Here is a 49,900-nt window from a genome sequence, read left to right on the forward strand (position 1 = left end):
TGCAGATCCCGAGCACGTAGAGACTGTGCCGTCCGGCGTTTCGGGACCGCACGGTGAATTTGCCAAGGCCTATGCCGCGGGATTTCTGCAAAATATCCGTGCGGCGATCGACGTCCTGAAGGAAGCGGAAAAGCGCTATCCGGACAATGCCGCCCTTCCCGCCTATCGCGCACAGTTCGCCTTTCTGCTGAACGATCGCGACCAGACACGCGAGGCGACGGATCGCGCCCTCTCGCTCGATCCGAAGAATCCGATCGCCCTGCACGCGCGGGCACGCTATCGGGGAGAGATCGAAAGCGACCTCACCGGCGCTATGACAGACCTGCTCGCAGCGCTCGAGGTTACGCCGGGCTCGACGGTTACCTGGAACGACCTCGGTCTTCTGTATATCGAGCGGGAGGATATTCGGGGCGCGGAAAAGGCGCTCAAGAAGGCGATCGAGCTCGACCCTGAAGGCGCCCTTTCCCACGCCAATCTCGCTATCCTCTATCTCGACCAGGGACGCATGGTCGAAGCGAAGCGCGAGATCGACATCGCCTTTGCCGTCGACCCGGCCTTCGACATCGCACTCATTGCCCGCGGTCGCTACCATCTTCAGATGGGCGACCTCGAGCAGGCGGCGGAGGATCTCCTTGCCGGCACCACGACGAATCCGGCCTATGCGCAAGGCCAATTGCTGCTCGCCGCGGCCTACGACGAGAAAGGCGACCGGCTGGGTGCCGACCAGGCAGTCGACAATGCGGATCGTCTCGATCCCAATGATCCCGTGACGGCCTCCTATCGCGCATCGATCGCCATCGACCGCTACGATTCCGACGGCGCAATCGCCAATGCCCAGGAATTCATGCGCCGTTCGCGCCTGCGCGGGGGAGACTATCGCGGGCTCAGCGCCAACCAGGACGCAGGTTCGACGCTCAACGATGCCTTCCGCCTGCAGAGCCTCGACGCCTGGGGGCAATATTACGGCGACCTGGTCTTCGATCCCTTCACGGCGAGCGGATATATAGACCAGACGGTGCACGGCGCGCTCGACCTGGTCGCGAACAATTTTCTGCCTGGCGACAGCGTCGTCGAAAACGCGCAGCATGCGGGGACGACATCGTCGCTTCTACAGGGCCTGCTCTACGACCCGCATATGATCTCGAGCCCCGCACTGACGCCCTATCTGCTCCAGCGCCCCTTCATCGAGGCGACACTCGGCGGCGGTTTCACGACCTATAACCACGGTCATGGCGAAGGGGGATCGGCCGAAATCCAGAGCTATTCGCATGCGCCCTTCCCGATCAGCACCTATTTCAATGTCGACTGGTCCCGGCAACCGCTGAGCGGCGATGCTGCCCGCGCAGGTGTCTTCGAAGGCGACAACGAGATACTGAGCGGGGTGGGATACATCACCGCTACGCCCACCCCCTACAATCGCGTCTTTGCCTATGGCATTCGTTCGACGGACGATCTTTCGATCCGCCGATTCCTGCCTCTTGTCCCGACATTCGACCGGCACAGCGAGGAATCGGTCACGGATCTGGCCGGCATCGGCGGGAGCCACACGTTCGGCTACAAGAATGTCCTGAACGCCGCCTTCTTCTTCGCGGACAGCGAAAGCGACATCCTTACGAATGACAACGGAGGCGTCGAGGCCTACTCGGTCGATCTCGTGAGCAGGATCGGCGCGCTCAACCACACGGTTGCAACGGGGCCGCTCACCTGGCGATACGGCTTCGAGGCCGGCCAGATCGAGATCGACCAGACGAGCACGGGCCTGTCGCCTTTCACCAGCTCCGTTCAGATCGACTACGGCCGTGCCTATGTCGACGTCCTCCACGAAATCCGCCCCGATCTGAAGGCGGAATATGCCCTGTTCGGCAGCTACCAGGACGGCGAGGGCGTAGACGTGCAGCGGCTCGAGCCGCGCATCGGCCTAGCCTTCGAACCCGTCGGCGGACAATGGCTGCGCACCGGCTTCATGCGCCAGGGCCAGGACTGGGAGATCCACACGCTTTCGCCTATCGGCTTGCTCGGACTGCAACCCATCCAGACCGAGCTCAACGCGGAGGGTTATGCCGATACTTTCATGGCGCGCTGGGACGCGGAGTGGAACAGCAGGCTCTTCACCGCCCTCGACTACCAGCACCAGGATCTTCACGGGATTGCGTCGTCTTATCCGACGCTCTGGCCCGTCCCCTATTTCTCCGATTCCATCACGATCGGTGAAGGGCGCATCGACCGGATCGCCGCGACGGCAAACGTCCATCTCGGCTCCGGCTTCGGCCTTGCCGGCACGCTGGCCTATACCGATTCCGAGAACGAAGGCCGCAACCAGGTCGACAACGGCAAGAGCTTGCCCCTGGTTCCGGACTGGGCGGGGCGCGTCGCGCTTACCTGGGTCAACGAAGCCAACATCAAGGCGACACTTGCGGCGAACTATGTCGGGCAAAGGGCCGGCAGCCTGTCCGCGGTCCATGCAAACGGTTTTGTCGAGCGCGAAATGCTCGACGACTACTGGACGCTCGACGCCAATGTGAGCTGGGAACCGCTCGACAAGCATCTCGTCTTTGAATTCGCGGCCTTCAACCTGCTCGACGAGGATTTCGAAGTCGCGGCCGGGGTGCCCGGCTGGGGACGAAGCTTCAAGGGCACGCTCAAGGTCCGCTTCTGATGCCCGCCAAACGAGGCGGCGCGGCGGCCTTCGCGCAAAGCGCCAGCCCCGGACGGCGGCTGCGCAGGCTGCTCCTGCTCGTGGCCGCCACCGTCGCCGTCCTGTCGCTGCTTGCGACGCTTCCCGCCTGGTCGCTGCTCGAGCTCAGGAGCTTCGACTATCTCTCCACCGTCGACGATCCGCTGCCGCCCGACGGCGGCCCGGTCATCGTCGCGATCGACGAGCCGTCGCTCGCCGAGATCAACCGGCAATGGCCCTGGCCGCGGGATCTGCATGCCCGCCTCATAACCGCGCTGAGAACCGCCGGTGCCCGGGCGATCGGCGTCGACATCATCTTCGCCGAGCCCTCCGATCCGGCCCAGGACGAGGCTCTCGCCACGGCCCTCGGCCCGGACGTCGTGCTCGCGGCCGACGAGAGCCTCATCGTCACGCCGCAGGCCGAACAGCAAGTGCGCACCATGCCGCTTCTCGCGCTCACCGCCACGGGCGCGAAGTCGGGCATCGCCTCCATCGCGCTCGACGGCGACGGCATCTTTCGCGACGTTCCGTCCTATCCGGACGGCTTTGCCGCCGAACTTGCGCGCATCGTAGGTCGGGCGGTCACGGGCACCGGCAGCGGCTGGCTGCTCCAGGCCTACGGGCCGGCGCGCAGCTATCCGACGGTGTCCTACTACCAGGCGCTCGATCCGGAGAACTTCCTGCCGCCCGGCTTCTTCCGGGACCGCGTCGTCGTCGTCGGGCTCAGCCTGCAGAACGCCCCGGTCATCGACCAGGGAGGTGCCGACGCCTTTGCGACACCCTATACGGTCCACACCGGTCGGCTCGTCTCGGGTGCCGAGATCCAGGCGACGATCTTCGACAATCTCACCCGCGGCAGCGCCGTTGCACGCGCCGGCCCTGTCGCCGTCATGCTCGCCATCGCCGTCGCCGCGCTCCTCGCCGCCGTCACGGTCTGGCGTTCGACGCGCTGGCACACCGCTGCGGTCGCGGCCGGCGCCGTTCTGGTCTTCGCGGCGGCGAGCTACCTCGCGATCCGTCACCTCGGCATCTTCCTGTCGCCGCTCGGCCCGACGCTCGCCTTCGTCTCTGTGGCGATCGGCCAGGCGGCGCTCGACTATGCGGACGAGCGGCGCGGCCGCCGGGCGATCACCCGTGCCTTCTCGCAATATCTCTCGCCTGCGCTCGTCGAGCGGCTGGCGCGCGATCCGGCCCAGCTCCGCCTCGGCGGCGAGCGGCGCACACTTACCATCCTCTTTTGCGACGTGCGGGGCTTCACGACGATCGCCGAGACGATGAAGGACGACCCGGAGCAGCTCACGACGCTCATCAACCGGCTGCTCACACCGCTTTCCGACATCGTCATGAGCCATGGCGGCACCATCGACAAATATATCGGCGACTGCCTCATGGCCTTCTGGAATGCGCCGCTCGACGACGAACGGCACGCGCTCCATGCCGTGCAGGCGGCACTCGACATGCTGGAGGCGATGGAGCGACTGAACGGCGAGCTGAAGCGCGAGGCGGCGGCGAAGGGGCTTGCCCATCACCGGCTGCGCATCGGCATCGGCATCAATACCGGCGACTGCGTCGTCGGCAACATGGGCTCGATCCACCGCTTCGACTATTCGGTGCTCGGCGATTCGGTCAATCTCGCCTCCCGGCTCGAGGGCGTCTCGAAGACCTACGGCGTGCCGCTGCTGATCGGCGAGGAGACCGCGCGACGCGTGCGCGGCGACCTGGCGGTCTTCGAGCTCGACCGCATCACCGTCAAGGGTCGCCTGTCGGCAGCGCCCGTCTTCACCGTGCTTCGCGCCGCCGATCCTCAGGCCCATGCGCTTCATGACGCACTGGTGGCAGATCGTTATCGGGATCAGCTTTCCTGCGACGACCCCCGCTTCGAGCGTCTCGCCGCGGCACTTCCGCCGCTTGCTGCCTACTATGACATGCTGCGGACCGCTGGATCCGAGGGCGGCGCCTGAACCCCGCGGCATTTTTTTCGCGTGGACGGCATTGAAGCACGCACCCTCAACCGTCCTTGAGAGGAACATCCTCGCTTGCTCAGCGCGGACGCAGCCCTGCGTCCGTTCCTCCGTCGGTTGACAGACGTTCCCCCGAACGGAAGAGTGAGCGGCATCGAGACTGGCAGCGTTGGGAGGACATTCGTCTATGCGCGCGTTCATCGGATTCTCGGCCCTTATCTCCGCCTTCCTCGCCTTCACGCCGCCCGGCACGGCCGCCGGTCCCGAACGCACGATCGTCACCAGCGAGAACAGCGATTATTTCGGCTTCGACCTGCGTACCGTGCAGGATGTGACGCTCGACCAGTGCAAGACGAGCTGCGTCGACGATCTCTCCTGCCGCGCCTTCACCTACAATCCGAAGGCGAAGTGGTGCTTCCTGAAATCCGACTTCAACCAGATGAACCCCTTCCCCGGCGCGGTGGCCGGCCGCGTCGTCCGTACCGACGGCGAACCGGACATCGGCGCACCGCCCTCGCTCGACTTCATCACGGAAACGGCCGAACAGGAGGCACGCGACCTCAAGAACGGCCTTGCGCTCGCTCCCGACCAGATCGGCCAGGGCGCGGAGAGCCTCGCCGCACTCGGCCGGATCGAAACGGCATCCGGCCGCATCCAGGAGGCGGTCAATGCCTATCGCGGCGCGCTCTCGCTGGCATCCGACGACCGCTACCTCTGGATCGAGATGGCGCAGGCGGCCGGCCGGGCGATCAGCAACAGCTATCTGGCCGGTCAGGGCGTGCTCGCGGCACTGAATGCCTACGAGCTCTCCCGCACCACATCGAGCCGCGCCGAGGCGCTTGCCGTTCTCGCCGACGCGCTCGACAAGGCGCAGAACTACCGCGCCGGCCTCAATGCCTACAAGGCAAGCCTTGCCCTCATGGAAAATCCGGGCGTGCGGACCGCCTATCTGGCACTCAAGGTCCGCCAGGGCTTCCGCGTCGTCAACCACACGATCGACGCCGACAGCGCGACGCCGCGCGCCTGCGTGGAATTCTCCGAGCCGCTCATCAAATTCGGCGCCGACTATGCAAGCTTCGTGACGCTCAACGGCACCGCGCCCAAAGCCGTCGAGGCGAAGGACAGCCAGATCTGCGTCGAGGGCCTGACGCATGGCGAGCGCTACCGCATCGGCCTGCGCCCCGGCCTGCCGTCGTCGGTCGACGAGAATCTCGAGGCGCCGGTCGAGCTCGAGGTCTACGTGCAGGACCGCAGCCCGACGGTGCGCTTCACCGGCGAAAGCTTCGTGCTCCCGAGCACGGCGCGGCGCGGCATCCCGCTCGTCACGGTCAATACCGCGACCGCCGACCTCAAGCTCTACCGCGTCGGCGACCGCAGCATCGCGGGCGTGCTCGCAAACTCCCAGTTCCTGACACAGCTTGACGGCTACAGCGCCTCGCGCATCGAGGACGAGATCGGCGAGGTGGTCTGGGAGGGCAAGATCGAGATCGCCAACGACCTCAACAAGGACGTGGTCACGAGCTTCCCGGTCGACGAGGCCCTGCCGCAGCGCAAGCCCGGCGTCTACGTACTGACCGCCGCTGCCTCCGACAAGCCGGGGCAATACTGGGAATCGCGCGCCACCCAGTGGTTCGTGGTCTCCGATATCGGACTCACCACCTATGCCGGCACGGACGGTCTTCACGTCTTTGCCCGTGCGCTCTCTTCGGCCAGGCCGATGGCCGGCGTCGAACTGCAGCTTCTGGCCAGGAACAACGAGATCCTCGGCACCGCCACGACGGACGTCGACGGACGCGTGACCTTCACAGCAGGCCTGATGCGCGGCTCCGCCGCCCTCGCACCGGCGGTGATGACGGCAAAGAGCGGCGCCTCCGACTATGTCTTCCTCGACATGACGCGTGCCGGCTTCGACCTCTCCGACCGCGGCGTTACCGGCCGCGCGGCGCCCGGCGAGATCGACGTCTTCGCCTGGACCGAGCGCGGCGTCTACCGCGTCGGCGAGACGGTGCATGCCGCAGCCCTTGCCCGCGACATCGAGGCGGAAGCGCTTGCCGGCCTGCCGCTCACCTTCGTCTTCACCCGGCCGGACGGCGTCGAGGACCGCCGCGTCGTCAGCCGGGGTGCGGGCCTCGGCGGCCACACGGTCGATCTCGCGCTGCAGGACAACGCGATGCGCGGCACCTGGACGATGCAGGTCTATGCCGACCCGAAGGGCAGCGCGATCGCCGACAAGCAGTTCCTCGTCGACGATTTCGTGCCGGATCGCACCGAGTTCGACATGACGAGCGAGGCCAGGGAGATCGTCGGCGAAACGCCGGTCGCGATCGACATCGACGGCCGCTACCTCTATGGCGCGCCCGCAGCCGGACTCGACCTCGAGGGCGAGGTCACACTGAAGCCGGCCCGCAGCCGCGAAAGCCTGCCCGGCTATGTCTTCGGTCTCGCGGACGAGGAGGCGACGGAGGGTGTGCAGACGACGCTCGACGCACTGGAGCCGCTCGATGACGAAGGCAAGGCCGTGGTCGAGGTCGCGGTCGGCGAATTGCCGTCCACGACGCAGATGATCGACGCGAAGGTGACCGTGCGCATGAGCGAGGCCGGCGGCCGCGCGATCGAACGGTCGCTGACGCTGCCCGTCAGGGCCGAAGGGCCGATGATCGGCATCAAGCCGCAGTTCTCCGGCGACCTCGCCGAAAACGCACTCGGCCGCTTCCATGTCATCCTGGTCGACCCGGACGGCAGCCGCCTGACGATGAACGGCCTGCCCTGGAAGCTGGTGCGCGTCGAGCGGAACTATCAATGGTATCGCGACGGATCGAGCTGGCGCTACGAGCCGGTGCTGTCGACAACCCAGGTTTCCGTCGGCACGGTCGATGTCACGGAGAATGGTGCGGAAATTACAGTGCCGGTCTCCTGGGGCCGTTATCGCCTCGAAGTGGAGAGCCCCGAGGTCGACGGCCCCGCGACGAGCGTCGAGTTCGACGCCGGCTGGTACGTGGCCGCCTCCTCGACGGAAACGCCAGACGCCCTGGAGATCGCCCTCGACAAGCAGAGCTACACGGTGGGCGAAACGGCCAAGCTCAAGATCTCGCCGCGCTTTGCCGGCGAGCTCCTGATCATGGCCGGCGCAGAGAGCCTCGTTTCCGTGCAGTCCGCCAGCATCGGCGCGACCGGCGGCGAGGTGGAAATCCCCGTCACCGAGGCGTGGGGTGCCGGTTCCTATGTCACCGCGACGCTGTTCCGGCCCGGCGATCAGCAGGAAAGCCGCATGCCGATGCGGGCGATCGGCATCACCTGGCTGAAGGTCGATCCCGCCGAACGCAAGCTGGACATCGCTCTCGACGCACCCGAGAAGACGCTGCCGCGCCAGCCGCTCGATATTTCCGTCGCGGTCAACGGCGCGGGTGTCGGCGAAGAGGCCTATGTCACGGTCGCGGCCGTCGATGTCGGCATCCTCAACCTGACGCGCTACGAGGCGCCGGATCCGGATGGCTGGTATTTCGGCCAGCGCCGGCTCGGCATCGAGATCCGCGACCTCTACGGCAGGTTGATCGACGGTTCGCTCGGTGCGACCGGACGGCTGCGCACGGGCGGCGATGGCGGCCAGGTGGCGCTGCAGGGCGATCCGCCGACGCAGAAGCTCGTCGCCTTCTTCTCCGGTGTCGTGACGCTCGACGCCGAGGGCAAGGCGAAGGTCAGCTTCGCCATCCCGCAGTTCAACGGCACGGCCCGCGTCATGGCGGTCGCCTGGTCGAAAGCCGGCGTCGGCCATGCGTCGAAGGACGTCATCATCCGCGATCCGGTCGTCGTGACCGCCAGCATGCCGAAGTTCCTCGCTCCCGGCGACCGGTCCGACCTGCGGCTCGACATCGCCAACACCGATGCACCGGCCGGCGACTACACGCTGGAAATCACCCACAACGCGGCCGTCATGGTCGAGCAGACGGCCGCGGACCGAACGGTGACGCTCGCTGCAGGCGGCAAGACCGACCTCACACTGCCCCTCATCGGCGGCGAGCCCGGCGACGGCGTCGTGACAGTGGCGCTCGCGTCACCGGGCGGCAAACGCTGGGAGCAATCCCTGTCGATCCCCGTCCGCCCCGCGACCATGCCGATCACCACGCGGCGCACATTGGAGATCGCTGCAAACGGCAGCCTCACCGTCGACGACCAGCTCTTCGTCGGCAGCATGATGCCGAGTGCCTCCATCTCGCTCAACGTCTCGCGTTCCGCCGCCTTCGACATTCCCGCCCTCCTGATGTCGCTCGACCGCTATCCGTATGGCTGCGCCGAGCAGACGACGAGCCGGGCGCTGCCGCTTCTCTATCTGAGCGAGCTGTCGAAACAGTCGGGCCTGCCGGAGGATACCGCCACCCAGAAGCGGGTGCAGGACGCGATCCACCGCGTTCTCGCCTACCAGTCCTCGTCCGGCAGCTTCGGCCTGTGGAGCCCGGGCTATGGCGACCTCTGGCTCGACTCCTACGTCACCGACTTCCTGACCCGGGCGCGCGAGCAGAAATTCCACGTGCCGGAACAGGCGATGGTGCAGGCGCTCGACAACCTGCAGAACGCGCTGTCCTACGACAGCAATGTCGGTGATCGCGGCAACGAGCTCGCCTATGCCCTCTACGTGCTCGCCCGCAACCGCAAGGCGGCGATCAGCGACCTGCGCTACTATGCGGACACGAAGCTTTCGGACTTCCGCACGCCGCTCGCCAGGGCCCACCTTGCCGGGGCACTCGGCCTCTATGGCGACGGCCAGCGGGCGGAGCGGATCTTCCGCGAGGCACTCGGCCTGTCGTCGCTCGTCTCGAATGTCAGCCTGTCGCGCTCCGACTACGGCTCCAGCCTGCGCGACAGCGCGGCGGTGCTGGCGCTGGCGGCCGAAAGCCGGCCCGTTCCCTCCATCATCCCGGAGCTGACGCGCGTGGTCGCCGGGGAATGGCAGCGCAAGCCCTATACCAGCACCCAGGAGCAGACTTGGATGCTGCTCGCTGCCCGCGCCGTGGCGGGCCAGGACCAGGGCCTGAAGCTCGAGGTGAACGGCGAGGCACGCGACGGCGGCTACGCAGTGCGGCTCTCGGGCGACGACGTCCTGCGCCAGCCGCTGACCGTCGCCAACCGGTCCGGCGAACCGATCTCGGCGACGCTGACGACGGTCGCCGCCCCGATCGATCCGCTACCCGCCGGCGGCGACGGCTTCACCATCCAGCGCAGCTACTACACGCTGGACGGCGAGCCCGCCAACATTTCCGACGCGGTGCAGAACGAGCGCTATGTCGCGGTCATCACGGTGCGCGAGAACAATGACTGGCCGTCGCGCGTCCTGATCAACGACCTGCTGCCGGCCGGCCTGGAGATCGACAATCCGAGCCTCGTCGACAGTGCGCAGCTCGCGAACTTCGAATGGATCGGCGAGGTGCAGGCAGCGCATACGGAGTTCCGCAGCGACCGTTTCGTCGCGGCCTTCGACCGGATGCAGGGCGACAACCGCGACATCACGCTCGCCTATGTCGTGCGCGCCGTGACGCCGGGCCAGTACGACCATCCTGCCGCGTCCGTCGAGGACATGTATCGCCCGCAGTTCTCGGCGCGTACCGCCGCCGGGCGCATGCAGGTCACGGCCGAGTGACGGGGAGGCGGCGCGTGCGGCGGCCCTCGTTGCGCAAGCTCGTTCTCGCCGTCACGGCGACCGCGGTGATCGAGGCCGGCGCCGTCGCCGGCCTCGAATGGGCGGACACGGCATTCCCCCCGCCGATCGACGCCGCACAGCAGGTTTCGCGTGAAGTGCTCGATCGCGACGGCCGGCTCCTGCGCGCCTTCGCAACGCCGGAGGGCCTCTGGCGGCTGAAGACCACCGCGGCCGGCGTCGATCCGCGTTATCTCCGCATGCTGATCGCCTACGAGGACCAGCGCTTCAACGCGCATGGCGGCATCGATCCACTGGCACTGGGGCGGGCGACCCTGCAATTTCTCGGCAACGGCCGCATCGTCTCCGGCGCATCAACGCTCTCGATGCAGGTCGCGCGCCTCATCGAGCCGCGCGAAAGCAGGTCGCTGCTTGCAAAGCTCCGCCAGATGGCGCGCGCCATCCAGATCGAACGACGCCTGAGCAAGGCGGAGATCCTGGATCTCTACCTGACGCATGCGCCCTATGGCGGCAACCTGGAAGGTGTGCGGGCGGCGAGCCTCGCCTATTTCGGCAAGGAACCGAAGCGCCTGTCGGTCGCGGAAGCGGCGCTGCTCGTGGCGCTGCCGCAACTGCCGGAACGCCGCCGGCCGGACCGGCACCGCGCGGCGGCGGAGGCCGCCCGCGAGCGCGTGCTGTCGCGCCTTGCGGTGGCCGCCGTGATCGGCGAAGGCGAGGCCGAACGCGCCACGGCAGAGGCCGTGCCGTCGCGCCGGCTGCAGCTACCCGCGCTCGCCGCGCATGTGGCGGAACTCGCCCGTCGGACCAAGCCGGATGCAACGGCCCATCGCACGACGCTCAGCGCTCCTGTCCAGGAGCGGCTGGAGGCCGTCGCCCGCGCGGCGGCCGAAAAGCTCGGCCCGAAACTCTCCGTCGCCATGGTGATGGCCGATGCCCGCACCGGCGCGGTCGTGGCTGAGGTCGGTTCCGCGGGCTATTTCGACGCAAGCCGCTCCGGCTTCATCGACATGACGCGGATCAACCGGTCGCCCGGCTCGGCGCTCAAGCCCTTCATCTACGGCCTCGCCTTCGAGGAAGGCCTGGTCGCACAGGAGACCATTGTTGAGGACCGGCCCGCCGACTTCTTCGGCTATCGCCCGCGCAATTTCGACATGAGCTACCAGGGCGACGTCACCGTCCGCCATGCGCTGCAGCTCTCGCTGAACGTGCCGGCCGTGCGTCTCCTCGATGCGGTCGGCCCGACGCGCCTGATGGTTCGCTTGCGCCGCGCCGAGGTGCGGCCCGTGCTGCCGGCCGGCGAGGCACCGGGCCTGGCCATCGGCCTCGGCGGCGTCGGCATTACCCTGCGCGACCTTGTCCAGCTCTATGCGGCCCTTGCCAACGAGGGACGGATGGTGCGCCTCGGCAACGGGGTGGACCGCGACCCCGACGTGCTCGTCGCCGATCCCCTCCTGGACCGCGCCGCAGTGTGGACCGTGACCGACATTCTCTCCGCCGTCCTGCCGCCGAAATCGAGCCGCCGCCTCGGGCTGGCCTACAAGACGGGCACCAGCTACGGCTACCGGGACGCCTGGTCGGTCGGATACGATGGACGTCACGTGCTCGGCGTCTGGGTGGGGCGCGCCGACAATGGCGCGGTTCCCGGACTGACCGGCTACGACTCGGCCGCGCCGATCCTGTTCGAGGCCTTCGCCAGATCCGGGGTCGCGATCACCGCGCTGCCCCGAGCCCCCGCAGGGGCGGTGAGGATCGCCCAGTCGGAACTGCCGATCGGCCTGCGCCGATTCGCAACAAACGCCAACGGCCTCGTCACGGCATCCGCCCGCGAACCGGCCCCCGAGATCGTCTATCCGCCGGAGGGCGCGCATGTCGAACTCGGTGCGACGGGCGGCGGCGACATCATGCCGCTTTCGCTGAAGCTGCAGGGCGGTCGGGCGCCTTTCCGCTGGCTCGCGAACGGCAGGCTCCTGCCGGACGCCTCGCGTCGCCGCCAGGCGCAATGGACGCCGGAAGGTGCCGGCTATTCGACCCTTACCGTCATTGACGCAGCGGGACGGGCGGCAAGCGTCCGCATTTTCGTGGAATGAGCCGCGCGCTTTTCGGATGCCGTTCCATTCCGGGATGCGGCCGGTTCCTTGCACGCCCTTCGCACGACGGCGCGAAGCGCGTTCCGCAACCATTGCGGTCCAAACAAGTTCTTTCATTTCCGGCACGAGGCGCTATTAACGGGAGGTGGCGCCTTGGATCGGGCCGGCACAACACACGAATGCAGAAAGAAGCAGTCATGGCACAAGGCAGTCTCTACAACGTCGGCGACAGCGACGAACGGCCCTGGGGAACCTGGAAAGTCCTGGACATCGGATCCAACCACGTCGTCAAGCGCATCGAGGTGAAGCCCGGCGCACGCCTGTCGCTGCAGTATCACCATCATCGCGCGGAGCGCTGGACGGCAGTCGCCGGAGAAGGCGTCGCGGAGATCGACGGGGTCAAACACCCGCTGTCGCTCGGCAAAAGCGTGGACATCCCGCTGCGGGCACAGCACCGGGTGGCCTGCGAGGGCAGCGTGCCGCTGGTCTTCATCGAAGTCCAATACGGCGAACTCCTCGACGAAAATGACATCGTACGGCTGAGTGACGACTACAACCGCGCCTGAGAAGGCGGAGCGAACCCCAATGAAGCCCGGCCATCGATGACCCGCGTTCTTGCCCTGGCGGCCTATGATTCCTTCCTGAACGTGGCCAGACTGCTGGGCGACCAGTTTGCGGCGGCAGGTTGCACCGTCGATTATGCGCTGGTGCGCGCCCGTGTTGCAAAGCAGATCACCGACGCGCAGGTGAAGACCCTGGGCTTCGGTGACGTGCCGCGCTGGACGACCATCGCGGAGCTGGTCGAGTCGGGCCGGCTCGCCCGTTATGACATCGTGCTCGGCATCCTCGAAAACCGGTCGACACGCCGCCTGCTGGACGCACTTCCGCGCGGCTCGGCTGCAAGACCGCTGATCGTCTCGGCGTTTCCGGGCCTCGTCCTCCGGCACGCCCATGACAGCTTCGCGGCGCGCGCCGGCTGCGACCGGCTCTGGCTCAACTGTCGGCGCGACGTGGAGCGATATCGGGCCATGGCCGACAGCATGGGCGGCGACCACGCGGCGGCGCATCTGCTGGGCCTGCCCTCACTGCTTTCGCCCGTGAAGCGGGACGCAAAGGCGGCGGCGACCGGTCCCGTCGTCTTCTTCGAGCAGGCCGGCATTCCGAAATCGCGGGCAGAGCGGGAATATCTCGCCCACGCCCTGCTGCGGCTCGCCAGAAACAATCCGACGCGCCACGTCCTCATAAAACCCCGCATGTCGCGCAACGAGACCTCCCTGCACGTCACGCGCTGGCATCTCGAGGGGCTTCTGCGCGACGAGGCCGCTGCCGAGGGTTGGCCCGGCAATCTCGAAATCACCCAGGAAAACAGCACAAGCCTGCTGGCGCGCGCCGGTTTCTGCCTGACGATTTCCTCGACGGTCGCCATCGAGGCAATCCATGCAGGCGTCCCAACAACGATCGTCAGCGACTTCGGCGCGCGGGACGACTACGGCCTGCAGTATTTCTTCGGATCAGGTCTCATACGCTCATTTTCCGACATGGACTTCGACACGCCGCCACAGCCCGATGCAGCATGGCTCGCGCATTGCTATTGCGCACCGCAGGATAATATCGGCCGGCTCGTTTCGGAGGCCGTCGCGGCAAGCCGGCAGCGACAGGCCCTGACCGGACAGGCCGAATCGCAAGCCGAGATGTCCGGCGACATGCGCGCATTCCTTGCCTCCCGTCACGGCGAAGAGGCGGTGACCGAACGCTCGCACGAAAGGGACACGGACCTGAAGGGAAGCCTGCTGAAGGTGCTCCGCCGCATTCCCTTCCTACGCGGCTGATTGGCCTGATCAAACCCGCTGCGGCCGGCCCCGTCTTCGCAAGACAGACCGCGGTTCTCCTCCCGCTACTGGCTGCAGGCGCCGCTGCCCGGCATCTGGCCGCGCACGCCTGAAAGCGGCAGCAGCCGGAAGCGGATGCTTTCCTGGTAGGCGCGGAAGGCCAGATCCGGCCCCTTGTTGTCGCCCGCCTCGAACAGGATCCCGATCTCGCGCCGCGGTTCGTCGTAGACGGGCGCGGAATAACCCGAACTTCCAGGCCAGACCGGTTCGAACGCGATCGCGGCCCTGGCGGTCCCCAGAGCGCAGCCCCGCCGCGTACCCGGCTCCGGCTGCCCGTTCTCGAGGAAGAGCTTCACGGACGAGAGATTGCTGCGCAGATCGACATCCGTGCCCTTCTTGCGCTGCCGGATCGGTCCCTGATCGACGTTCACCAGGTTGAAATGGACGGCATAGGGCGGGTTCGCGTCCCAGATGCCGACGATCGACCCCTGAGCGGCGGCATCCGGGATCGGCGCGTCCGCGATCGGGGCATCCGCCGTCCAGGTCAGGCCGCCGTCGCGGCTGATCGAGAAGAGCCGCTCCTTCGCATCGTCGTCACGATGGCGGAGCGTCATGAGCAGCGTGTCACCGCCCATCCAGGCGATCTGGCGTTCGCTGCCGAGGCGGATAGCACCCGTGTCGCCGCAACCAAACGTCTTGCCGCCGTCGTCGCTGTAGACGCCGAACGGGATCGACGGGAACACGATCCTGGCCGAGTCCTTGTGCGGAAAGGCCACCGCATTGCCCGGTCCGACACGAACATCCGCATCGAAGAGGGTCTTGAGCGCACTCTGTTCCGCCTTCAGCGCGTCACCGGCCACCCCGATCAGGTCGGCGAGCTGCAGCAGATTGGCCGCAAGCGCCTTCGGCCCGCGCGTGTTTTGACGGATGAATTGCAGCGCCTCGCTCGCGGCCGGTGCCATCCTGCGATCGTCCGCAAGCAGTGGCGAAATCGCCTTGCGCACGGCAGGGTTGCGAACGAGCCGATCCGCGCAGGCGTTGAGGAGTTGCGAATGGATGCGCCGAGGCGGAGCCCAGTGCCGTCCGCCATCATCACTGGACGTTATGAAGAACCGGTCCTTCGCATCGCCACGAAAGCGGTTGCGTGCGGAATTCTCGCAGATTTTCTTGCCGTCGCAGGCGTTTTCGAGATTGTAGCGCACCGTGAACATGAGCACGAGCCGACGGCCGACCGCGACGAGACTCTGCGCGCCGGCGCGCACCAGGCGCCGCTCCGGGGCAACCACGGCGAAATCCGGATCATAGATCGGCGATGCCTTGTCGCTCATCTCCCAGCCGAGCCGGTCGGCGTCGACGATAACCACTTCTTTGGACCAGCGCTGGCCGGGCCCGGCGATCCGGGCGACGAGGTCGATATTGCCGTCATCGGCACACGGCCGCTCGTCGAAGATACCGCGACGACGCTGCGCCACGGCCACATAGCTGTCACCGACCATCGCAAGGCTCGGTATGCGATAACAGAACTCCTTGTTCCGCTTGAAGACGATGGGGGCATCGTCGGCGGCCCAGACCGCGGAAACCAGGAAAGCAGACACCAACGCCAACGCAAGAGCGACTACACGCATCGCAATCTCCTTGTCAGATGCGGACCGAAGTGGCCGGCTGGTCTATTTCTTGCCGCGCGGCTTGCCGAAGCGGCCGAGCGCCGTCATCCCGTTGCGTAGCGCAGTCGGACTCGTCTGTCGACGGACGCCGCGCCAAATATCCTGTGCAAGCCGTCCGGTCATCCGCCACGCCTGTGTGCCCCTTCCCGACAGGAGCAGTCGCAGGGCGAGGCCCGCTTGCGGCCGGGCGCCAAGCAGATCCTCGTCGGTCGCCCCGGCGAGATAGAGTTTCGTCGCGCGACCGCGGAAGCCGGTGCCCCGAATGTTGTCGAGGCTCGACGAATGGCTGCCGAACAGCAGCGCCAGCGTCTCGTCGCTGGCGGGAGCAGCCAGCCCGTTTGCTAGAGAGACCTTGCTCTTGAATTTCGCCGGCTGCATCGCGAAACCGAGGAGGAAATGGCCTGCCTTCACCATATCGTCGTAGACGTGACGGGCCGCGATCTTGCGATAGGCGGCCTGCAACTCGGCCGCCGACGTGGACGCCAGCAGCGCGCGGCTCTCGCTCGCATTCATGTCCGGGATCAGGTGCTCGGCGAGGAAGAGCGGAATGCGGTTGGAATTCTCGAAAGGGGCCAGCCTGCGGTAGACGTCGCGGCAGCCGAACTGCAGCACCGGGACGCCGAGCACGTCCTTGAGGAAGAACAGCGAGGTCGAGAAAATGCCGACCGCCAGCACGACGTTTTCGGGTCCGGCAAGGTCTTCCACCTCGTCGCTCCCCTGAAGCTCCTCGACGGCGAGAGCCGGAAAACGCTTGCGCAGTCCGGCCAGAATACTCTGCGAGGAGAAATACTTCATGCGGGGATGCGGCTTGAAGGCCACCCGTTCGATGAAAGCCGGCCATTGGAAGTCCGCGGGGAAGGCCGACAGCCAGAGCTTGATCTCGTCCGCCTGCGACATCATGCCGGAATGCTCGAAGCACTGTCCGACCAGCAGTGCCGTTGCAGGCGCATGCCCCTGTCCCATCGCGGCCTTCGCAGCCGGGAAGAGACCGGCGCAGTCGATGCGATGCGTCCGCGCGCCCACGTCGAGGCCGAAATACATCGACGGCTCAGCGATGAAATCGAGATGATAGGCGTCGGTCAGCCGGTGGATGATGTCGTCGGTGAACGTTGCCCGCGGCGGACTGAAGCTCATCAGGCCGTCGCCGTAATAGTGAAGTTCCGCTCCGGGAAACATGCCGGCAATGCCGAGCGCCGGATAGGCCTGCAGCGACGTCAGATAGACCCGCACGGCGGACGAGAAGCCGAGCTTCAGGAATATCGCCGAAACGATCTGCCGGGTATAGGCCGGCTCCGAAGCCGGATGGTACGGCTGGCAGAGATCGTTGAAATAGACGATCTCGTCGAAGCTGCCCGAATAGGTCCGCTCCAGGTAGGCCTTCGTCTCGGACGCACGAAGCTCCGGCGCAGACCCCGTGTCGACATAAAAGAGCACCTTGCGCGCCCGCGGCTCGCCACGCGCGAACTCGGTGCAAACCCTCAGATTCATCCGCGTGGAAGCGACATAGACATAAAGCATATCAGAACTTCCTGGCGGACTTCGGGAGATAGCGGCGCAGTCGGAGATGCCGCAGGAATCGCACGTTGCGCTCAACGACGTCGGCAAGCAAGCCGGGGTCGAAATCGGTCCAGATTTCGCCGGTCAGCGTGTCCAGTCTCCTGTTGACTGCGCGTTCCAACCGCTGGCGGTTGCGGAGGTGGAAGTCGACCAGCGACACGGCCATGATGTAGATCTTGCGCACGCAGTTGTCCGGCAGGCGGGCGTCATGAGCATAGCGCACGCAGTCCCGGATGGCGCCGAAGATGTCGAGTTGCCGCATGTCGCCGACGGAGCGCAGCGTCGGGCGCGGCTCGCGCCGATAGTAGATGTTGTTGACCGAGGAGCAGACATAGAAATCCGCTTCCGCATGCATGCGAATGACCGTCAGCCGGTCCTCGGCCGTATGCAGGTGATCGGCATAGCCGATCTTGCGGTCGCGCAGGAACTTCGCGTCGAAAACGCCCGCCCAGGCAAAGGGATAGTCGACCATGGCTGTCTTGTCGACAGGTACGAAGCCACTGATCAGGGCGCTGATCGGGATGTTGCAGACCGATTCCGGCGGTTTTCCGAGCTTGCGCAAAGGACCGTTGAACTCGATGTGCCCCGAGCGCACGAAAGGCGCCTCGAATTCCTTCGCTTGCTGAATGAGCGCGGAATAGTAGCCCTCGCCGACATAATCGTCCGAATCGAGATAGGCGATGTAGTCGCCCCTGCTCTCGGCGAACCCCCGGTTGCGGGTCGCCCCGAGGCCTATGTTCTTCTCGTTCTGCAGCACCCGGAACCGGCTGTCGCCGGCCGTCAGCCGGGTGACGATGTCGAGGGTGCCGTCGGTCGATGCATCGTCGATGAGGATATATTCCGCATCCTCGACATTCTGCAGCTTAAGGGACGCGATGGTCTCCGGAACGACGGTTTCGACGTTGAAGCAGGGCACGATGACGGAAAAGGGCATGAAAGATTTTCTTCTCGAGGACGTGCGGAAGGGCGACGCCCGTTCATCAGTGTCTTCGTATAAAAAGTGTGGACCGCCTTTTCAAGACGAATGGGCGTTCGTTACGGCCACTTTCGGCCGAATATGTGTCGGCACGAAATGATGGCCGCTGCCGGCAACGGCTTCCGGTCCCCCGTGCTGCCTTCGATCCGTCGATCGTCAGCCGGTCTCGTGCCAACGCGCCTTCCGCTTTTCAAGGAATGCCGCGATCCCCTCCTCCGCCTCCGGCGTCTCCCACGTATCCGCAAGCCGCGTCAGCGTCATCTCGATCGTCGCATCGTCGATCGGTGCCGACAGGCCGTGGACGAGCGCCTTGGCCGCGGCAACGGCGGCCGGTGCCGCGGCCAAATAGGGCCTCAACTCCGCCTCTGTCGCGTCGTCCAGCGTCGCAAGCGGGACCACCCCGTTCAGAAGACCGATGCGCTGCGCCTCGGCCGCATCGAAAAACCGGGCGGAGGTGAACAGCCGAAGCGCGGCCGAAGCGCCGATCCGGGCAATCACATAGGGGCTTATCGTTGCCGGTATGAGGCCGAGCCTCGTCTCCGTCAGACCGAAACGCGCGTCGGTGACCCCGACCGCCGCATCGCAGACGCTGATCAGGCCGACGCCGCCGCCATAGGCCTGGCCGTTGACCCGCGCGACCAGGGGCTTCGGCAGGTCACGCAGCGCCTTCAGCATCAGCGCGAGCTTGCGCGCCTCTGCCATGCGCTGCTCGCGGCTCGCCGCCATTTGCTCCTTCATCCAGTTGAGATCGCCGCCGGCGCAGAAGCTCTCGCCCTCGCCCGTCAGCACCACCACCCGGATGTCCGCATCCTCGGCGATCAAACCCGCGACCGCGGCCAGTTCGCGGATCATCAGCGCCGAGAGCGCATTGTGCTGGGCGTGGCGCCGCAGCGTCAGGGACGCCACGCCGCGCCGGTCCACGGAAAGCGAAATCGTCTCGAAATGCATCACGAATTCCTCCCCAAAGCGTTCGTTGCCACGCCTCCGCCGACGAGCGCGCGGGCGAAGGCCGCGGCCTCCTCCAGCGCCGGTACGTCGAGCCCGGTCCTGAACCCCATGCCCTCGAGCATAGCGACGACCGAGAGCGTGTCGACATTGCCCTTGGCACCGGGGGCATAGGGGCAGCCGCCGAGCCCGGCAACGGAGGCGTCGAAGATGCGCAGCCCCTTGTCGAGGCTGATCCGGATGTTGTCGAGCGCCAGCCCGCCGGTATCGTGGAAATGGCCCGCAAGGTTCTCCGGAAAGGCGACGGCACGCACGGCGTCCAGCATTGCCGCCGTCTCCTTCGGCCGCGCCCGGCCGACCGTGTCGCCGAGGCTGACTTCATGGCACCCGAGATGGAACAGCCTCTCGGTGACCCGCGCAACCTCGCCGGGCGCGACAGGTCCGTCATAGGGGCAAACGACGACACAGCTGACATAGCCGCGCATCGGAACGCCGTCTGCCGCCGCCGCCTCGGCGACGGGCACCAGACGCTCCAGGCTCTCCGCGATGGAACAGTTCAGGTTGGCGCGCGAAAACCCCTCGGATGCGGAAATGAAGATCGCGATCTCGTCGACGGCGGCGGCCCTCGCGGCTTCATAGCCCGTGATGTTCGGGACGAGGGCCGAATAGGTCACGCCGGCGTGGCGGGCAATGCCAGCCATGACCGCCGATCCGTCGGCAAGTTGCGGCACCCATTTCGGGCTGACGAAGCTCGTCGCCTCGATGCGGGCATAGCCGCAGGCGGAGAGTTGGTCGATCAGCGCGATCTTCTGATCGGTCGGGATCAGCCGCTTCTCGTTCTGCAGCCCGTCGCGCGCCGCCATCTCGACGATTTCGACGGCGTCGCTCATGGCGCGGCGCTCCCTTCGAGCGTCAGCAGCAGCGCGCCCTCGCTCACCTGCGCACCGACCGCCACCGCGAGTTCGGCGACGACGCCGTCTCGGGGTGCGGCCAGCACCAGTTCCATCTTCATCGCCTCCATTGTCACAAGCGGCTGCCCCCGGGCAACCGTCTGGCCGGCTCCCACCGACACCTGCCGGACGAGCCCCGGCATCGGCGCCCGGATCGTGTCGCCGCCCGTATCGGCCTCGCCGTGATGGCCGGGCATCTCCGGCCGGACGAAGACATGGCATGATCCGCCTGCGGACACCGAAAGGGTGTCGCCATCGCGCACGACCGACGCATCGAGGATGCGCCCGCCGACATCGGCGCGGAGAGACGTTCCATCGCAATCGAGCATCGTCAGCGACAGGCGCTCGCCCTCCACCTCGACCGCATAGCGCCCGCTACCCTCGACAGAGACGCCCACCTCTGCCTCCCGGCCTTCATATTCCAGGAAGACCGACTGCCGGTTTCCGCCCCACAGGCGGAAGCCCGCGAGTGACAGCCAGGGATCATCCGACATCGGCGAACCGAAAAAGCCGAGGGCCGCGATTGCCGCAAGCGCGACCGTTTCGGCTGAAGGCAGCGGATTACCTGCCAGAGCGTCGCCAGCGCGGGCGATCAGGCCCGTGTCCACGTCGCCAGCCGAAAAGTCCGGATCGCGGCAGAGCCGAGTCAGAAAAGCAGTGTTGCTGGCGACGCCGGCGATCCGGCAGCGCCGAAGTGCCGCCTCCAGCCTGCCAAGCGCGATATTGCGATCGGCGCCATGGACGATCACCTTGGCGATCATCGGATCATAGAAGGGCGTGACATCGTCGCCCTGGCGGACACCGGCATCGACGCGCGCCACATCCTCCGGCAGGTCGAACAGGGCGAGCTTGCCGGTCGCCGGCAGGAAACCCTTTGCCGGATTCTCTGCATAGATGCGTGCCTCGAAGGCCCAGCCATCGATTGACAGGTCCTCCTGCTGCTTGGGGAGCGGCTCTCCGGCCGCAACCCGCAACTGCCACTCGACGAGGTCGAGGCCCGTGATTGCCTCGGTGACCGGATGCTCGACCTGCAGCCGCGTGTTCATCTCCATGAAAAAGAAGCGATCCGGCCGAAGCCCCTCCGAGACATCGGCGATGAACTCGACAGTGCCCGCCCCGCGATAGCCGATCGCCTCGGCAGCGCGAACCGCTGCCCGGCCCATCGCCTCGCGCATCCCGACGGTCATGCCCGGCGCCGGCGCCTCCTCGATCACCTTCTGGTGGCGGCGTTGTACCGAGCAGTCGCGCTCGAAGAGATGCACGACATTGCCATGGGCATCGCCGAAGACCTGCACCTCGATATGTCGGGGTTTCGCCATATACTTTTCGACCAGCACGCGCCCGTCGCCGAAGGCAGCCTCCGCTTCACGCCGGGCGCTTGCGAGCGCCATACCGAAATCTTCGGCCACATCGACCCGGCGCATGCCCTTGCCACCGCCACCGGCGCGCGCCTTGATGAGCACCGGATAACCGATCGCCGCCGCGCGGGCCGCGAGGCAACCGGCATCCTGTTCCTCGCCATGATAGCCGGGTACAACCGGAACGCCGGCCTTCTCCATCAGCGCCTTCGCCGCATCCTTCAGCCCCATGGCGCGGATCGCCGGCGCCGAGGGGCCGATGAAGACGAGCCCGGCCGCTTCGACCGCTTCGACGAAATCCGGGTTCTCCGACAGGAAGCCATAGCCTGGATGCACCGCTTCGGCGCCGCTTGCCTTGCAGGCAGCGATGATCGACGGAATATGGAGATAGCTCGCCTTCGCCGCCGCAGGGCCAACGCGCCAGGCCTCGTCCGCCATCTCGACGTGCAGCGCCTGCCGGTCCGCGTCCGAATAGACGGCCACGGTTGCGATGCCGAGCCGCCGGGCGGTGCGGATGACCCGGCAGGCGATCTCGCCCCGGTTGGCGATCAGGATCTTCTTGAACATGCGATTTCCGTTCCGCCTCTATTTGGCAGCGACCGCCTCGACCTCGATCAACCATTTGTCGTCGAAGATACCGGCGATCACCACGGTGAGCGCCGGCGCCACTGTGCTCAGATATTCGCTGCGAATCTCCCTGTTCGCCGCCGCGTGTTTGCGGTCGGCGAGATACATCGTCACCTTGACGAGATCGGCCTTCGACATGCCGGCCGCCTTCAACTGCGCCTCGACGTTCAGCCAGACCTGACGCGCCTGCGCCTCAAAGCCCTCCGGCACCATGTCGTCCGACGTCACCGGGATCTGCCCGCTGATCAGGAGCAGCGTCTCGTATCCCGTCAGCTTCACGGCCTGCGAATAGCCGCCATGCGGGTCCGGTGCACTCTTTGCGTTGATGTTTTCCCGTTTCATCGTCTGCCTCCCCAGTTGGTTAGCCTACATTCTGAAGATCCCGAAGCGCGTCGGCTCAATCGGCGCGTTCAGCGTTGTCGCGAGTGAAAGTCCGAGTACGTCGCGCGCCTTGCGCGGATCGACGACGCCATCGTCCCAGAGCCGCGCAGAAGCATAGAGCGGGTGACTCTGGCGGGCGAACATCTCGATCGTCGGGCGCTTGAACTCCGATTCCTCCTCCGCCGACCACGAACCGCCGTTTCGCTCGATGCCCTCGCGCTTCACCGTCGCCAGCACACCCGCGGCCTGCTCGCCGCCCATCACGGCAATGCGGCTGTTCGGCCAGGTCCAGAGGAATCGCGGCGAATAGGCCCGGCCGCACATGCCGTAATTGCCGGCACCGTAGGAGCCGCCGATCAGCATGGTCACCTTCGGCACGTTTGCGGTCGCAACCGCCGTCACCAGCTTGGCGCCGTTCTTGGCGATCCCTTCCGCCTCGTATTTCCGCCCCACCATGAAGCCGGTGATGTTCTGCAGGAAGACGAGCGGGATGCCGCGCTGGCAGCAGAGCTCGATGAAATGCGCCCCCTTCAGCGCCGCTTCCGAGAAGAGCACGCCGTTGTTGGCGAGAATGCCGACCGGGATGCCGTGGAGATGAGCAAAGCCGCAGACGAGCGTCGTCCCGAAGCGCGCCTTGAATTCGTCGAACCGCGAACCGTCGACAAGGCGCATGATGACCTCGCGCACGTCATAGGGAACGCGCGTGTCGGCCGGCACGATGCCGAGCAGTTCCTCCGGATCGTAAAGCGGCGCTTCGCTTGCGATCCGCTCGACCCCGACCTTCGGTGCGATTCCGAGATTGCCGGCGATCCGGCGCGCCAGCGCCAGCGCATGGTGGTCGTCGCGGGCGAGATGATCGGCGACGCCGGAAAGCCGCGTATGCACGTCGCCGCCGCCGAGATCTTCCGCTGTGACCACCTCGCCCGTCGCCGCCTTTACCAGCGGCGGGCCGGCGAGGAAGATCGTGCCCTGGTTCTCGACGATCACCGTCTCGTCGCTCATTGCCGGCACATAGGCGCCGCCCGCCGTGCAGCTTCCCATCACGACCGCGATCTGCGGAATACCCTTCGCCGACATCTGCGCCTGGTTGTAGAAGATGCGGCCGAAATGGTCGCGGTCCGGGAACACCTCGTCCTGGTTCGGCAGGTTGGCGCCGCCGGAATCGACGAGATAGAAGCACGGCAGCCGGTTCTGTTCGGCGATCTCCTGCGCGCGGAGATGCTTCTTGACCGTGATCGGATAATAAGTGCCGCCCTTCACGGTCGCGTCGTTGCAGACCACCATGCAGTCGCGCCCGGCGATCCGTCCGATGCCGGTGATCAGCCCGCCGCCGGGCGACGCGCCATCATGGAGCCCGTACCCGGCAGTGATGCCGATTTCCAGAAAGGGCGAACCCGGATCGATGAGCTGCGCCACCCGGTCCCGCGGCAGAAGCTTGCCCCGCGCCACATGCCGCTCGCGCGCCTTCGCCCCACCCCCGTCGAGCGTGGTCGCGACGGCTTGCCCGACAGTATCGATGGCATCGAGCATCGCCTTCCGGTTGGCTGCAAAGGCATCGCCGACGGTCGAGAGCTGAGAGTTGAGGGTACTCATTGACAGCATCCATATGATATCATATTTTGGTATCTCGCCATCGATGAAGACGGAATGGCGCCCGTGCGTACCAAGCATCGCAAGCCGCTCGAAGCCATTTTTGCCGATCCGATCAGCGGGACGATCGCGTGGCGTGATGTCGAAAGCCTGCTGGAAACGCTTGGCGCGGCAATCAGTGAAGGCAGCGGTTCGCGCGTCCGTTTCACGGTCAACGATGCGACGCTTTTCGTCCACCGCCCGCATCCGCAACCGGAGGCGAAGAAATACGTCATCCGCAATGTCAGGGACTTCCTGACGAGCCTGGGAATTACGCCATGAGGCCCTACAAGGGATATACCGGAACCGTCGAATTCGATGAGGACGACATGGTCTTTCACGGCCGCCTCGTCGGGATCGGCGACATCGTGACCTTCGAGGCGGAAACGGCGCAGGATCTGGTTCAGGCGTTCCGCGACAGCGTGGACGACTATCTCGCCTTCTGCGCGGAGCGCGGCAAACCGCCGGAAAAACCCTTCTCCGGCAACATCTCGTTGCGAATGGCGCCCGAACTCCACGGCCAGGTCGTCCGCGCCGCCGGCAACCGGGCCAAATCGGTGAACCAGTGGATCACCGATACGCTGAGCGAAGCTGCCAGCCGCGATGCCCAGTCGGCCAGCCAGGTCGTGAAGGTCAACCGGTAGAGAGCCGGACCGCCGCCGAGCACGCATCATCGGCTCTCCTCGAATATTTCCCGGCCGATCAGCATTCGCCGGATCTCGGACGTACCCGCACCGATCTCGTAGAGCTTGGCGTCGCGCAGCAGCCGGCCGGTGGCATAGTCGTTGATGTAGCCGTTGCCGCCGAGCGCCTGGATCGCTTCGAGCGCGAGGCGCGTCGCGTTTTCCGCGGCATAGAGAATGCAGCCTGCGGCGTCCTTGCGGGTCGTCTCACCCCTGTCGCAGGCAGCCGCGACTGCATAGACATAGGCGCGCGCCGAGTTGAAGGCGACATACATGTCCGCCACCTTGCCCTGCATGAGCTGGAACTCGCCGATCGGCCGGTCGAATTGCCGGCGCTCGTGCAGGTAGGGCACGACGATGTCAAGGCAGGCCGCCATGATGCCGAGCGGACCGCCGGAGAGCACGACGCGCTCGTAGTCGAGGCCGGACATCAGCACGTTGACGCCGCGTCCCTCCGCGCCCATCACGTTCTCGGCCGGCACCTCACAGTCGGAAAACACCAGTTCGCAGGTGTTGGAGCCGCGCATGCCGAGCTTGTCGAGCTTCTGCGCCGTGGAAAAGCCCTTAAAACCCTTCTCGACGAGAAAGGCCGTGATGCCGCGCGGCCCGGCGGTCGGATCGGTCTTGGCGTAGACGACGAGCACGTCGGCATCCGGCCCGTTGGTGATCCACATCTTGTTGCCGTTCAGCACATAGCGGCCGCCGCGCTTCTCGGCCCGGAGCTTCATCGACACGACATCGGATCCCGCGCCCGGCTCGGACATGGCGAGCGCGCCGACATGGTCGCCGGAGATCAGCTTCGGCAGGTATTTTGTGCGCTGCTCCGCCGAACCGTTGCGCATGATCTGGTTGACGCAGAGGTTCGAGTGAGCGCCGTAGGAGAGGCCGACCGAGGCGGAGGCGCGGCTGATTTCCTCCATCGCGACGCAATGGGCGACATAGCCCATGCCGGCGCCGCCATAGTCCTCCGACACGGTGATGCCGAGCAGGCCGAGCGCGCCGAATTCCTTCCAGAGATGCATCGGGAAGGCATTTTCGCGGTCCACCTCCGTCGCAATCGGTGCGATGCGTTCCGCCGCGAAACGGCTCACACTTTCGCGCAGCGCTTCGATCTCCTCGCCGAGCCCGAAACTCATGCCGCCTGCATACATCGTCCCCTCCATTCCTCCGCCGGTCACGCGACGGCCGTTTCCTTCACCGTTCCTGCCGTCTCGAAGGCTGCCAGAAGCTCCGGTTCCCTCGCCTTCACCTTCACGGCCGCGGCCTCCTTCACCGGGCCGAAGCCGCGGATGTCACCATAGCTCGAGAGCAGAGCATCCGCCGCTTCGACATTCTCCGGTCGCAGCCCGGCAAGAACCCGCTCGACCAGTGCCTCGTAGTCAGCGATCAACTGCCGCTCCATGCGCCGCTCGGCCGTCCGCCCGAAGACATCGAACACCGTGCCCCGCAAAGCCTTCATCGCCGCAAGCATCCGGAAGACAGTCAGCATCCAGCGACCGAACTGCCGCTTCTTCGGCCGGCCGCTGGCGTCGACGCCGCGCTTGAGGAAGGGCGGCGCGAGGTTGAACGAAATGCGGTAATCGCCCTGGAACTGCGCCTCGAGGCCGGCGCGGAAGGCCGGATCGACATAAAGCCGCGCCACCTCGTATTCGTCCTTGTAGGCAAGCAGCCGGGCATGCACATGCGCGACGGTGCGCACCAGCCGGTCGCCGGCGCCAACGCGACGGCTCGCCTCGGCGACGCGATCCACCAGCGCCTTGTACCGTCCGGCAAGGGCCGCGTCCTGGTAGGCCGTCAGGTGTCGCATGCGGTGGGCGATCAGGTCGTCCGTCGCCATCGTTTCCAGCGTCGGCGCCTGCTCGCGGTTGCCCATCAGCGCCTCGACCGTCTCCGGCGCGTGTGCCAGCAGCCGGCCCCAGTCGAAGGCCGCCTGGCTCGCCTCGACGGCGACGCCGTTGAGCCCGATCGCCTGTTCGATCGACTGGCGCGTCAGCGGAATCAGGCCCTTCTGCCAGGCGTAGCCCGCCATCATCAGGTTGGTGGCGATGGCATTGCCGCAGACCGTTTCGGCGATCGCCGTGAAATCGCGGAAATGCGACGGCTCGCGCAGCACCTTGCGCACCGTCGCCTCGACGTCGCCGCGCCTGAAGTCGAAATCGCGGTTGCGCACGAAATCGGCCACCGGCGTCAGCCGGGTGTTGACGACACCCGTCGCCCGCCGGCTGTCACAGAGCGTGACGGCATCCTTCGAGGCACCGACCACGTCGTCGGCCGCGATCAGCAGATCGGCGCCGCCGGTGACGATGCGCGGCGAGGAGACGTCCTGCTCGTGCAGGCCGATGCGCAGGTGGCTCATCACCGCACCGCCCTTCTGGGCGAGGCCCGCCATGTCGAGGATCATCGGCGCCTTGCCGTCGAGATGGGCCGCCATGCCGAGGATGGCGCTGACCGTCAGGATGCCCGTGCCGCCGATGCCGGCGATCGCGATATTGTAGGAGCGGTCGCCGATCGCGACGACTTTCGGCTCCGGCACACCGGAAATGTCCGGCCGGCCAGCCGAGCGCTTGCGCAGCCTGCCGCCCTCGACCGTCACGAAGGAGGGACAGAAGCCCTTGAGGCAAGAGAAATCCTTGTTGCAGGTCGACTGGTTGATCTTGCGCTTGCGGCCCATCTCCGTGTCGAGCGGCTCGACCGAGACGCAGTTCGACTGGACGGAACAGTCGCCGCAGCCCTCGCAGACCGCCGGATTGATCATCACGCGTTTCGGCGGATCCTCCAGCAGCCCCCGGCTGCGGCGCCGGCGCTTCTCGGCGGCGCAGGTCTGCACATAGACGATGGCCGAGCAGCCGGGCGTCTCGCGCAGTTCCCGCATCACCGTGTCGAGCTCGTCGCGATGCAGCACCTTCGTGCCGGGCGCAAGGCTGGCGGGCGGATAGACGTCCGGCGTATCCGACAGGAGGTAGATCGGCGCCACACCCTCGTCGTGGAGCTGGCGCACCACCAGCTCCGGGCTGAGCGGTCCGTCGACGGCCTGCCCGCCGGTCATGGCGACCGCATCATTGTAGAGCAGCTTGTAGGTAATGTTGACCTTCGCCGCGACCGCCTGCCGGACGGCAAGGATGCCGGAATGGAAATAGGTGCCGTCGCCGAGATTGACGAAGACGTGCTTCTCGTCGGTGAAGGGCGCGATACCCGTCCAGGTGACGCCTTCCGCCCCCATATGGGTGAAGGTCTCGGTGTTGCGGTCCATCCACTGGACCATGAAGTGACAGCCGATGCCGGCGAGTGCCCGGCTCCCCTCCGGTACCTTCGTCGACGTGTTGTGCGGACAGCCGGAACAGTAATAGGGCACGCGGGCGACGGGCGCGACATGGCCCTTGCGCAGCTTCTCGCGGCCGAGCAGATAGTCGAGTTCGTCGGCAATCAGCCGCTTCAGGCCGGCATCGAACTCGAACTGCAGCAGCCGCGCCGCAATCGCCCGCGCCACCATGCCGACGGTGAGCCCTTCCGACAGCGGCAGGAAATGGTGATCCTGATGGTCGAACTTGCCGACGATGCGCGGCCGCTCGCCCGGATGCCAGTTGAAGAGCTGCTGCTTGATCTGGTGCTCGATGACCTCGCGTCGCTCCTCGACGACGAGCACTTCCTCCAGCCCTGACGCGAACTGGCGCACGCCTTCGGGCTCCAGCGGCCAGGGCATGCGCACCTTGTAGACGCGCATGCCGATCTCGGCCATTTCGGCCGGCCCGATCTGGAGTTCCCGCAAGGCTTCCAGCACGTCCTCATAGGCCTTGCCCGAGGCGATGATGCCGAAGCGCGCCTTCGGTGAGTCATGCGTCACCTCGTTCACCCGGTTGGCGCGGGCAAAGGCGATGGCGGCATAGCCCTTGTAGGTCTGCAGCCGCTCGTCCTGCACCAGCGGCGGATCCGGCCAGCGGAGATTCAGCCCGCCCGGCGGCAGCTCGAAATCGGTCGGGATGTGAAACTGCCGCTTTTCCCCTGCAAGGCCCACCGTCGCCGTCGTCTCGATCGTGTCGGAGATCACCTTCATCGCGACCCAGCAGCCGGAATAGCGCGACATGGCGATGCCGAGCAGGCCGTATTCGACGAGTTCCTGGATGGAGGACGGATAGAGCACCGGGATGATCGCCGACATGAAGGCATGGTCGGACTGGTGCGGGATCGACGATGACTTGCAGGAATGGTCGTCGCCGGCAAAACAGAGCACGCCGCCGTGTTTGGCCGTGCCGGCGGCGTTGGCATGCTTGAAGACGTCGCCGGAGCGGTCGACACCCGGCCCCTTGCCGTACCAGTAGCCGACGACACCGTCCTTGCGCGCGCCCGGCGAGAGATGAAGCTGCTGGGTACCCCAAATGGCGGTTGCCGCCAGATCCTCGTTGACGCCGGGCCGGAACTCGATGCCATGCGCCGCCAGATGCCTGCCCGCCTTGGCGAGCTGCTGGTCGTAGCCGCCGAGCGGCGAGCCGCGATAACCGGAGACGAAGGCGGCCGTGTTGAGGCCCGCTGCATGGTCGCGCCGCATCTGGACGATCGGCAGGCGCACCAGGGCCTGGATACCGGAGAGGAAGACCCGCCCCTCCTCTGCCGTGTATTTTTCCTCGAGAGAAAAGGTCTGCTTGAGCATTCCATCCTCCTTCTCGATGGCCCTCCTCCACGACGGCCATCCTCCCTATTTAGGATTCTACGCCGGGATAAGGAGACGCGCGTCCCTATTTTGCCGGGGGAAATTCACGATTTCGGGATGCCATCCGCAATCAGGGGTATTCCGCGGGATGTCATCCTCCGATTGGCCGCTGCGTGCGAATTCATGTTGCATCGCAACACCAGCAACCGGTCGTCAGACAGGCACTTCCAGCGTGTTCTTGAGTTCGTCGAGAGCAAAGCTCGAATTCACGAAGCCGACGCCCGGAAGCTTCAGCAGCGCCTTCTTCAGGATCTCCTCGTATTGCCTGACACTGCTCGTCAGAACGCGCAGCACATAGTCGTGCTCGCCGGTCATCGAGTAGCACTGCACGACCTCGGGCATGGCGCGCACCGCCCGTTCGAACTCGAGCAGCGTCTCCTCATCATGCTGCTTCAGCCGCACGAAACAGAAGACGGAGACGTCGTAGCCCACCATCTTCGGATCGATCCGGATGACGCGATCACGGATGATACCGAGCTTCTCCATCTCCTTGATCCGACGCCAGCAGGGCGTATGGCTGAGCCCCACGCGCTGGCCGATCTCGGCAACCGTCAGCTCCGGCTCCTTCTGCAGGAGCCTCAGGATCCTGCGGCTTGTCTCGTCCATGGTCGTGCGTCCTCCTCGCGCGGCCGGGCCGAAGCCCCCGGCCGCGACTATGGCGGGCCGGGCGGCTTTCGGCAATCGCCGACGATGCGCCGCCGCCGTCATCGGCGCCCGCGCGAATGCAGCGGGCAAACGACAAAAAAGCTTCACGAAGCCTATTGACGCCGCACGGGAATTTTGGTCTATGCGCCCCCATCGGATGGGCGTGTAGCTCAGCGGGAGAGCACTACGTTGACATCGTAGGGGTCACAAGTTCGATCCTTGTCACGCCCACCATTCGAGTTTCTGAAGGCCTTCCGAGCGATCGGGAGGCCTTCTTGTTTTCTCCGGCGCGCCTGGCGAATCTCGATGCCGGTACGCGACCGCCTCGCAGCGTCACTGCCGCGGGTCGCTCAGCAGAATCGCGTCCAGGTCGCTCGGCGTCTTCGACGTCCGGGTCGTCTGGGGGTTCGTGACGATGTCGATCGGCGCGGTGACCGTCGTGGCGGCGACCTTGCCGATGCCGCCCGCCGTCCCGGCGACGACCGCCGTGATCCCCTCCCCGAGCGAGACATCCGAATCGGTCAGCGTCTGGCCCGTCACCAGCCGTTTGCCGATCAGCTGAACAATCTCGGGACTTTCGGCAAACTTGCCGTGATTGAGGCCGTCTTCGGTCTTCACCGTCGTCAGGTCCACGACCGTGATGCCGGCGCGCTCGAGTTGCGTCCGATAGGGTTCGTCCGCAGGATTGATGGCTCCGAGCCGCTGGACGTCGCCGGAAATGAAACGCGACAGGGCCAGCGCCTTGTCGTCCTGCGAGACGAAGATCGTGAAGTTCGGCCGTTCGGCGCCCAGTTCGGTGAACTGCCGCGCGAAAACGTCGACATCGATGTCCGGCGAGGCAAGAATGACATTCTTGATCTTCGACGCCACGTGGCCGTCGCGGATCGCCATCTGCCGAAGCGCCTCCATGGTGAGCCACGTTCCCATCGAATGGGCCAGCACGGTCACGGTGGTGACATCCTCCTCCTTCGCAACCGTGCGCAGCGCGGTCTCCAGCATGGTGCGAGAATAGTTCGTGCTTTCCTTGTCATAGTTGTAGTCGAACAGCTTGGCGCGGGACGGCCAGGTGAACAGGATCGGCGCCACATTCGCACCGGAGTCGTGCACGATCTGCGCAAACCGGAAGACTGCGTCCTCGTAGCGATTGTTGAAGCCATGAACGAAGATCATGACATGGCCGTCATGTCTGTGGCGTTCGAACCAGACACGCCCGCCGCCCGGCGACGGCAGTTCGTCAACCCGGACGACGGCGAACTCGGTTTCCGGATTGGCAGGCAGCTTCTTCGGCCACTGCACCGTGCCGGGCGTCCGGTGCTCGTCGGAAGGAATGGAGACCGCGACACCGGTGAGATAGGGAACGGCACTTCGTTCGCCCGAGAAAAGCGTTGCCGGATCGCCCGAGGGCGCCCGGCTGGTCGCGACGAGCATCTCGACGACGCTGCCGGCCGTGTCGGCTTCTGCATAGGCAACCGGAGCCATGACGCCCTTCGGCCGGCCGCCGCAGGCGCTTACCGCCAGCGTGATCATGACGACGAACGCGACCCGCAGGCAACCTGCGACCCCGGACCGTGCAGCATCGTTTCTCCGCCAGCATGCCATGTCGCTCTCCGGGCCGGTCACTCGACAAATCTCTGTAAGTCCAAAGAGCCACGGAGGCAAATGAAGATCGAACGATACCGGGGCGCGGCACGGATCTGCGCCGGGCCTGCGGCAGACGCGCAACAAGCAAAGGTGTGTGCCATCCCGCAATTTGACTTTTGCCGGCAGTGTGCATAATTCGCGGATCGGAGCCTGCCCGGGAGGAATATGATGCTTGCCGAAATCCCAGCCGTTCTCGTCCTCAATCCCAGGGACAATGTCGGTGTCGTACCGGCCAACGCGGATGCCGGGCGGGCGCTGGTGAACGGGGTGGTTGCGGCCGAGCGCATTCCGCGTGGCCACAAGGTGGCAATCGTGCCGATTGCCGAGGGTGCGCCGGTGCTGAAATACGGCCAGATCATTGGCTATGCGACGAAGGCGGTTCGTCCCGGCGAGCATGTGCACCTGCAGAATCTGGCGATCGTCGACGTTGCCCTGCAGCACGAATTCTGCGTCGACAACGCCCAGCCTGTGATGGTTCCGGAGGCCGAGCGGCGCACCTTTGACGGCTACGACCGCGGCAATGGCCGCATCGGCACGCGCAACTATATCGGCGTGCTCTCGACGGTGAACTGTTCCGCCACCGTTTCGCGCTACGTGGCCGAACACTATGCCCGCAAATTCCGCGAGGCCGGCCACGACAACATCGACGGCGTGGTGGCGCTCACCTATGGCGGCGGCTGCGCGATCAACATGAAGTCGGAGGGCGGGCGCATCCTGACGCGCACCTTCAAGGGCTATGCGCGGAATCCCAATTTCGGCGGCATCCTGATGATCGGGCTTGGCTGCGAGACCTTCCAGTACGGCCCGCTGATCGAGGAAGCCGGCCTCGAGGAGGGCAGGACCTTCCGCAAGATGATGATCCAGGAACAGGGCGGGACGAAAAAGACCATCGAAGCAGCCTGTGCGATGATCGATGACATGCTGCCGGACGTCGGCCGCATCCGCCGCACGCCGCAGCCGCTCTCCGGCATCAAGCTGGCGCTCGAATGCGGCGGCTCGGACGGCTATTCCGGCATTTCCGCCAACCCCGCGCTCGGCGTCGCCTCCGACCTGCTGGTGAAGGAGGGCGCGACGACGGTTCTCGCCGAAACGCCCGAGATCTACGGCGCCGAACATCTCCTGACCCGCCGCGCGGCGCGTCCCGAGGTCGCACAGAAGCTTCTGTCCCGCATCGAGTGGTGGCGGGACTATACGGCGAAGAACGACGCCGAACTCAACAACAATCCCTCGCACGGCAACAAGGCCGGCGGGCTCACAACCATTCTGGAAAAGTCGCTCGGCGCCGTCGCCAAGGGCGGCTCGATGCCGCTCAACGCGGTTTATGAATATGCCGAGGAGGTGACGGAACCGGGTTTCGTCTTTATGGACACGCCCGGCTACGATCCGGCGGCCGTCACCGGCCAGATCGCCGGAGGCTGCAATCTCGTCGCCTTCACCACCGGCCGCGGCTCGGTCTCCGGCTACAAGCCGGCTCCCTGCATCAAGATCGCCACCAACACGCCGATGTACGAACATATCAGGGACGATATGGACATCAACTGCGGCACCATCGTCGATGGTACCGAGACGATCGAACAGGCCGGCCGCCGCATCTTCGACTTCGTCATAGAGACGGCATCGGGCAGGAAGACGGCAAGCGAAGCCTACGACTACGGCGACAACGAGTTCGTGCCGTGGCAGGTCGGCGCGATTACTTGACGGCGACCGTCGGCAAGGAAGCAAATTTGATCCATCCTGACGCCACCGTGTGAAGAAAAATCCTCTCCCGAAATTTTGCACGCTACGGCGGATGCTGGTGATTGCCGCGGGCCTGTTCTCCTGCGGTAGCGCAATCGCGCATGCCCAGACGGTGGGTGCCCGGGTGCCCGGAAACTACCGGGGTGCCGGCTACTGGTTCCCGGGGATCGTCGAGAAGATCGGCATCGCCTATGGCGACGGCGACAGGGAGACGACGAAGACGGGCCGCTGCCTCAGCCGCTGACGAACAATGGCGGGCATTGCCTGCCCCTGCCCTCACGCGTGCATGACGATATTGACGAGCGTGCCCGCGGGATCGCGCACGAAAAAACGCCGCACGCCCCAGGGCTCATCCACCGGTCCATACTCCACGGGATAACCGCCCTTCACGACGGCGGCGTAAACGGCTTCCAGATCATCCACCTCAATCGACAGTCGCGGCACCGGCGTGCCCGCACCGCCTTCCGAGGCGAAACTGACCTGCAAGGGCATGGTGCCGCGGGTGCCATAGGTGGCGATCCAGCCGTGGTCCATCAGCAGGTCCAGCCCGAGTATGTCCTTGTAGAAGCCCGAGACGGCGGACGGATCGGCCGTCTCGATATTCGCGGCGATGCGTTTGACCTTCATCAAAACCTCCTCAGCGCGCAAGCGGCGTCGCATAGGCCGGCATGTCCGGCCGGTGCGCTTCGCGCAGGTCCGAGACACGGGCGATGACCTTGGGCAAGGAAACGGCGATGTGATGGCGCAGCGCCTTCGCCGCCCGGTCGCTGTCCTCCACGTCGAGCGCGCGAAAAACCGCAAGATGCTCGGCGATGAACGGCTCGTCGGCGGGCATGCGGTGCGAGACGCCGATGATGTGTTTGCTGACGTTCAGCATGAAGCGCGCGCGGCGGAGCGCGATCAGCAGTTCCCGGTTCGGGCAATGGCCGAGGCAGGTGATGTGCAGGTCGGTTTCAAGGCCGTCCATCGCCTCGACCGAAAGATCCGGGTAAACGGCCAGCGCTTGTTCCAGGCGGCGAATCATGTCCCGTCGTTCGGCGGACGGTATCAGGGGCGCGGCCTGGATCAGTGCCAACGGCTCGAGTGCAACGCGGATGTCGCAGAGATCGTGCATGCGCTTCTCATCGAGCGGCACCAGCATCCAGCGCATGCGCTCGTCCTTCTCGACGATGCCGAGCGCCTCCAGCCGCAGGAGGGCGTCGCGTGCGACCTGCCGTCCAACGCCATGGGCTCTGGCGAGTTCGACTTCGTTGAGGCGGTATCTGCCGAAAACGGAAAGGTGGACGATCTCCCGCTCGAGTCCGTCATAAATCGCCTCCCAGCCCGGCGCCTTGCGAAGGCCCGGCACCTCCTCCGCGAACCCCAGCATGCGCGGCGTCAGCGCGATCCTCTTCGGCGCGTTACGCCCTTGGCCGACGAGAAAGCCGCGACCTTCGAAGCGGCGGATCAGGCCCGTTTCCTCGAGAAGGACGAATGCCTGACGGACTGGCGTACGGGTCGATAGAAACACGTTTGCGACCGGGCCCTCCAGCAGGATCGCGCCCCGAGGCAACCGGCCCGACGCGATCGATTCGGCCAGCACATCGCGGATGCGGACGTAAAGGGGACTCTTGTCGACCGGTGTGCCGGTGCTCTCGACCTTCGTATCCATCCCACCTCCCGCGCCGGACCCGGCGCGGACCATCTCACAATTGCATTCTGCCGACAACGGTCACGCCGCGTCGGCTTTTGCAACGAAATTGCGCAATATCGCGCAAAAAACAGCCATTCCTTTCGTGACGCGGCCGTCGATTTGCGCTAGGGAACCCTGTCTGGCGCCCGGCAGCGCTCGCAGCGGACGGTTGCCGGGCAGAATCGATACCAAGGACGTCATCATGCCCGCATATCGCTCCCGAACCACCACTCACGGCCGCAACATGGCCGGTGCCCGCGGCCTCTGGCGCGCAACCGGCATGAAGGATTCGGATTTCGGCAAGCCGATTATCGCGGTCGTGAACTCCTTTACGCAGTTCGTGCCCGGCCATGTGCACCTGAAGGACCTCGGCCAGCTTGTTGCCCGCGAGATCGAGGCTGCCGGCGGCGTCGCCAAAGAGTTCAACACGATCGCCGTCGACGACGGCATCGCCATGGGCCATGACGGCATGCTCTATTCGCTGCCGTCGCGCGAGATCATCGCCGACTCGGTCGAGTACATGGTCAACGCGCATTGCGCCGACGCCATGGTCTGCATCTCGAACTGCGACAAGATCACGCCCGGCATGCTGAATGCAGCCATGCGCCTCAACATCCCGTCCGTCTTCGTCTCCGGCGGGCCGATGGAGGCCGGCAAGGTCGTGCTGCATGGCAAGACGCACGCGCTCGACCTCGTCGACGCGATGGTCGCGGCCGCTGACGACAAGGTTTCCGACGAGGACGTCAAGGTCATCGAGCGTTCCGCCTGCCCGACCTGCGGTTCCTGCTCCGGCATGTTCACCGCCAATTCGATGAACTGTCTGACGGAAGCGCTCGGCCTCTCGCTGCCCGGCAACGGCTCGACGCTCGCGACACATGCCGACCGCCGCCGCCTGTTCGTCGAGGCCGGCCACCTGATCGTCGATATCGCACGCCGCTATTACGAGCAGGAGGACGAGAGTGTCCTGCCGCGCAATGTCGCCAACAGGAAGGCCTTCGAAAACGCGATGTCGCTCGACATCGCCATGGGCGGCTCGACCAACACGGTGCTGCATATCCTCGCGGCCGCCTACGAAGGCGGCATCAACTTCGACCTCAAAGACATCGACCAGCTGTCGCGCAAGGTGCCCTGCCTCTCCAAGGTCGCACCGGCCAAGCAGGACGTGCACATGGAAGACGTGCACCGCGCCGGCGGCATCATGCGCATCCTCGGCGAACTGGACCGCGGCGGCCTCATCCACCGCGACACGCCGACGGTGCATGCCGAAACGCTCGGCGACGCGATCGACCGCTGGGACATCACCCGGACCGGCAGCGAGACCGTGCGCACCTTCTTCCGCGCGGCACCCGGCGGCATCCCGACGCAGGTCGCCTTCAGCCAGGAAGCCCGCTGGACCGAGCTCGACACCGATGGCGAAAAGGGCGTCATCCGCTCCGTCGAGCATCCCTTCTCGAAGGACGGCGGCCTAGCCGTTCTCTCGGGAAACATCGCGCTCGACGGTTGCATCGTGAAGACGGCGGGTGTCGATGAATCGATCCTGAAATTTTCCGGTCCGGCCGTCGTCTTCGAAAGCCAGGATGCGGCGGTGAAGGGCATCCTCGGCAACGAGGTGAAGGCCGGCGACGTCGTCGTCATCCGCTACGAAGGCCCGAAGGGCGGCCCCGGCATGCAGGAAATGCTCTATCCGACGAGCTACCTGAAGTCGAAAGGCCTCGGCAAGGCCTGCGCGCTGATCACCGACGGCCGTTTCTCCGGCGGCACGTCCGGCCTGTCGATCGGCCACGCTTCGCCGGAAGCCGCCCAGGGCGGCGCGATCGGGCTCGTCAGGAACGGCGACCTCATCGAGATCGACATCCCGAACCGCACGATCAACCTCGCTGTCGCCGAAGACGAACTCACGGCCCGCCGCGCCGAGCAGGACAGGCTTGGCTGGAAGCCGGCGACACCCCGCAAGCGCAACGTCACGACGGCGCTGAAGGCCTATGCCGCCTTCGCCGCCAGCGCCGACAAGGGCGCCGTGCGCATTCTGCCGGAGTAAGCTTTTGCCGGGCGCGGGATTTTCTTCCGCGCCCGGTTCCGTCCCAGCGTCCGTTTGAGAACGCCGGTGGCTGATACGTCGGAGCAGAAGCGGATGGACCCTGCACAGGCGGGTCGGCCTCGGATGCGCTCGCTGACGTCGCTCGTCGCCATTTGTCTTCGTATTGCGCTCAGCTGAGTTCTTGAGCGAGTCCGATGAGGAGCCCTTCAGGCCCACGGATGTAGCAGAGCCGATACACGTCCTTATATTCCACAACGTCGCCTACGAGCTGCGCGCCGCGCGTGCGGAGCCTTTCAAGCGTCTCATCGATGTCGTCCACGGTGAACATGACGCGCAGGTAGCCGAGCGCGTTGACCGGGGCGTTCCGGTGATCTGCGACGACAGGCGGCATGAGGAAGCGGGAGAGCTCGAGCCGGCTGTGGCCGTCCGGTGTGCGCATCATGGCAATCTCGACATGCTGATCGCCCAGTCCGGTGACACGTCCGGCCCATTCTCCTTCGATGGCGGCCCGCCCTTCGAGCTCGAGACCGAGTTCGCGAAAGAAATCGATCGTCGATTCGAGGTCTTCGACGACGATTCCTACATTGTCCATCCGCTTGAGCGCCATGTTTCCAATCTCCAAGGTGCCGCCTGGCCCAGCAACGTACGCTTCAGGTGTCCCCAACGCCGGCGGCCGTCCGGACCCAACTCGCGGCGGCCCACATCAGAAGCGTGAACATGGATCGCCTCAAACCGCCATCCCGTTTTCAAACGGTCTCTCAGAGATAACGCGTTTCGGCCGGTGTGTTCCACCAGGCATTGTTTCGCCCGTCGAAATACTGGATCGGTAGCTCCGCCAGTTCGCGCGGCTCGACATCATCGAGGCAGGCGACGTTGATCGAGACGTAGGCGCCGCCGATCGCCTCGATATAACCATGCCCGAAGGGGGCGATTCCGCAGGTCTTGCAGAAGCGGTGGTGCCCGCTCATCGTGCCGAACTGGTAATCCGCAAGATCTGCCTCGTCGCATTGCAGACGGAACGCATCCGGCTTGATCTGCGCGCCCCAGTAGCGCTTCTTGGTGCAGATCGAACAATTGCACCTGCCCGTACCTTCGGAGAGATCGACATCCGCCTCATAGCGGATTTTCCCGCAGTGGCAGCTTCCCTTGTAGGTTTTCAACATGATGCTCTCCTCGCTTGCACCGGTCAAGTCAAAATGACAATATGTTGTCAAATCACTCTCTCAGAATGACAGCATATTGTCAATATGAACCCCGATCGTACCCCCCCCGGCGATGCTTTCGCCACCTTCGCCATTTCCGTCCTGCGCCTTGCCGGACATTTGCAGAATGCCGGCGACGCACTGGCCAAACCCGCGGGCCAGACGAGCGCCCGCTGGCAGGTGCTTGCCGCCGCCGACCACGCACCGATGTCGGTTGCCGATGCCGGCCGGACGCTGGGCATGACGCGGCAGGGCGTGCAGCGCGTCGCCGATCTGCTCGCGAAGGACGGCCTGATCGCCTACCGCAGAAATCCTGTGCACCAGCGGGCGAAACTGATGGTCCTGACGAACGCCGGCAAGGCGGCACTCGACCGTATCAAGGAGCGGCAGGCGGTCTGGGCCAATGCGCTCGGCGCCACCCTCGGCGGCAAGGAATTGGAGGAGGCAACCAAAACCGTCATCGCGGCGTTACAGGCCGTTGAGAAACAATCCGTGCCGGAAACGTGACGCTCCGGTGCTTTGACACAGACCATAAATGTTGATACCAACGCATTTGTCGAATGTCCGTGAAAGAGGAGTTCCGAGCATGAGACCGAACCACCGGATCGTATCCCGCGAAGAGTGGCTGGAGGCCCGCAAGAGCCTTCTTGCCATGGAGAAGGAGGAGACGAAGCTGCGCGACAAGGTGCGCGCCGAGCGGCTTTCTCTTCCCTGTGTCGAGGTCGACAAGACCTATGCATTCGACACGCCGGCAGGCCGCAAGACGCTGACGGAGATCTTCGACGGCCGCAGCCAGCTCGTCATCTATCACTTCATGTTCGGGCCCGAATGGGAGGCCGGCTGCCCCGGCTGCTCTTTCCTCGCCGATCACATCGACGGCATGCTGCCGCATCTGAACAACCACGACGTCACCATGGTCTGCGTTTCCCGCGCGCCGCTCGACAAAATCGAGGCCTACCGGAATCGCATGGGCTGGACGTTTCCCTGGTATTCTTCCTTCGGCAGCGACTTCAATTTCGATTACCATGTCTCCTTCACCAAGGAAGAGCTGGCCAGCGGCAAGGTCATGTACAATTTCCGTGAGACGGACGCGGCCGACGCACATGACGAACTCCCGGGCTTGAGCGCCTTCTTCAAGGACGAGAGCGGCACCGTCTATCACACCTATTCCGACTATGCCCGCGGCGGCGAGGAGGTGCTCGGCACGCTGATGATCCTCGACCGCGCGCCGAAGGGCCGCAACGAGACCGGCACGCTGAGCTTCGTGAAGCGCAAGGACGAGTATGAAGCCGCGGCCAAGCCCGCCTCCTGTTGCGCCTGAGCGGCAGCAAAGACCGATTCCACCCCAACTGAGGAGAGCGTCCCATGGCAAGCGCCGGTGAATTCATCTGGTACGAAATGATGACGACGGACATGGACGCAGCCGAAGCCTTTTACACGTCGGTCGTCGGCTGGGATGCGGCAGACGCGGGAATGCCGGGTCCGAAATACACGCTGCTATCGAGAAACGGTGTGAACGTTGCCGGCCTGTCGACGGTCGAGGGGGGCATGCCGCCCGCCTGGCTCGGCCATGTGCTTGTCGAGAACGTGGATGCGACGGCCGACAAGGCCGTTGCCCTCGGCGGAAAGATCGTCGCCGCGCCGCAGGACATCCCCGGCATCGGGCGTTTCGCCGCGCTCGCCGACCCCGATGGCGCGGTCATCCTGATCTTCCGCGGCGACGGCGACCCGCCGCCGAGTCTCGGTCAGATGGACGAGGGTAATATCGGCTGGCACGAGCTGATGGCCGGCGACCTTGACGGGGCATGGGCCTTCTACTCCGCCCTTTTCGGCTGGGTGAAGGACCAAGCGATGGACATGGGCGAGATGGGCACCTACCAGCTCTTCAAGCTCGACGGCGGCGCGGCCGCGATCGGCGGCATGATGACCAAGCCGAAAGACGTGCCGGCCCCGCCCTACTGGACCTACTACGCCAATGTAGACGCAATGGATGCCGCGATCGAGCGGGTCAAGGCGGGCGGCGGCCAGATCGTCTTCGGCCCGATGGAAGTGCCCGGCGGCGCATGGGCGGCCAACGGCATCGATCCGCAGGGCGCATTCTTCTCGATCGTCGCGCCGAAACGCTGATCGCTCAATCCACCCGTCCATGCTCCGCCAGAAAATCCAGCACGACACGGATCCGCGCCGGCATCACCCTCCCCTGGTCGACGAAGACGGCATGGAACGTTTCCCGTTCCGTGCCGCTGAAGTCTTCGAGCACCGGCGACAGGAGACCCGCCTCGATATCTCTCCCAACCGTGAAAATCGGCAGCCGGGCGAGCCCGACCCCGCACAGCGCGAGGGTACGGATCGCCTCGCCGTCACTCGCCTGGACGCGACGCCCCGGCGGCAGCACGACCGTTTCACCCGCCTCCGCCAGCGGCCAGCCTTCGGTCGCGCGCCGGTATCCCGGGCCGATGCGGATGTGAGCGTCGAGGTCGGCGGGGATCCTCGGCCTGCCCGCACGCGCGAGGTAGGCGGGCGAACCCACGATGACCATACGCGTCTCGCCGAGCGTGCGCGCGACGAGGCTCGAACTCTTCAACGGACCGGCACGCACAGCGATGTCGGTCCGGTCCTCGAGCAGGTCAACGACCGCGTCTGTCTGGACGATGTCGATCGCAATCTCGGGATAGCGCAGCAGGAAATCGGGCAGCACCGGCGCAAGCACATGGGTCGCATAGGACGCGCTGACATTGAGCCGGACCCGACCGCTGGGCCGATCGGCAGCGGAGGCTGCGACTTCGGCCTCCGCCAGCGAATCGAGGATCCGCACGCTGCTCTCGAAAAATACGCATCCTTCCGGCGTCAGTTGCAGACGGCGGGTGGTGCGGTTGACGAGCCGTGCGCCGAGGCGGGCTTCAAGGCGCGAGACGAGCTTGCTTACGGCGGAAGGCGACATGGCGAAGATCCGCGCCGCCGCCGAAAAACCGCCGGCCTCGACGGCCGTGACGAAGACCTCCATCTCGCCCGACCGGTTGACGGAGAGTCGCGACATATGAATTCATCTCACAAATGATGTTCGTTTCGCCATTCTAGTTGCAGGGTGAGATCATGTCCATCTTCCGATCGCGCGGTGCGCAGGCGCCGGTTACGACAGGAGACGGACATATGGATTACAGACGACTGGGTGCATCAGGCCTCAAGGTTTCGGCCCTGAGCTTCGGGACAGGCACCTTCGGCGGCGAAGGCCCGCTTTTCAGTGCCTGGGGAAACACACAGGAGGCGGAAGCGCGCCGGCTGGTCGATATCTGCCTCGAGGCCGGCGTCAATCTCTTCGACACCGCCGACGTCTATTCGAACGGGGCGTCGGAGACGGTGTTGGGGGCGGCACTCAAGGGGCGCCGCACCGAGGCGCTGATCTCGACGAAGATGGGGCTGCCGACCGGCGACGGTCCCAATGACGCCGGCACGTCGCGGCCCCGGATCATCGCCGCCGTGGAAGCCGCCCTTCGCCGGCTCGGTACCGACTATATCGACCTGCTGCAGCTCCATGCCTTCGACGCATCGGCGCCCGTCGAGGAGATCCTCTCGACGCTCGACACGCTCGTTGGTGCCGGCAAGCTGCGCTATGTCGGCGTGTCGAACTTTTCGGGCTGGCACCTGATGAAGTCGCTCGCCACCGCCGACCGGCATGGATACCCGCGCTACGTCGCCCACCAGGTCTATTATTCGCTCACCGGCCGTGACTACGAATGGGAACTGATGCCGCTCGGGCAGGACCAGGGCGTCGGCGCGCTCGTCTGGAGTCCGCTCGGCTGGGGCCGGCTCACGGGCCAAATCCGGCGCGGCGTACCGTTGCCGGCCGGAAGTCGGTTGCATGCGACCGCCGACTACGGCCCGCCGGTCGACGAGGCGCGACTCTACGACATCGTTGACGCGCTGGAGACCGTCGCCGAAGAGACGGGAAAGACCGTGCCGCAGGTGGCGATTGCCTGGCTGCTGACCCGCCCGACCGTTTCGAGCGTCATCATCGGCGCCCGGAACGAGGCGCAGCTCCGCCAGAACCTGGGTGCCGTCGGCTGGACGCTTTCATCCGAACAGATCGGGCGGCTTTCCGCGGCAAGCGCCGTTACCGCGCCCTATCCCTATTTTCCCTATTACCGGCAGGAGGGCTTCGCGCGCCTCAACCCGCCTCTCTGATGACCGCGCGCCCTGCGTAGAAAGACGTAGGACACGCGGCCATTGCCGCTTGCAATCCGCCTTCGCATTGCACAAACTCCCCCCGATGGCGGCACAGACCGTCACCGAGGGGATAAAAATCACGCATGTCGATCAAGGCCAGTATCTACCACCTGACCCACTACACATATGACAACCCCGTCCGTCTTGGACCGCAGATCATCCGGCTGAAGCCTGCTGCCCACTCGAAGACCAAGGTCATCAGCCATTCGCTGAAGGTCTCGCCGGCGAACCACTTCGTGAACCTGCAGCAGGATCCCTACGGCAACTATCTCGCCCGTTACGTCTTTCCTGATCCGGTGACCGAGCTGAAGATCGAAGTCGATCTCGTCGCCGACATGACGGTCTACAATCCCTTCGACTTCTTCGTCGAGGAAGAGTCCGAAAACTGGCCGTTCGAATACCCGGAAGATCTCCGCGACGATCTCAAGATCTACCGCGCGCCCGAACCGATGGGACCGGCGCTGGAAGCCTTCATGGCGACGGTCGACCGCTCGCGCCAGCGCACCGTCGACATGGTCGTCGGCCTGAACGCCCGCCTGCAGGAAAAGGTCGGTTACGTCATCCGCATGGAGCCCGGCGTCCAGACGCCCGAGGAAACGCTGACCGCAGCAAAGGGCTCGTGCCGCGATTCGAGCTGGCTCCTGGTACAGATCCTGCGCAATCTCGGCCTCGCCGCCCGCTTCGTCTCAGGCTACCTGATCCAGCTGACCCCGGACCTGAAGGCACTCGACGGCCCTTCCGGCACGGAGGTCGATTTCACGGACCTGCATGCCTGGTGCGAAGTCTATCTTCCGGGCGCCGGATGGGTCGGCCTCGACCCCACATCCGGCCTGCTGACCGGTGAAAGCCATATCCCGCTCGCCGCCACGCCGCACTACCGCAATGCCGCGCCGATTTCCGGCGGCTATTTCGGCGAAGCGAATACCGAATTTGCCTTCGACATGCAGGTGAGGCGCGTCGCCGAACATCCGCGCATTACCAAACCCTTCTCCGACGCGTCCTGGGATGCGCTGAATACACTCGGCGAGGACGTCGACCGCGTGCTTGTGCAGAACGACGTTCGGCTCACCATGGGCGGCGAGCCGACGTTCGTGTCGATCGACGATTTCGAATCCGGCGAATGGAATACCGACGCCGTCGGGCCGACAAAGCGGGAGAAGGCAGACCTGCTGATCCGCCGTCTGCGCGACCGTTTCGCACCCGGCGGCTTCCTGCACTACGGGCAGGGCAAATGGTATCCGGGCGAAAGCCTGCCGCGCTGGACCTTCTCGCTGTACTGGCGGCGAGACGGAAAGCCGATCTGGAAGAACGCGGAGCTGATCGCTCCCGAGGGCAAGGAGACCGGCGTCGACGAAAAGGATGCGCTGGCCGTGCTTGCCGGTGTCGCCGAACAGCTCGGAATCGAGCCGGACATGGTGCAGGCCGCCTATGAGGATCCGGCCGAATGGATCATCAAGGAGAGCAGCCTGCCGGAAAACGTCGACCCGTCGAACTCCAAGCTGGAGGACCCGGAGGAGCGCAGCCGCATCGCACGCGTTTTCGAGCGCGGCCTGACCAGGCCAAGCGGCTATGTCCTGCCCGTCCAGGCCTGGAATGCGAAGGCGACGGGCAGGCGCTGGGTCAGTGAAAAATGGCGGACCCGCCGCGGCAAACTCTTTCTCGTGCCCGGCGACAGCCCCGTCGGCTACCGGTTGCCGCTTGGATCCCTTCCCTATCTGTCGCCGTCCAGCTACCCCTATATCAATCAGGCCGATCCATCCGAGGACAAGCCGCCGCTGCCCGATTTCAAGCCCGCCGCACGGCCGCTCGCCGAGGCGTCGTTCCAGGCGACAGAAGGCGGGCAGGACAGGGTCGAACAGGTGCGGAGCGAAATCGTCGGCACGGTGCGCACGGCGATGAGCGTCGAGGCCCGCGACGGGCGCCTCAGCGTGTTCATGCCGCCGGTCGAGCGGGTCGAGGACTATCTCGAACTGATCGCGGCAGCCGAAGCCGCAGCCGAGGCCCTTGGCCTTCCCGTGCATATCGAGGGCTATGTGCCCCCCCACGACGAACGGATCAACGTCATCCGCGTCGCACCCGATCCGGGCGTCATCGAGGTGAATATCCATCCGGCTTCCAACTGGCAGGATTGCGTCGACATCACCTCCGCCGTCTATGAAGAAGCACGGCAATGCCGCCTCGGCGCCGACAAGTTCATGATCGACGGGCGCCACACCGGTACCGGTGGCGGAAACCATGTGGTCGTCGGCGGCAGGAGCCCGAACGACAGCCCCTTCCTGCGCCGGCCCGATCTGCTGAAGAGCCTGGTGCTGCATTGGCAACGCCATCCGTCGCTCTCCTATATGTTCTCGGGCCTCTTTATCGGTCCGACCAGCCAGGCGCCCCGCTTCGACGAGGCGCGGCACGATTCGCTCTACGAACTGGAGATCGCGCTGTCGCAGGTGCCGGCGCCCGGTCGCGGCGCGCCGCCGCTGCCCTGGATGGTCGACCGGCTCTTCCGCAACCTGCTCGTCGACGTCACCGGCAACACCCATCGCTCGGAGATCTGCATCGACAAGCTGTTCTCGCCGGACGGGCCGACCGGCCGGCTCGGCCTCGTCGAGTTCCGCGGCTTCGAGATGCCGCCGAATGCGCGCATGAGTCTGGCGCAACAGCTCCTGATCCGCGCCCTCATCGCCCGTTTCTGGCTCAGCCCGGAGGACGGTTCGTTCGTCCGCTGGGGCACGACGCTGCACGACCGTTTCATGCTGCCGCATTTCGTCTGGCAGGATTTTCTCGACGTTCTGGCGGACCTGCGCACGCACGGCTTCGATTTCCGTCCGGAATGGTTCGCGGCCCAGCTCGAGTTCCGCTTCCCCTTCTGCGGCGAGGTGGAATACGAGGGATCGAAGCTGGAGCTCCGGCAGGCGCTCGAACCCTGGCACGTGATGGGTGAGCAGGGCGCGATCGGCGGGACGGTCCGCTACGTCGATTCGTCGGTGGAAAGACTGCAGGTGAAGCTGGAGACAGCCAATCCCGAACGCTACACGGTGACCTGCAACAATCGGCCCGTACCGCTGCACCGCACGGACATCAAGGGCGTCGCAGTCGCTGGCGTGCGCTACAAGGCCTGGCAGCCCGCCTCCGGCCTGCACCCGGTGCTTCCCGTCAATACGCCGCTTACATTTGACATTTATGATACATGGTCACGGCGGGCGATCGGGGGGTGCATTTACCACGTTGCCCATCCGGGTGGACGAAACTATGACACCTTCCCTGTGAACGGCAACGAGGCCGAGGCGCGCCGTCTTGCACGCTTCGAGCCATGGGGGCATACGGCAGGGACGTATACGGCATGGCGGGAGACGCAATCCTCCGACTTCCCCATGACGCTTGACCTGAGACGGCCCGCAGGAGTGTAAGGCATTGACGACGAAGGCAGCCGAAGCGGCATCGACGGAAGGGGCGCGCGCGAAAGGCGCATCGCTCGCCTATCGGCCGCTTCCCGGCATTGCCGACGAGATGGTGGCGACCGACGGGCGCGTGCGCTCCGTCTGGCAGCATCTTCTGGCTGCGCTCGGTCGCATGGGTGCGGAGGAACTCGCGAACCGCTTCGCGCGCGCCGACCGCTACCTGCGGGACGCCGGCGTCTTCTACCGCGCCTATGGTGGCAGGGAGACGGCCGGAGAGCGAGCCTGGCCGCTGTCGCACGTGCCCGTGCTCATTGACGAGGAAGAGTGGGCGGCGCTGTCGCGGGGCCTCGTGCAGCGTGCCAATCTCCTCGAGATGATCGTCGCCGACATCTACGGCAAGAACCGGCTTGTAGCGGAAGGCATCGTGCCGCCGGCGCTCGTCGCGTCGAACGCCGAATTCCTGCGTCCGCTCGTGGGTCTGGAGCCGGCAGGCGGCCACTTCCTCCACTTCTGTTCCTTCGAAGTGGGACGCGGACCCGACGGAAGCTGGTGGGTGCTCTCCGACCGCACCGAAGCGCCGTCCGGCGCCGGTTTCGCATTGGAAAACCGCGTCGCCACGACCCGCGCCTTCTCCGACATCTATGCCGAGACGCACGTGCACCGCCTGGCGGGCTTTTTCGGCGCCTTCCGCGACACGCTGCAGGCCAACAAGCAGCACCCGGAGGACCGCATCGCCGTCCTGACGCCAGGGCTGGCGAACGAGACCTATTTCGAACACGCCTACATTGCCCGCTATCTCGGCTTCATGCTGCTCGAAGGCGAGGACCTGACGATCGTCAACGGCAAGGTCATGGTGCGCACCGTCGCCGGCCTGAAGCCCGTCGGCGTGCTGTGGCGCCGGCTCGACTCCAGCTTCGCCGATCCGCTGGAGCTGAACCAGAACTCCCACATCGGCACGCCGGGCCTCGTCGAGACACTGCGCGAAGGCTCCGTCACCATCATCAACGCGCTCGGATCCGGCATCCTGGAAACCCGCGCCCTGCTTGCCTTCATGCCGGCCATCTGTCGCCATTTCCTCGGCGAGGACCAGATGGTGCCGAGCATCGCGACCTGGTGGTGCGGGCAGAAGAGCGAGCGCGAGCATGTCGCCCGCAACATCGAGCGCATGATCATCGGGCCGGCCTACTCCACCCGCCCCTTCTTCGACGACAACGGCCAGTCGGTCCTGGGCTCGTCTCTGCGCGAGAATGCGAAGATCTCCATCGCCGACTGGCTCGCCGCCGACGGCGCCAAGCTGGTCGGGCAGGAAGCCGTTACCCTCTCGACCACGCCGGCCTTCATCGACGGCAAGCTCGTGCCACGACCGATGAGCCTGCGCGTCTTCGCCGCCCGCACCCGCGACGGCTGGCAGATCATGCCCGGCGGCTTCGCCCGGATCGGCGCCGGCGACAATGTTTCGGCGATCGCCATGCAGGAGGGGGGCACGGCCGCCGACGTCTGGATCGTCAGCCGCAAGGCGGTCGAGCGCCACAGCCTGCTGCCGGCGGAAGAGAGCTTCACCCGCAACATGCCGGGCAGCCTGCCGAGCCGTGCCGCCGACAATCTCTTCTGGCTCGGCCGCTATATCGAGCGGGCGGAAGGAGCGTTACGCATCCTGCGTGCCTGGCACGGCCGCTACGCCGAATATGCCGACCCGAACCAGCCGCTGCTGAAGGATGTGAGCGAATATCTGGAAGCGCTGGACATCGATACGGCCGAAGCCGTTCCGACGAGCCTGATCCGCAGCATCGACAGCGCCGTCTTCAGCGCAAGCAACATCCGCGATCGCTTCTCGCCGGACGGCTGGCTGGCGTTGAACGACCTTTCCAAGACCGCCAAGCGCTTCCACGACAGCATCCAGTCCGGCGACGACGCCACGCGGGCGATGACCGTCCTCCTGCGCAAGCTCGCGGGCTTTGCCGGTCTCGTGCACGAAAACATGTACCGCTTCACCGGCTGGCGCTTCCTGTCGATCGGCCGCTACCTGGAGCGCGGGCTGCACATGACCCGCCTTCTCGGGCATCTGTCGGGCGAGGACGCCCCCGATGGCGCGCTCGACATGCTGCTCGAAATCGGCGACAGCGTCATGACCCATCGCCGCCGCTACAATGTGGCGACCGCCCGGCTGACGGTCACCGACCTGCTTGCTTTGGACCCCCTGAACCCGCGTTCGGTGCTCTACCAGCTGAATGAGATCAAGAACGAGGTCGAACAACTGCCGAACGCCTTCGTCAACGGCCAGATGTCGTCCTTCTACCGGGAGGCGATGCGCCTGCATGCAGGCCTCGCGGTGATGACGCCGGATGGCATGACCAATGCAGCCTACAAGCGCTTCGAAGCCGAGTTGGAGCGCCTGTCCGACATTCTCGCTCAGACCTATCTCGGATAGCAGGCGCGCCATGCTTTACGACGTCAACCTGCAAATCACCTACACCTACGACGCGGTCGTGTCGGGCGGACGGCACCTCGTGCGCGTTCTGCCGCTTTCGATCGGCGGACGGCAGCGGCTGGTGGCCGGCAACCTCACCGTGTCGCCGCTGCCGGGCGAGCGCAAGACCTACAGGGACTTTTTCGAGAATCCGGCCACCTCCATCCTGTTCCGCATGGCGCATGAGGAACTGAACATCCGCATGCAGGCCCGCGTCCATGTGGAGTCTCCGGATACGACGGCCGACTTCTCCCCCCGGATCAATGCCCTGGCCTCGGAAATCGCCGGCTACTGGTCGCTCGACGCCGGCTCGCCGCATCACTTTATCGGCCACAGCCCGCGCCTGTCGGATTGCACCGACATCGCCGCCTATGCGCGCGATATCGTCAAGCCCGACATGACGGTGCGCCAGGCGGCGACGTCGATCTGCGAGCGCATTCACAAGGACTTCGTTTACGATACTGAAGCCACGACCGTGGACACGACGCCGCGCGAGGCGTTCAAACTGAAGCGCGGTGTGTGCCAGGACTTCACCCATGTCATGATCGTGGCGCTGCGCAGCCTCGGCATACCGGCAGGCTATGTCAGCGGTTTCCTGAGGACCATTCCGCCGCCCGGCAAGGAGCGGCTCGAAGGCGCCGACGCCATGCATGCGTGGGTCCGCCTCTGGTGCGGCCGCATCAACGGCTGGATGGAGCTCGACCCGACCAACAACATCCCGGCCGGCACCGACCATATCATCGTCGGATACGGGCGCGACTATTCCGACGTCGCTCCCGTCATCGGAATTCTCAAGGGTTACGGTCACCACAAGACCAATCAGGCGGTCGACGTCGTACCGGTCCACGTGCCGGCCTGAGGCCGCCGACTGCTTCCCGTTTCGGGACACTGCAAGCGCCCGCGAACACCCGGTTTTCGACTGCAGATAGAATTTTACGAAAATTATACCACTGCGTTGAACCCAAAACTAACAGATGCCAGCTATCGTGCACCCAACATTATGATGATGGGTGGGCAAATCAATGATGCAGACGATGGGGCGCGATGCCGGGCTAAGGCGGTTTGCAAAGGATCGCGGCGGAAATTTCGCGATGATGACGGCGCTTGTGCTGCCCGTCATCCTCGGCGCCGGCGGCTTTGCGATCGACCTGACGAATGTCGTTCTGGAAAAGTCGAAGCTGCAGGCCGCGGCCGACTCGGCGGCAC

Annotated in this window: 37 protein-coding genes and 1 tRNA gene; 20 read left to right on the forward strand and 18 right to left on the reverse strand. The window is 65.5% G+C overall.

Features of this window, described 5'->3' with window-relative positions; genetic code table 11:
• The 6 genes from LXM94_RS10325 to LXM94_RS10350 form a co-directional block, all read left to right on the forward strand.
• The coding region (locus LXM94_RS10325) for a tetratricopeptide repeat protein (RefSeq protein ID WP_235771154.1) at positions 1 to 2,656 on the forward strand (2,656 nt) is incomplete at its 5' end.
• Positions 2,656 to 4,635 carry a CHASE2 domain-containing protein gene (locus tag LXM94_RS10330; protein WP_235771155.1) on the forward strand — a complete coding sequence of 660 codons (1,980 nt, stop codon included), beginning with the start codon at positions 2,656 to 2,658 and terminating at the stop codon, positions 4,633 to 4,635. The genes LXM94_RS10325 and LXM94_RS10330, both read left to right, overlap by 1 nt.
• Before the next feature lie 187 nt (positions 4,636 to 4,822).
• The gene (locus LXM94_RS10335) at positions 4,823 to 10,267 is read left to right on the forward strand and encodes an alpha-2-macroglobulin family protein (protein WP_235771156.1); all 5,445 of its coding nucleotides are present in this window, start codon (positions 4,823 to 4,825) and stop codon (positions 10,265 to 10,267) included.
• 65 nt (positions 10,268 to 10,332) lie between these two features.
• The gene (pbpC, locus tag LXM94_RS10340) at positions 10,333 to 12,372 is read left to right on the forward strand and encodes a penicillin-binding protein 1C (RefSeq protein WP_408015618.1); all 2,040 of its coding nucleotides are present in this window, start codon (positions 10,333 to 10,335) and stop codon (positions 12,370 to 12,372) included.
• A gap of 197 nt (positions 12,373 to 12,569) precedes the next feature.
• Positions 12,570 to 12,938 carry a phosphomannose isomerase type II C-terminal cupin domain gene (locus LXM94_RS10345; protein ID WP_235771157.1) on the forward strand — a complete coding sequence of 123 codons (369 nt, stop codon included), beginning with the start codon at positions 12,570 to 12,572 and terminating at the stop codon, positions 12,936 to 12,938.
• 36 nt (positions 12,939 to 12,974) lie between these two features.
• Positions 12,975 to 14,201, forward strand: a complete 1,227-nt coding sequence (locus LXM94_RS10350) for a DUF6716 putative glycosyltransferase (protein WP_235771158.1) — start codon at positions 12,975 to 12,977, stop codon at positions 14,199 to 14,201.
• A 65-nt stretch (positions 14,202 to 14,266) separates the two neighbouring features.
• On the opposite strand, the gene LXM94_RS10355 is transcribed toward LXM94_RS10350, so the two are convergent.
• From LXM94_RS10355 to LXM94_RS10390, 8 genes are all read right to left on the reverse strand, one after another.
• Positions 14,267 to 15,826: a sialidase family protein gene (locus tag LXM94_RS10355; RefSeq protein ID WP_235771159.1), complete on the reverse strand. Its 1,560-nt coding sequence runs from the start codon at positions 15,824 to 15,826 to the stop codon at positions 14,267 to 14,269.
• A gap of 42 nt (positions 15,827 to 15,868) precedes the next feature.
• Complete coding sequence (locus tag LXM94_RS10360) at positions 15,869 to 17,383, reverse strand: alpha-2,8-polysialyltransferase family protein (protein WP_235771160.1); 1,515 nt, start codon at positions 17,381 to 17,383, stop codon at positions 15,869 to 15,871.
• A 1-nt stretch (position 17,384) separates the two neighbouring features.
• Positions 17,385 to 18,356 carry a glycosyltransferase family 2 protein gene (locus LXM94_RS10365; RefSeq protein WP_235771161.1) on the reverse strand — a complete coding sequence of 324 codons (972 nt, stop codon included), beginning with the start codon at positions 18,354 to 18,356 and terminating at the stop codon, positions 17,385 to 17,387.
• Positions 18,357 to 18,554: 198 nt separating this feature from the next.
• Positions 18,555 to 19,349, reverse strand: a complete 795-nt coding sequence (locus tag LXM94_RS10370; RefSeq protein ID WP_235771163.1) for a crotonase/enoyl-CoA hydratase family protein — start codon at positions 19,347 to 19,349, stop codon at positions 18,555 to 18,557.
• Positions 19,346 to 20,233, reverse strand: a complete 888-nt coding sequence (locus tag LXM94_RS10375) for a hydroxymethylglutaryl-CoA lyase (protein ID WP_235771164.1) — start codon at positions 20,231 to 20,233, stop codon at positions 19,346 to 19,348. The genes LXM94_RS10370 and LXM94_RS10375 overlap by 4 nt, the downstream gene beginning before the upstream one ends.
• Positions 20,230 to 22,218: an acetyl-CoA carboxylase biotin carboxylase subunit gene (locus LXM94_RS10380; protein ID WP_235771166.1), complete on the reverse strand. Its 1,989-nt coding sequence runs from the start codon at positions 22,216 to 22,218 to the stop codon at positions 20,230 to 20,232. The genes LXM94_RS10375 and LXM94_RS10380 overlap by 4 nt, the downstream gene beginning before the upstream one ends.
• An 18-nt stretch (positions 22,219 to 22,236) precedes the next feature.
• The gene (locus tag LXM94_RS10385; RefSeq protein ID WP_235771167.1) at positions 22,237 to 22,620 is read right to left on the reverse strand and encodes a RidA family protein; all 384 of its coding nucleotides are present in this window, start codon (positions 22,618 to 22,620) and stop codon (positions 22,237 to 22,239) included.
• Positions 22,621 to 22,644: 24 nt separating this feature from the next.
• Positions 22,645 to 24,252, reverse strand: a complete 1,608-nt coding sequence (locus tag LXM94_RS10390; protein ID WP_235771169.1) for a carboxyl transferase domain-containing protein — start codon at positions 24,250 to 24,252, stop codon at positions 22,645 to 22,647.
• Between the two features lie 54 nt (positions 24,253 to 24,306).
• Here LXM94_RS10390 and LXM94_RS10395 point away from each other — a divergent pair, with 54 nt between their 5' ends.
• Both LXM94_RS10395 and LXM94_RS10400 read left to right on the forward strand, forming a co-directional pair.
• Positions 24,307 to 24,570 carry a type II toxin-antitoxin system HicA family toxin gene (locus LXM94_RS10395; protein ID WP_235771171.1) on the forward strand — a complete coding sequence of 88 codons (264 nt, stop codon included), beginning with the start codon at positions 24,307 to 24,309 and terminating at the stop codon, positions 24,568 to 24,570.
• Positions 24,567 to 24,932, forward strand: a complete 366-nt coding sequence (locus LXM94_RS10400; protein ID WP_235771173.1) for a type II toxin-antitoxin system HicB family antitoxin — start codon at positions 24,567 to 24,569, stop codon at positions 24,930 to 24,932. The genes LXM94_RS10395 and LXM94_RS10400 overlap by 4 nt, the downstream gene beginning before the upstream one ends.
• 26 nt (positions 24,933 to 24,958) lie before the next feature.
• Here LXM94_RS10400 and LXM94_RS10405 read toward each other — a convergent pair whose 3' ends face one another.
• The 3 genes from LXM94_RS10405 to LXM94_RS10415 form a co-directional block, all read right to left on the reverse strand.
• A complete protein-coding gene (locus tag LXM94_RS10405; protein WP_408015619.1) occupies positions 24,959 to 26,107 on the reverse strand; it encodes an isovaleryl-CoA dehydrogenase in 1,149 nt (382 codons plus the stop codon).
• Between the two features lie 38 nt (positions 26,108 to 26,145).
• Positions 26,146 to 29,616: an indolepyruvate ferredoxin oxidoreductase family protein gene (locus tag LXM94_RS10410; protein ID WP_235771175.1), complete on the reverse strand. Its 3,471-nt coding sequence runs from the start codon at positions 29,614 to 29,616 to the stop codon at positions 26,146 to 26,148.
• A 213-nt stretch (positions 29,617 to 29,829) separates the two neighbouring features.
• Positions 29,830 to 30,282: an Lrp/AsnC family transcriptional regulator gene (locus LXM94_RS10415; RefSeq protein ID WP_235771177.1), complete on the reverse strand. Its 453-nt coding sequence runs from the start codon at positions 30,280 to 30,282 to the stop codon at positions 29,830 to 29,832.
• A 198-nt stretch (positions 30,283 to 30,480) separates the two neighbouring features.
• Between LXM94_RS10415 and LXM94_RS10420 the strand changes: the two genes are divergently transcribed.
• A tRNA-Val gene (locus tag LXM94_RS10420) sits at positions 30,481 to 30,555 on the forward strand.
• Positions 30,556 to 30,654: 99 nt separating this feature from the next.
• Here LXM94_RS10420 and LXM94_RS10425 read toward each other — a convergent pair.
• Positions 30,655 to 31,920 (reverse strand): alpha/beta hydrolase, encoded by a 1,266-nt coding sequence (locus tag LXM94_RS10425; RefSeq protein ID WP_408015617.1) that lies wholly within the window; start codon positions 31,918 to 31,920, stop codon positions 30,655 to 30,657.
• Between the two features lie 207 nt (positions 31,921 to 32,127).
• Here LXM94_RS10425 and LXM94_RS10430 point away from each other — a divergent pair, with 207 nt between their 5' ends.
• Positions 32,128 to 33,660, forward strand: coding sequence for a UxaA family hydrolase (locus tag LXM94_RS10430; RefSeq protein WP_235771179.1), 1,533 nt, complete (start codon positions 32,128 to 32,130; stop codon positions 33,658 to 33,660).
• A 91-nt stretch (positions 33,661 to 33,751) separates the two neighbouring features.
• Positions 33,752 to 33,943 (forward strand): hypothetical protein, encoded by a 192-nt coding sequence (locus LXM94_RS10435; protein ID WP_235771181.1) that lies wholly within the window; start codon positions 33,752 to 33,754, stop codon positions 33,941 to 33,943.
• 32 nt (positions 33,944 to 33,975) lie between these two features.
• On the opposite strand, the gene LXM94_RS10440 is transcribed toward LXM94_RS10435, so the two are convergent.
• The 3 genes from LXM94_RS10440 to LXM94_RS10450 are packed head-to-tail and all read right to left on the reverse strand — an operon-like array spanning position 33,976 to position 35,575.
• A complete protein-coding gene (locus LXM94_RS10440) occupies positions 33,976 to 34,326 on the reverse strand; it encodes a VOC family protein (RefSeq protein ID WP_235771182.1) in 351 nt (116 codons plus the stop codon).
• A 10-nt stretch (positions 34,327 to 34,336) separates the two neighbouring features.
• Complete coding sequence (locus tag LXM94_RS10445) at positions 34,337 to 35,350, reverse strand: GntR family transcriptional regulator (RefSeq protein WP_235771183.1); 1,014 nt, start codon at positions 35,348 to 35,350, stop codon at positions 34,337 to 34,339.
• Positions 35,351 to 35,410: 60 nt separating this feature from the next.
• Positions 35,411 to 35,575 (reverse strand): hypothetical protein, encoded by a 165-nt coding sequence (locus LXM94_RS10450; RefSeq protein ID WP_235771184.1) that lies wholly within the window; start codon positions 35,573 to 35,575, stop codon positions 35,411 to 35,413.
• Between LXM94_RS10450 and ilvD the strand changes: the two genes are divergently transcribed.
• Positions 35,574 to 37,409 (forward strand): dihydroxy-acid dehydratase, encoded by a 1,836-nt coding sequence (ilvD, locus tag LXM94_RS10455; RefSeq protein WP_235771185.1) that lies wholly within the window; start codon positions 35,574 to 35,576, stop codon positions 37,407 to 37,409. The two genes, LXM94_RS10450 and ilvD, sit on opposite strands and share 2 nt — an antisense overlap.
• A 169-nt stretch (positions 37,410 to 37,578) precedes the next feature.
• On the opposite strand, the gene LXM94_RS10460 is transcribed toward ilvD, so the two are convergent.
• Together LXM94_RS10460 and LXM94_RS10465 are read right to left on the reverse strand one after the other, a co-directional pair.
• Positions 37,579 to 38,016 carry a VOC family protein gene (locus LXM94_RS10460; protein WP_235771186.1) on the reverse strand — a complete coding sequence of 146 codons (438 nt, stop codon included), beginning with the start codon at positions 38,014 to 38,016 and terminating at the stop codon, positions 37,579 to 37,581.
• 151 nt (positions 38,017 to 38,167) lie between these two features.
• Positions 38,168 to 38,572, reverse strand: a complete 405-nt coding sequence (locus LXM94_RS10465; protein WP_235771187.1) for a GFA family protein — start codon at positions 38,570 to 38,572, stop codon at positions 38,168 to 38,170.
• An 84-nt stretch (positions 38,573 to 38,656) separates the two neighbouring features.
• On the opposite strand from LXM94_RS10465, the gene LXM94_RS10470 reads away from it, so the two are divergent.
• From LXM94_RS10470 to LXM94_RS10480, 3 genes are all read left to right on the forward strand, one after another.
• Positions 38,657 to 39,118 carry a MarR family winged helix-turn-helix transcriptional regulator gene (locus LXM94_RS10470; protein ID WP_235771188.1) on the forward strand — a complete coding sequence of 154 codons (462 nt, stop codon included), beginning with the start codon at positions 38,657 to 38,659 and terminating at the stop codon, positions 39,116 to 39,118.
• 79 nt (positions 39,119 to 39,197) lie between these two features.
• Complete coding sequence (locus LXM94_RS10475; RefSeq protein WP_235771190.1) at positions 39,198 to 39,932, forward strand: DUF899 domain-containing protein; 735 nt, start codon at positions 39,198 to 39,200, stop codon at positions 39,930 to 39,932.
• Positions 39,933 to 39,976: 44 nt separating this feature from the next.
• Positions 39,977 to 40,738 carry a VOC family protein gene (locus LXM94_RS10480; RefSeq protein WP_235771192.1) on the forward strand — a complete coding sequence of 254 codons (762 nt, stop codon included), beginning with the start codon at positions 39,977 to 39,979 and terminating at the stop codon, positions 40,736 to 40,738.
• A 4-nt stretch (positions 40,739 to 40,742) separates the two neighbouring features.
• Here the strand turns inward: LXM94_RS10480 and LXM94_RS10485 are convergent, their stop codons facing one another.
• The gene (locus LXM94_RS10485; protein ID WP_235771193.1) at positions 40,743 to 41,648 is read right to left on the reverse strand and encodes a LysR substrate-binding domain-containing protein; all 906 of its coding nucleotides are present in this window, start codon (positions 41,646 to 41,648) and stop codon (positions 40,743 to 40,745) included.
• A 113-nt stretch (positions 41,649 to 41,761) separates the two neighbouring features.
• Between LXM94_RS10485 and LXM94_RS10490 the strand changes: the two genes are divergently transcribed.
• The 5 genes from LXM94_RS10490 to LXM94_RS26160 form a co-directional block, all read left to right on the forward strand.
• Entirely contained in the window at positions 41,762 to 42,793 is a 1,032-nt protein-coding gene (locus tag LXM94_RS10490) for an aldo/keto reductase (protein WP_235771194.1), read from the forward strand.
• 125 nt (positions 42,794 to 42,918) lie between these two features.
• Complete coding sequence (locus tag LXM94_RS10495) at positions 42,919 to 46,236, forward strand: transglutaminase family protein (RefSeq protein ID WP_235771195.1); 3,318 nt, start codon at positions 42,919 to 42,921, stop codon at positions 46,234 to 46,236.
• Between the two features lie 4 nt (positions 46,237 to 46,240).
• Complete coding sequence (locus LXM94_RS10500) at positions 46,241 to 48,655, forward strand: circularly permuted type 2 ATP-grasp protein (protein WP_235771196.1); 2,415 nt, start codon at positions 46,241 to 46,243, stop codon at positions 48,653 to 48,655.
• A 10-nt stretch (positions 48,656 to 48,665) separates the two neighbouring features.
• Positions 48,666 to 49,553, forward strand: coding sequence for a transglutaminase family protein (locus tag LXM94_RS10505; protein WP_235771197.1), 888 nt, complete (start codon positions 48,666 to 48,668; stop codon positions 49,551 to 49,553).
• Positions 49,554 to 49,785: 232 nt separating this feature from the next.
• Positions 49,786 to 49,900, forward strand: a 115-nt coding sequence (locus LXM94_RS26160) for a TadE/TadG family type IV pilus assembly protein (protein ID WP_329605601.1), incomplete at its 3' end; no start/stop codon positions are given.

It is taken from the genome of Rhizobium alarense (assembly GCF_021555155.1).
GTDB lineage: Bacteria > Pseudomonadota > Alphaproteobacteria > Rhizobiales > Rhizobiaceae > Rhizobium_D > Rhizobium_D alarense.

Bases quoted from the DNA above. Each gene is read 5' to 3' on its own strand.
- LXM94_RS10465 (WP_235771187.1), bottom strand. From the start codon at position 38,572: ATGTTGAAAACCTACAAGGGAAGCTGCCACTGCGGGAAAATCCGCTAT.
- LXM94_RS10435 (WP_235771181.1), top strand. From the start codon at position 33,752: ATGCTGGTGATTGCCGCGGGCCTGTTCTCCTGCGGTAGCGCAATCGCG.
- LXM94_RS10355 (WP_235771159.1), bottom strand. From the start codon at position 15,826: ATGCGTGTAGTCGCTCTTGCGTTGGCGTTGGTGTCTGCTTTCCTGGTT.
- LXM94_RS10335 (WP_235771156.1), top strand. From the start codon at position 4,823: ATGCGCGCGTTCATCGGATTCTCGGCCCTTATCTCCGCCTTCCTCGCC.
- LXM94_RS10385 (WP_235771167.1), bottom strand. From the start codon at position 22,620: ATGAAACGGGAAAACATCAACGCAAAGAGTGCACCGGACCCGCATGGC.
- LXM94_RS10390 (WP_235771169.1), bottom strand. From the start codon at position 24,252: ATGAGTACCCTCAACTCTCAGCTCTCGACCGTCGGCGATGCCTTTGCA.
- LXM94_RS10425 (WP_408015617.1), bottom strand. From the start codon at position 31,920: ATGGCATGCTGGCGGAGAAACGATGCTGCACGGTCCGGGGTCGCAGGT.
- LXM94_RS10395 (WP_235771171.1), top strand. From the start codon at position 24,307: ATGGCGCCCGTGCGTACCAAGCATCGCAAGCCGCTCGAAGCCATTTTT.
- ilvD (WP_235771185.1), top strand. From the start codon at position 35,574: ATGCCCGCATATCGCTCCCGAACCACCACTCACGGCCGCAACATGGCC.
- LXM94_RS10410 (WP_235771175.1), bottom strand. From the start codon at position 29,616: ATGCTCAAGCAGACCTTTTCTCTCGAGGAAAAATACACGGCAGAGGAG.
- LXM94_RS10345 (WP_235771157.1), top strand. From the start codon at position 12,570: ATGGCACAAGGCAGTCTCTACAACGTCGGCGACAGCGACGAACGGCCC.
- LXM94_RS10490 (WP_235771194.1), top strand. From the start codon at position 41,762: ATGGATTACAGACGACTGGGTGCATCAGGCCTCAAGGTTTCGGCCCTG.
- LXM94_RS10485 (WP_235771193.1), bottom strand. From the start codon at position 41,648: ATGTCGCGACTCTCCGTCAACCGGTCGGGCGAGATGGAGGTCTTCGTC.
- LXM94_RS10430 (WP_235771179.1), top strand. From the start codon at position 32,128: ATGATGCTTGCCGAAATCCCAGCCGTTCTCGTCCTCAATCCCAGGGAC.
- LXM94_RS10450 (WP_235771184.1), bottom strand. From the start codon at position 35,575: ATGATGACGTCCTTGGTATCGATTCTGCCCGGCAACCGTCCGCTGCGA.
- LXM94_RS10330 (WP_235771155.1), top strand. From the start codon at position 2,656: ATGCCCGCCAAACGAGGCGGCGCGGCGGCCTTCGCGCAAAGCGCCAGC.
- LXM94_RS10360 (WP_235771160.1), bottom strand. From the start codon at position 17,383: ATGCTTTATGTCTATGTCGCTTCCACGCGGATGAATCTGAGGGTTTGC.
- LXM94_RS10375 (WP_235771164.1), bottom strand. From the start codon at position 20,233: ATGAGCGACGCCGTCGAAATCGTCGAGATGGCGGCGCGCGACGGGCTG.
- LXM94_RS10475 (WP_235771190.1), top strand. From the start codon at position 39,198: ATGAGACCGAACCACCGGATCGTATCCCGCGAAGAGTGGCTGGAGGCC.
- LXM94_RS10400 (WP_235771173.1), top strand. From the start codon at position 24,567: ATGAGGCCCTACAAGGGATATACCGGAACCGTCGAATTCGATGAGGAC.
- LXM94_RS10480 (WP_235771192.1), top strand. From the start codon at position 39,977: ATGGCAAGCGCCGGTGAATTCATCTGGTACGAAATGATGACGACGGAC.
- LXM94_RS10505 (WP_235771197.1), top strand. From the start codon at position 48,666: ATGCTTTACGACGTCAACCTGCAAATCACCTACACCTACGACGCGGTC.
- LXM94_RS10460 (WP_235771186.1), bottom strand. From the start codon at position 38,016: ATGGCGCTCAAGCGGATGGACAATGTAGGAATCGTCGTCGAAGACCTC.
- LXM94_RS10350 (WP_235771158.1), top strand. From the start codon at position 12,975: ATGACCCGCGTTCTTGCCCTGGCGGCCTATGATTCCTTCCTGAACGTG.
- LXM94_RS10440 (WP_235771182.1), bottom strand. From the start codon at position 34,326: ATGAAGGTCAAACGCATCGCCGCGAATATCGAGACGGCCGATCCGTCC.
- LXM94_RS10445 (WP_235771183.1), bottom strand. From the start codon at position 35,350: ATGGATACGAAGGTCGAGAGCACCGGCACACCGGTCGACAAGAGTCCC.
- LXM94_RS10470 (WP_235771188.1), top strand. From the start codon at position 38,657: ATGAACCCCGATCGTACCCCCCCCGGCGATGCTTTCGCCACCTTCGCC.
- LXM94_RS10380 (WP_235771166.1), bottom strand. From the start codon at position 22,218: ATGTTCAAGAAGATCCTGATCGCCAACCGGGGCGAGATCGCCTGCCGG.
- LXM94_RS10415 (WP_235771177.1), bottom strand. From the start codon at position 30,282: ATGGACGAGACAAGCCGCAGGATCCTGAGGCTCCTGCAGAAGGAGCCG.
- LXM94_RS10405 (WP_408015619.1), bottom strand. From the start codon at position 26,107: ATGAGTTTCGGGCTCGGCGAGGAGATCGAAGCGCTGCGCGAAAGTGTG.
- LXM94_RS10365 (WP_235771161.1), bottom strand. From the start codon at position 18,356: ATGCCCTTTTCCGTCATCGTGCCCTGCTTCAACGTCGAAACCGTCGTT.
- LXM94_RS10495 (WP_235771195.1), top strand. From the start codon at position 42,919: ATGTCGATCAAGGCCAGTATCTACCACCTGACCCACTACACATATGAC.